Raw genomic sequence first — 55,105 nt, 5'->3', positions numbered from 1 at the left:
TAGTCTCGAGGCGCGACCGCTATAGATTGCGCAAAAGGGGGCGGAGGACCGGAGACTTTTCACCGGAGAAATTTAATGGCATCGGCTGCTGAACAGCTAGTTTCCAATCTCAATTTTTCGGCTTTCTCGAAGGCAGAAGAACTCAAGAAGCGCATCTGGTTCACGCTGGGTGCTTTGCTCGTATACCGGTTCGGCACCTATATTCCGCTTCCCGGCATTAATCCTGACGCGCTTGCGCAGGCTTTCCAGCAGCATAGCCAGGGTGTGCTCGGACTTTTCAACATGTTCGCCGGTGGCGCAGTCGGTCGTATGGCCATTTTCGCGCTCGGCATCATGCCCTATATCTCTGCCTCCATCATCGTGCAGCTCATGACGTCGGTTGTGCCGTCTCTTGAAGCGCTGAAGAAGGAAGGCGAGGCGGGTCGCAAGATCATCAATCAGTATACGCGTTACGGCACGGTGCTTCTGGCGCTTGTTCAGGCCTACGCGATTTCGGTTGGCTTGCAGTCCGGTAATGGCATTGTCACCAATCCGGGGCCTTTCTTCGTGGTTTCGTCGGTGATTACCCTTGTCGGCGGCACCATGTTCCTGATGTGGCTCGGTGAGCAGATCACTGCACGCGGTATCGGCAACGGTATCTCGCTGATCATCTTCTCGGGTATCGTGGCCAATCTGCCGCATGCTATCTCCGGCACGCTGGAACTGGGCCGTACCGGCGCGCTGTCGACGGGCCTCATTCTGGGCGTTATCATTCTTGCCATCGTGTTGATCGCGGTTATTGTTTTCGTGGAACGCGCGCAGCGCCGTCTTCTGATTCAGTATCCGAAGCGTCAGGTCGGCAACCGCATGTTCCAGGGCGATACGTCGCATCTGCCGCTGAAGCTCAATACCGCAGGCGTTATCCCTCCGATTTTCGCCTCGTCGCTGCTGCTTCTGCCTGCGACGGTTGCTGGCTTTGCCAACACGACAGAAATGCCTGCCTGGGCAACTACCATTCTCAATGCACTCGGTCATGGTCAGCCGCTTTACATGCTGTTCTATGCTGCATTGATGGCATTCTTCTGCTTCTTCTATACGGCCATTGTGTTCAATCCCAAGGACACCGCTGACCAGCTCAAGAAGCATTCCGGCTTTATTCCCGGCATCCGCCCGGGTGAGCGTACTGCCGAATATATAGACTATGTACTGACACGTATCACTGTTGTCGGCGCCATCTATATCGTGCTTGTCTGTCTCCTGCCGGAATTCCTGATTTCCGCAACTGGTGTGCCGTTCTATCTTGGCGGTACCTCGCTGCTGATCGTTGTGAGCGTGACGCTCGATACGGTTGCGCAAATTCAGGGGCATCTGATCGCCCATCAGTACGAAGGGTTGATCAAGAAGTCCAAACTCAGAGGTGGGAAACGCAATAAATGAGACTGATACTTCTTGGGCCGCCCGGAGCAGGTAAGGGGACGCAGGCTGGACTTCTTACCAAGAAGCATGGAATTCCTCAGCTTTCGACCGGCGACATGCTGCGTGCAGCAGTCGCCCAGCAGAGCGAAATCGGGAAGCGCGCCAAGGCCGTGATGGATGCCGGGCAACTGGTTTCCGACGAGATCGTGAACCAGATCGTTTCGGAGCGGATCGACGCTCCTGACTGCGCGAACGGTTTTATCCTTGACGGCTATCCGCGCACCGTGCCGCAAGCCCAGGCTCTGGGAACGATGCTGGCGGAGAAGGGCCTCAAGCTCGATGCGGTCATCGAGCTGAAAGTCGACGAGAATGCTCTGGTCAAGCGGATGGAGAGCCGCGTGGCTGAAACTATTGCCAAGGGTGGTCAAGTCCGCTCGGACGATAACCCGGAAGCCTTCCGCAAGCGTCTCGTGGAGTACCGCGAAAAGACCGCGCCGCTCTCGAGCTATTATGCCGGAACCGGCGAACTGCGCGTCATCAACGGTATGGCGCCGGTTGAAGAAGTCACCGCCGAAATCGAAAGAATTCTGGTTCCGGCGTGAAAATTGAAGGGGCTTGAAGAAGCTTCGATCCAATACGGGCAGGGAAAGCGTGAAGCATTTTCTGCCCGTTTATTGCTTCCAGAAGTTGATTGATTCGTCCGTAGGCCGGGTTTCATGGCTTTACGGACGTTTAAGAGTTGACTTTTTCGGGCGATTCCGTCAAAGACTGCGCCACTTCAACTGGTTTTGAATGGCGGGTAGCGGCGGAAATCGAAAGAGGCCGGTACCGGTCGTTTAATGCTGTCTGGTTGATCGCATCTGCCAGATGGAATTTTTTATAACTCAAGGAGAACAGACGTGGCACGTATCGCTGGCGTCAACATCCCGACGAACAAGCGCGTTGTTATTGCGCTTCAGTACATCCACGGGATCGGACCGAAATTTGCTCGGGAAATCGTAACGAAGGTCGGCATCGCTGACGATCGTCGCGTTAACCAGCTGTCGGATGCTGAAGTCCTTCAGATCCGCGAAGCAATCGATGCTGACTACCAGGTCGAAGGTGACCTGCGTCGTGAAGTTTCGATGAATATCAAGCGCCTGATGGACCTGGGCTGCTACCGCGGTCTGCGTCATCGTCGTTCGCTGCCGGTTCGCGGCCAGCGCACGCACACCAACGCACGCACCCGTAAGGGTCCGGCGAAGGCAATCGCAGGCAAGAAGAAGTAATTTCGACGGGACATATGTTCCGTCGGGCCTTTCCGGTGCGCCGGTTGGGTTTGATGCTGGTCCTTGTCTGAGGACCGGTGTAGCCGCTGGAATTACGGCGGTGTAGAGATCGATTGAAAGGACTGTCATGGCCAAGGAAGCCACGCGCGTTCGCCGTCGCGAGCGTAAAAACATCTCGTCGGGCGTTGCCCACGTAAATTCGACGTTCAACAACACCATGATCACCATCACTGATGCTCAGGGCAATGCGATTGCCTGGTCGTCTGCCGGTGCCCAGGGTTTCAAGGGTTCGCGTAAGTCGACCCCGTTTGCCGCTCAGATCGCTGCCGAAGATTGCGCCAAGAAGGCTCAGGAACACGGCATGCGCTCCCTCGAAGTCGAGGTTTGCGGACCGGGCTCTGGCCGTGAATCCGCGCTGCGCGCCCTTCAGGCTGCCGGCTTTGTGATCACGTCGATCCGCGATGTTACGCCGATCCCGCACAACGGTTGCCGTCCGCGCAAGAAGCGCCGGGTCTAATCCTCGTTCACATGCCGTACGAGCCTCGGGCTTTTTAAGTTCGGGGCTCCTCTGCGGTTTCTACACTTGATCGCTACGATAGGATGGTAGCGACGATTGATAGAGGGATACTTACATGATCCAGAAGAACTGGCAGGAACTCATCAAGCCGAACAAGGTGGAATTCATCACCAACGGCTCCCGCACGCATGCAACCGTCGTTGCTGAACCGCTGGAACGCGGCTTTGGTCTGACGCTCGGCAATGCTCTGCGTCGCGTGCTTCTGTCGTCGCTTCGCGGCGCTGCCGTGACCGCCATTCAGATTGATGGCGTTCTGCATGAATTCTCTTCGATCCCGGGCGTCCGCGAAGACGTTACGGATATCGTTCTGAACGTCAAGGAAATCGCCATCCGTATGGAAGGCGAGGGCCCGAAGCGCATGGTTGTCCGCAAGGAAGGCCCAGGCGTCGTTACGGCTGGCGACATTCAGACTGTCGGCGATGTCGAGATCCTCAACCCGGATCACGTCATCTGCACGCTGGACGAAGGCGCTGAAATCCGCATGGAATTCACCGTCAACACCGGCAAGGGCTATGTGCCTGCCGACCGCAACCGTGCTGAAGACGCTCCTATCGGGCTTATCCCGGTTGATAGCCTCTATTCTCCGGTTCGCAAGGTGTCGTACAAGATTGAGAACACCCGTGAAGGTCAGGTTCTCGATTATGACAAGCTGACGCTGAACATCGAGACAAACGGCTCGGTCAGTGGTGAAGACGCAGTGGCCTATGCTGCTCGTATTCTCCAGGATCAGCTGGCGATCTTCGTCAACTTCGAAGAGCCCCAGAAGGAAGCTCCGCAGGAACAGGTTGCGGAACTGGCTTTCAACCCGGCTCTGCTCAAGAAGGTGGACGAACTCGAGCTGTCCGTTCGTTCGGCAAACTGCCTGAAGAACGACAACATCGTCTATATCGGCGATCTGATCCAGAAGACGGAAGCCGAAATGTTGCGGACTCCGAATTTCGGCCGCAAGTCGCTCAACGAGATCAAGGAAGTTCTGGCATCGATGGGTCTCCATCTCGGTATGGAAATTCCGTCCTGGCCGCCGGAAAATATCGAAGATCTCGCAAAGCGCTACGAAGACCAATACTGAGCATTTCCAGCGAAAGTGCGAAGCGGTTTCGCGTCGGATAATGCGTAAAACGAAAATGTGACCGGAAATATTCCGGCTAGAACTAATTAAGGAGAAGGCTCATGCGTCACGGTAACGGATACCGTAAGCTGAACCGCACTGCCTCGCACCGCAAGGCGATGTTCGCCAACATGGCTGCTTCGCTTATCGAACACGAGCAGATTGTGACGACGCTTCCAAAAGCTAAGGAAATTCGCCCGATCGTTGAAAAGCTTGTCACGCTCGGCAAGCGCGGCGATCTGCATGCCCGCCGTCAGGCTATCTCAGCTATTCGCGACGTCAAGCTCGTCGCAAAGCTGTTCGATACGCTGGCTGCTCGCTATGCAACCCGCAACGGCGGCTACATCCGCATCATGAAAGCCGGCTTCCGCGCTGGCGACAATGCGCCTCTGGCCGTTGTTGAATTCGTGGAACGCGATGTCGATGCAAAGGGCAAGGCTGACCGCGCCCGCGTAGAAGCCGAACAAGCTGCTGAAGCAGACGCAGCATAATCTGTACTGTTTCTGACTATTGAAAAGGGTCGCCTTGTGCGGCCCTTTTTATTTGCGGATTTGCGGTCTCGATACCTAGTTGACGGAAAATTGCACCGACTTCTGTTCAAGGTCACAATGTAGCCCTTTATCCTTGGCCTCAGTTGATTACATTTGGACAACGAGTCCCGCCACCTCTGGTGGAAGTGGCGGCGAGCTTGAAAAGCGGAGTATGTGCATGAAGTGGCGACGTTTGAGTATATTGGGTTTTGTGCTGGCATCCATCGGACTGGCCGTGCCGTCCGCCATGGCGCAGGATGCGACTCAGAAGCAGATACCGCTCAGCCGCGCCGATATGCAGTTGTCCTTCGCTCCGCTCGTGAAGGAAACCACACCCGCTGTTGTGAATGTCTATGCCGCGCGTCAGGTGCAAGCGCGTTCTCCATTCGCGGGCGATCCCTTTTTCGAGCAGTTCTTCGGGCGACAGTTCGGGGAGAGCAAACCGCGTATCCAGCAATCGCTTGGTTCCGGGGTGATCGTCGACAGTTCGGGCATCGTTGTGACGAACAACCACGTCATCAAGGATGCCGATGAGATCAAGGTGGCGTTGTCGGATGGGCGCGAGTTTGAAAGCAAGCTGCTACTGCGTGATGAAACCACAGATCTTGCTGTTCTCAAGATCGAAGCCAAGGACAAGTTTCCGGTACTGGGGCTTGGCAATTCCGATGATGTCGAAGTCGGCGATCTGGTGCTGGCCATTGGTAATCCGTTCGGCGTGGGACAGACTGTGACGAGCGGTATCGTATCGGCGCAATCGCGTACGCAAGTCGGCATTTCCGATTTCGACTTTTTTATCCAGACGGATGCCGCCATCAATCCGGGGAATTCCGGTGGCGCATTGATCGATATGCGCGGGCGGCTGATCGGCATCAATACGGCGATCTATTCGCGGTCGGGCGGCTCCGTAGGCATTGGCTTTGCAATTCCCTCCAATATGGTTCGTGCCGTTGTGGAAGCAGCGCAGAATGGCAGCAAAAGTTTTGAGCGCCCCTATATCGGCGCGACTTTTCAAGGCGTGACCGCCGATCTGGCCGAAGGGCTCGGCATGGAGAAGCCCTACGGGGCTTTGATTACCGCTGTAGCAAAAGGTGGCCCGGCGGAAGCGGCAGGGCTGAAAATCGGCGATGTGGTTTTGTCCGTTCAGGGCGTTCGCGTCGATAATCAGGATGTGCTCGGTTATCGTCTGTCGACAGCCGGCATTGGTAACACCGTGTCGGTTGAAATCATGCGGGGCGGAAAGAACCAGACCATCCCGGTGAAGCTTTCAAAGGCGCCTGAAGTTAAGGAAACCGCGCCGCAGGTCATCGAGGGCGATAATCCTTTTGCGGGTGCCTCCGTGCTTGAACTCACGCCTTCGACGGCTGCAAAACTGCGTCTCAAACGCGATAGCCAGGGGGTGGCCGTTGTCGATGTCTATTCCGGTTCGCCAGCAGCAAGGCTCGGATTGCGTCCCGGTGATATTGTTCGCAGCATCAATGGAAACCCTATCCGCACCGTGGGAGATATGACTGCGATACTGGATGCGGGGCGCGGTCTTGCCTGGCGGCTTGAGGTGGAGCGCAACGGAACGCTTTTGCGCCAGTTCGTGCGTTAAAAAGGTACCGGCATAGCGCCAAAAGTTGCATGCCGCTTCGGGTCGCATTATGCCTGAAGCGGCATTTAATTTATCGATCGAGCGAATGAAATGAGCGACCTTTTTTCAGCAGCGGCTGATCCCAATGCGGACCGCAACCGGCCGCTTGCTGACCGCCTGCGCCCGAAACATTTGTCGGAAGTAACCGGTCAGGAACATCTGACCGGGCCTGAAGGCGTTCTGACACGGATGATCGCGTCCGGCTCGCTCGGCTCCATGATCTTCTGGGGGCCTCCAGGCACAGGCAAGACGACTGTTGCCCGCCTGCTGGCGGGCGAGACCGATCTGGCTTTTGAGCAGATTTCGGCGATTTTCTCCGGCGTTGCCGATCTCAAGAAGGTCTTTGAATCGGCCCGCGCGCGACGCATGTCGGGACGCCAGACACTGCTTTTCGTAGACGAAATTCATCGCTTCAATCGTGCACAGCAGGATTCGTTTCTGCCGGTCATGGAAGATGGCACCGTTATCCTGATCGGCGCCACGACGGAAAACCCGTCTTTCGAGCTCAATGCCGCTCTTTTGTCCCGGGCGAGAGTGCTGACTTTCCATCCTCATGACGGCGAGAGTATTGCAACGCTTCTGACCCGTGCCGAAGAGCAGGAAGAACGTTCCCTGCCACTGGACGAGGAAGCGCGGGCAAGCCTCATTCGCATGGCTGATGGCGATGGGCGCGCTGCACTGACACTTGCCGAGGAAGTCTGGCGTGCGGCCCGTCCTGACGAAGTGTTTACTGCGGAAAAGTTGCAGGATGTCGTGCAGCGCCGGGCTCCAGTATATGACAAGGGCCAGGACGGGCATTACAATCTGATTTCGGCGCTGCACAAATCCGTGCGGGGGTCGGACCCCGACGCGGCGCTCTATTATCTTTCCCGTATGTTCGATGCGGGCGAAGATCCGCTATATCTCGGGCGGCGGCTTGTACGCATGGCGGTTGAAGATATCGGCCTTGCTGACCCGCAGGCTCTGGTCATCTGCAATGCCGCCAAGGATGCCTATGACTATCTGGGCTCACCGGAAGGGGAACTGGCGCTGGCGCAGGCCTGCGTCTATCTCGCGACGGCCCCGAAGTCGAACGCCGTCTATGTGGCCTATAAAGCCTCGATGCGCGCCGCCAGGGAAAACGGTTCTCTGCTGCCGCCGAAGCATATTCTCAATGCACCGACCAAGCTGATGAAGAATGAGGGGTATGGAGAGGGCTACGCTTACGACCATGACCAGCCCGACGCCTTTTCGGGGCAGGACTATTTTCCGGAAAACATGGGCAGGCAGAAATTCTACGATCCGCCGGAGCGGGGCTTTGAGCGGGATATTCGCAAGCGCCTGGAATATTGGGCGCGGTTGCGGCAGGAGCGTCAGGGACGACGCTGACGTCCGGAGCGGGTTCACTTTTGATGGAAACGCTCTGTCCCCATAGTTATCCACATTCATCCACAGTTTGAGCCGCCTGCATCGCCTTGGGCGGCTTTTGTTTTTGCGTCTTCACGCGGGTTTGAAGCGGTCGGGAACCGCTGGCCCATCGTTAGAAAGGTCTTTTTAATCTTTACGCTTTATCAATCTTTGCAAAGAGACGAGGTTTTCCATGATGCGCGTTTTGTTTCTCGTCGCGCTCGTGATCCTAGGAGGCTGCGCGACCGCTCCACGGCAGGTCAACAATGTGTGTGCGGTCTTCGATCAACGCGACGGTTGGTTCAATAACTGGCAGACGGCTGCCACGCGGGTTTCGCGGGAATTCGGCGTTCCGGTTCCGGTTCTGATGGCTACGATTTATACCGAGTCCGGGTTCCAGCCTTACGCCCGCCCACCACGCACCAAGATCCTCTGGATTATTCCGTGGAAACGGGCTTCCAGTGCCTATGGCTATTCGCAGGCGTTGAATGGCACCTGGGACCGCTATAAGCGGGAAACAGGTCGCTGGACCGCATCGCGCACCAATTTTGCGGATGCTATTCATTTCGTTGGCTGGTATCACTATCAAAGCTATCAGAAGAACGGCATCAACCGGGCCGATGCCTACAGCCTTTATCTCGCCTATTATTCGGGCCATGGCGGTTATGCGCGGGGTGCGTGGCGGGGGAACGCTACAGCCCTCAATGGTGCAAAACGTGCACAGTCGATGGCCAATCGTTATGCCGCGCAGTTGCGTAGTTGCGGCGGCTTAAGTTAAAAAGCCAATGGCCAGATTCAAACTTACATTTGAAATACCATCCGGCCTTAATCGCTACTATCGTGCGAGTGGAATCGCTAATTGAGGATAACCATTTCATGCTGAAGAAGACCGGTATTGCCCTTTTCGCCGCCACGTTTCTGGCAGGCTGCACCACCGATCCCTATACTGGGGAACAGAAGATGTCGAACACCGCAGGCGGCGCTGCGATTGGTGCGGCTGTCGGTGCTTTGGGTGGTTTGATGGTCGGTGGTTCCAGCCGTGCGCAGCGCAATGCCGTGCTGATCGGTGCCGGTATCGGCGCGCTCGGCGGAGGCGCAATCGGCAATTACATGGATCGCCAGGAGAATGAACTGCGCGCCCAGTTGCAGGGCACCGGCGTGTCCGTGACCCGTAATGGCGACCAGATCATTCTGAACATGCCTTCGAGCATTACTTTCGATACCGATCAGGATCAGGTGAAGAGCCAGTTCTATCCGACGCTGAATTCGGTTGCGATTGTGCTGCGCAAGTTCAACCAGACCCTCGTGGATGTTTACGGCCATACCGATTCGACCGGCAGCGCCAGCTACAATCAGGGCCTCTCCCAGCGTCGTGCTGCTTCTGTTGCAAGCTATCTTGGTTCGCAGGGCATCGATCCGCGCCGCTTTGCCGTCATCGGCTATGGGGCAAGCCAGCCGGTTGCGACCAACGCAACACCGGAAGGACGTGCGCAGAACCGTCGTGTGGAAATTCAAATCTCGCCGCTTCGCGCCGCCAGCTGATTCCCTTCGCGGGTTGAGAAGCCTTCAACGCAGTCTTTCGAAAGAAAGGCTGCGTTTTTGTTTGCTTTCGCGAATCGTCAGACTCCGCGATTTGGTTTGAATTAAGTTAATTGGTGGACAGTTCTATTACTTTCGTATTCACTGATATTAGGGAACAATTATAGAACAAAAATACAGAACTCTTTTTAATCAATAAGTTAGACCCATTGCCAAATGAGAACAAAACAGATACAAATAGATCGTGGCAACGAGCCTGCCGGGCTTCTAGCGAGACAAGAGGATGGTGTAAGATGTCTCAGAATTCATTGCGACTTGTTGAGGAAAATTCAGTGGACAAGACTAAGGCTCTTGATGCGGCATTGTCGCAGATCGAAAGGGCGTTCGGTAAAGGCTCGATCATGCGCCTTGGCCAGAACGATCAGGTTGTCGAGATCGAGACGGTATCGACCGGATCGCTTTCGCTGGACATCGCGCTCGGCGTTGGCGGTTTGCCTAAAGGACGTATTGTCGAGATATACGGACCGGAAAGTTCGGGTAAGACGACACTCGCGTTGCATACAATCGCGGAAGCACAGAAGAGGGGTGGTATCTGTGCATTCGTCGACGCGGAACATGCACTTGATCCGGTCTATGCGCGCAAGCTAGGTGTTGATCTTGAAAACCTGTTGATTTCGCAGCCCGATACGGGTGAGCAGGCACTCGAAATTACCGATACGCTTGTGCGCTCGGGCGCTATCGACGTTCTCGTGGTCGATTCTGTCGCGGCTCTGACGCCACGTGCCGAGATCGAAGGCGAAATGGGTGACTCCCTGCCTGGTCTTCAGGCGCGTCTCATGAGCCAGGCGCTACGTAAGCTTACTGCATCGATCTCCCGTTCGAATTGCATGGTGATCTTCATCAACCAGATTCGTATGAAGATCGGCGTCATGTTCGGTTCGCCGGAAACGACGACTGGCGGTAACGCTCTCAAGTTCTATGCTTCGGTTCGTCTGGATATTCGCCGTATCGGTTCAATCAAGGAACGCGACGAAGTTGTTGGCAACCAGACCCGCGTGAAGGTCGTCAAGAACAAGCTTGCACCGCCCTTCAAGCAGGTCGAATTCGACATCATGTACGGGGCTGGCGTTTCCAAGACCGGTGAGCTGATTGATCTTGGCGTGAAAGCCGGTGTCGTCGAGAAGTCCGGTGCGTGGTTCTCGTATAATTCCCAGCGACTGGGGCAGGGCCGCGAGAATGCCAAGCAGTTTCTCAAGGACAATCCGGAAGTTGCCCGCGAGATCGAGACGACACTTCGTCAGAATGCCGGTCTGATTGCCGAGCAGTTCCTTGAAGATGGCGGGCCGGAGGACGATGCCGGCGAGGCTGCAGAAATGTAAGATCGCCAATATCTGGTGAGTTATCAAAGCCCCACGCAATTGCGTGGGGCTTTGTTTTGCGGCTATGTATTTCTGCAAAGTTGGAAGTGCTGATTTTACCGCCTGCATTTGTCATCTTTTGGCGGAAATTGCTTTTATGGCGCAGCGTACTTATCTGGACAGAAAAGCAAGGCATCGTTAAAAGCGGTCAACCGAAAACTCCATTTCACGTCCTAGCAGTGCGGGAGAGCCTCGGGCCTTCGATGATCGTTGGTGGCTGTGGGAGTTTGAACAGGATAATTGATGCAGCTTTCTGCGAAGCTGTATCCGTGCAGGGCAAAAAGCCCAAGGGTGACTTATGGCTGGCGTCAACGAGATAAGGTCCACATTCCTCGATTATTTCCGCAAGAACGGGCATGAGGTCGTTCCATCAAGCCCGCTCGTACCGCGTAACGATCCGACGCTGATGTTCACCAATGCGGGGATGGTGCAGTTCAAGAACGTTTTTACGGGCCTTGAACATCGTTCCTATAATCGCGCCACGACCTCGCAGAAATGCGTTCGCGCCGGTGGTAAGCACAACGATCTGGACAATGTCGGCTATACCGCTCGTCACCATACCTTCTTTGAAATGCTGGGCAATTTCTCGTTCGGCAACTATTTCAAGGAAGATGCCATCAGCTTCGCCTGGAACCTGATCACGAAGGAATTCGGCCTTCCTAAGGACAAGCTGCTCGTCACAGTTTATCACACGGATGACGATGCTGCCAATTACTGGAAGAAGATTGCCGGTCTTTCCGATGATCGCATTATCCGCATTGCCACCAGCGATAATTTCTGGGCGATGGGCGATACCGGCCCATGCGGTCCGTGTTCTGAAATCTTCTTCGATCATGGCGACCATATATGGGGCGGACCTCCGGGATCGGCTGACGAAGACGGTGACCGTTTTATTGAAATCTGGAACCTCGTTTTCATGCAGTTCGAGCAGCTCACGCCCGAACAGAGGATCGATTTGCCGCATCCGTCCATCGACACCGGTATGGGGCTGGAACGCGTTGCTGCGGTTCTGCAGGGTGTGCATGACAACTACGATATCGATCTCTTCAAGGCGTTGATCCGTGCATCGGAAGAGGCAACCGGCGTCAAGGCAGAAGGCGAATTCCGCGCCAGCCACCGTGTCATTGCTGACCATCTGCGTGCTTCGAGCTTCCTGATCGCCGATGGCGTCCTGCCGTCCAATGAGGGCCGTGGCTATGTGCTGCGTCGCATCATGCGTCGTGCAATGCGTCATGCCCAGCTTTTGGGCGCGAAAGAACCACTGATGTGGCGTCTGCTGCCGGCCCTGATCCGCGAAATGGGACAGGCCTATCCGGAGTTGATCCGTGCTGACGCGCTGATCTCCGAAACGCTCAAGCTCGAAGAGACCCGTTTCCGCAAGACGCTGGATCGCGGTCTCGGCCTGTTATCGGATGCGACGGAAAATCTGGTTGAAGGTGATCGCCTCGACGGTGAAACCGCTTTCAAGCTTTACGATACCTACGGCTTCCCGCTTGATCTGACGCAGGATGCGCTACGTCAGCGCGGTATCGCCGTCGATACGGATGGCTTCAGTGCCGCCATGGAACGCCAGAAGGCCGAGGCTCGCGCCAATTGGGCCGGCTCGGGCGAAGCTGCGACGGAAACCATCTGGTTCGGTATCAAGGAAAAGGTCGGTGCTACGGAATTCCTCGGATATGAAACGGAGATTGCCGAAGGCGTTATCACAACACTTGTTCGCGACGGTGCAGAAGTACAGTCCGTTGGCGAAGGTGATGTTATCTCAGTCGTGGTCAATCAGACCCCGTTCTATGGAGAATCTGGCGGCCAGCAGGGCGACACCGGTACGATCTCCGGGGAAGGTTTTGCTATCGCAATCAAGGATACGCAGAAGAAGGGCGAAGGCGTCTTCGTTCACATCGGCGAAGTTAGCAAGGGGACGGCAAAGACTGGCGATGCTGTTGAGCTGAAAGTGGATTCGGTGCGCCGCACGCGCATCCGCTCCAACCATTCGGCGACACACCTTCTGCATGAGGCACTCCGTGAAACGCTTGGCAGCCATGTCGCACAGAAGGGCTCGCTCGTTGCACCGGATCGTCTGCGTTTCGACTTTTCGCATCCGAAGCCGATTTCGGCTGAAGAACTGACGCAGGTGGAAAGCCTCGCCAACGAAATCATTCTGCAGAATGCTCCGGTCAGCACCCGTCTGATGGCTGTTGACGATGCGATTGCCGAGGGTGCCATGGCGCTGTTCGGTGAGAAATATGGCGATGAAGTGCGCGTCGTTTCCATGGGCACCGCCAAGCATGGTTTGAAGAAAGGCAAGGCCTATTCAGTCGAGCTTTGCGGCGGCACGCATGTGCGCCAGACCGGAGACATCGGCCTTGTCCGCATCGTTTCGGAAGGCGCGGTTGCCGCTGGCGTTCGGCGTATGGAAGCGCTGACGGGTGAGGCAGCACGTCTTTACCTCGAAGAGCAGGACGAGCGCGTAAAGGCCATCGCCGGCGCATTGAAAACGACACCGTCTGAAGCATTGGAACGTGTCAATGCGCTGCTTGATGAACGTAAGAAGCTGGAACGTGAACTTGCCGATGTCCGCAAGAAGCTTGCGCTTGGCGGCGGTTCGGCAGAGGGCGGCAGCGCGGTTGAAGCCGTGAATGGCGTCAATTTCCTCGGCAAGATCGTGACCGGCGTTTCCCCGCGTGATCTCAAGCCGCTTGCCGATGAAGGCAAGAAGCAGGTCGGCTCGGGCGTGGTGCTGTTCATCGGCGTTGGCGATGATAACAAAGCCAGTGCTGTTGCTGCCGTGACGGAAGATCTGGTCGGCCGTTTCAGCGCAGTCGATCTGGTTCGTGCGGCTTCGGCGGCGCTGGGAGGCGCAGGCGGCGGCGGTCGCCCGGACATGGCGCAGGCCGGTGGCCCCGATGGCGCGAAAGCGGCGGACGCAATCGCGGCCGTCAAGGCTCTCATCAGTTAAGGTCAGATATAGAAATGGGAAAAGCCGGGTTTTGCCCGGCTTTTCCTATGCGGCATGTGCTGCGCGGCTATCGTCCGGCGCTTCGCTTCTCTCATGCAGGCCGTAGTCACGCATCACGCTGGCTACTCGCAAACGGTAATTCTCAAAGACACCATCGCGGCCCTGTCCCTGTGCCACCCGATGCGAGGGCAGGTTGCGCCATTCGCGCACGGCTTCTTCGTCGCGCCAGAAAGACAGCGAGAGCAGCTTGCCGGGATCGGCCAGGCTCTGAAACCGTTCGATCAACAAAAAGCCATCGATCTTTTCTAGGTCTTTTCGCAGGCTTGCGGCAATGTCGAGATATTGGCCGCGCCTGTCGTCATCGGCTGGCCAGACTTCAAATAGGACGGCGATCATGGCTTGATGAACTCCCCATGCGGTGCGGATTGCAGTTTGAGGAAGATGCGGTCCTCGGATCGGATGAATTGCTCCCGCCTTGCAAATTCATAGTTCTCGCGCCCCAACGGATCGGCGGCGAGCCGGGCCCGGTATGCTTCATAGGCGGCAAGGTTTTCGATAGAGTAGACGCCATAGGCCGTTGTCGACGATCCTTCATGCGGCCCGAAATAGCCGATGAGATTTGCACCGTTGCGTGGAATGGCCTGTCCCCAGTTGCGCGCATATTCTGCAAAGGCATCCGCCTTGAACGGGTCGATCTGATAGCGGATGAAACAGGTAATCATGCGTGTCTCCTTCAAATGCATGTCTGCGATGCTGACAATGTAGCAATTGAAATGTATTCATAGTTCGGTTAGCATCGAAGTATGAAAGATGGCCCGATCATAGCTTCCGTTGCAGCACTCCTTGGTGATCCGGCGCGTGCAAACATGCTCACGGCACTGATGGATGGACGCGCACTGACTGTCAGTGAACTTGCATCAGCCGCAGGTGTGACGCTGCAAACCGCCAGCGGACATCTTGCAAAGCTCGATGCGGCCAATTTGCTGGTTGCGGAGAAGCAGGGGCGGCACCGCTATTTCCGGCTTTCTGGAACAGATGTGGCGCAGGTCCTCGAGGGGCTTATGGGCCTTGCGCAACGCACTGGCGCTGTGCGGGTGCGGACCGGCCCGAAAGATCAGGCGCTGCGCAAGGCACGCATCTGCTATGACCATCTGGCCGGTGAGCGTGGCGTGGAAATGCTTGATGCCTCGCATCGGCTTGGAATGATTGTTAACGATAGTGAGCCGGTGCTGACAGAAAAGGGTAGATCGTTTTTCAGTTGCCTCGGCGTCGATGTGACCACTTTGGAGCAGGGCAAGCGCCCAGTCTGCCGTCACTGCCTTGACTGGAGCGAGCGACGCAGTCATCTGGGGGGAGCGCTCGGGGCGGCACTCTTGAACCATTTTATTTCACAAGGCTGGGCACGTCGTGAAGCGGGGCGTGTCATTGCGTTTTCGCCGAAAGGTGCGCAGGCATTCTCGCGCACATTTGAGCTGGCTGGCTGGATTGCGTGACCTGAACAGCCAGCGTTAGCGGTGTCAATGCTGTGTGGCGGCAGCGGCTGCTTCGTCCAACTCGGTAGCCCGTTTCATTGCGGGGCGATCCTTCAGCCGGTCCCAATAGGCGACGAACGCTCCTCTGGCGGGCAGTGTGCCAAACCGGAGGCCCCAGCCGATGTGCGAACCGACATAAACGTCAGCGGCCGTAAAGCGGTCGCCGGTGATGTATGGATGGTGCGAAACGGCTTTTTCCAATGTGTTGACCACGGTGTCGTAATTGCCGTAGCCGACCATTCCCTGCTTGTCTGCGGGGATTTCAAAGCCGAGCGCATGGTTGGATAAGGCGGCTTCCACAGGACCTGACGTAAAGAACAGCCAACGGAAGAAATCCGCGCGCTCATTGGGATGCGGCGCCAGGCCAGCTTCTGGAAATGTCGTTGCCAGATAGGCGCAGATTGCAGCCACTTCCGTCACCACCGCATCACCGTGACGCAGAGCGGGAACCTTTCCCATCGGATTGATTGTGCAGTAGTCAGGCCCTTTCATAGGCGGACCGAAGTCCAGAATTTCCACGTCATAGGGTTTGCCGATCTCTTCCAGCATCCAGCGCGCAATACGTCCACGCGACATCGGGTTGGTATAGAGCTTCAACTCAGCCATTTCATCCTCCCTGTAAGAGGTGGCAGAATGCGCTTTTTCCGTTGAAAAGGAAATGAAAAAACCCGGCAGCGGTGCTGCCGGGTTTTCCATATCGACAATAAAAGTCGAAGATTTTATCAGGCGGCCATGGCCTTCTGGAGGTTCTCGTCAATCTTGTCGAGGAAGCCGGTGGTCGAGAGCCAAGGCTGATCCGGACCGATGAGCAGGGCCAGATCCTTGGTCATGAAGCCGCTTTCGACGGTGTCCACGCAGACCTTTTCCAGCGTATCGGCAAAACGCTTCAGCTCGGCATTGTCATCGAGCTTGGCGCGATGAGCAAGGCCACGCGTCCATGCGAAGATCGAAGCGATCGAGTTGGTCGAGGTTTCCTCGCCCTTCTGATGCTGGCGGTAGTGACGGGTCACGGTGCCGTGTGCGGCTTCAGCTTCAACCGTCTTGCCATCCGGCGTCATCAGAACCGAGGTCATCAGGCCGAGAGAGCCGAAGCCCTGAGCCACGATATCCGATTGAACGTCGCCGTCGTAGTTCTTACAAGCCCAAACATAGCCGCCGGACCACTTAAGCGCCGAAGCGACCATGTCATCAATGAGGCGGTGTTCGTACCAGATCTTGGCAGCCTTGAACTTGTCCGCGAATTCAGTTTGATAGACTTCTTCGAAGATGTCCTTGAAGCGACCGTCATAAGCCTTGAGGATGGTGTTCTTAGTCGAGAGATAGACCGGGTAGTTGCGCTGCAAGCCGTAATTCAGCGAAGCGCGTGCAAATTCGCGGATCGATTCGTCGAGATTGTACATGGCCATTGCCACGCCAGCCGACGGAGCCTGATAGACTTCGTGTTCGATGGTCTCGCCATCTTCACCGACGAACTTGATCGAAAGCGTACCCTTGCCCGGGAACTTGAAATCGGTCGCGCGGTACTGGTCGCCGAAAGCATGGCGGCCAACGATGATCGGCTGGGTCCAGCCCGGCACGAGACGCGGAACGTTCTTGCAGATGATAGGCTCGCGGAAGATCACACCGCCGAGAATGTTGCGGATGGTACCGTTAGGCGACTTCCACATCTTCTTGAGCTTGAACTCTTCAACGCGCGCTTCGTCAGGGGTGATGGTCGCACACTTTACGCCGACGCCATATTCCTTGATAGCGTTGGCTGCATCGATGGTGACCTGGTCATTGGTCGCATCGCGGTTTTCAACCGACAGATCGTAATATTTCAGATCGACGTCGAGATAGGGATGGATCAGCTTGTCCTTGATGAACTGCCAGATAATGCGGGTCATCTCGTCGCCGTCGAGTTCAACGACTGGGTTCGCAACCTTGATTTTTGCCATGGATGAAGCCTCTTTTTCAATACGTCGCGCCCGTATAGCACTCACGGCGAATAAGGCAAAGCGTAAGAGACTTATTCTTTGACCTATAGAGCGTTTAGGTGGTCAAAATTTCGGGAGAGATTTGCGAGAAGGTGTGGAACGGCTTTTGGATGGCGCAGATTACGCGGCGTGGTTGTTGACGTGAGATTTCTCCCATGACGATTGCCGCTCGCGATAGTTCTTCTCCTCGCTCGCCAGAATGGCATCGGCATCCAGAGTGGAGATGGCAGCCGACTTGTTAGTGGGAACCAGACCATCGAGTTGCAGCGAAAGATAGCGCCCACAGCAAACCCGCAGGAACGATGCGAAATTGTCGAGGTCATGCCCCTCGTTACGGGATTCATCGTAAAGCTTGCCGATCAGGCGGGTGGCTGTGAGACCGTCGCGCGCCGCAATATCCTCCAGCGTCCACCAGAAGAAATTTTCCAGCCGCACGCTTGTCGCAGCACCATCAATGCGCAGCGAACGTGTCACGCTCAGCCAGAGTTCAGGATCGGCGCCGATGAACAGCCTGCACATGATTTTCTCCGGATCATTCTCCCAAACTTACTGTCGCTCAGTTTCGCCCTGCCTGCAACCGTGCTGGAAAACAGGCAGGGCGTTGCGATCAGCCATGCGTAATCCTGGTGCCCAGAACCGCGAGAAACTGCGACAGCCATGCCGGATGGGCAGGCCATGCGGGCGAGGTTACGAGATTGCCATCGGTGACGGCTTGATCGACCGGAATATCGGCATATTTGCCGCCTGCAAGCTCAACTTCCGGGCGGCATGCTGGATAGGCCGAGCAGGTGCGGCCCTCCAGAACACGCGCTGCGGCCAGCAATTGCGCGCCATGGCAGACGGCGGCGACGGGCTTGTTCTCCTCGAAGAAGTGCTTCACCACCGCGATCACCTTCTCATCGAGACGCAGATATTCGGGCGCGCGACCGCCCGGAATGACAAGCGCGTCATAGCTTTCCGGTTTCACGTCAGCGAAGGTCGCGTTCAGCGTGAAATTATGGCCCGGCTTTTCCGTATAGGTCTGATGGCCTTCAAAGTCGTGAATGGCTGTCGCGATATGGTCGCCAGCCTTCTTGCCGGGGCAGACGGCGTGCACCGTATGGCCAACCGTCAAAAGTGTTTGGAACGGGACCATGGTTTCATAGTCCTCACCAAAGTCGCCGCATAGCATGAGTATCTTCTTACCGGACATTGCTTCCTCCCTTGAATGTGTATCTGGTGGCAACAGTCTGGCACGAGTGGGCAGCAAATAGGTGTTATCAGGCTACTACACAGGCTTTTCCCTAAAACACGTAAGGGGAATCTTTGCGATTCCGCGTCAATTATGTAAGGGAAACGCCACGATACGATAGCAAATGCGGAAGAGATCATGGCAGGAACAGACAAACAGCGCCCCATACTCGCGGAAGGACCGGCAATCGTGCTGGTGGAGCCGCAATTGCCGGAGAATATCGGCATGGTGGCGCGCGCCATGGCGAATTTCGGTCTGGCGGAACTGCGTCTCATTAATCCGCGCGAGGAATTTCCAAGCGAAAAGGCGAGGGCAGCAGCCAGCAAGGCCGATCATGTGATCGACAATGCTGTGGTCTATGACGACCTGCCTTCCGCTATCGCCGATCTGAATTTCGTCTATGCGACGACCGCGCGCGAACGCGACGGTTTCAAGCAGGTTCGCAGTGCCGTGGAGGCGGGCCATGAGCTGCGCCGCCGTTTTAGAACTGGAGAAAAGACCGGCATCCTGTTTGGTCGCGAACGCTTCGGTCTTAGTAATGAGGAAGTCGGTCTGGCGGACGAGCTGGTGACGTTTCCAGTCAACCCGGCCTTCGCATCGCTGAATATCGCCCAAGCTGTTTTGCTGATGTCCTATGAATGGATGAAGTCGGGTCTTGAGACGGAGACTGAAACGGTGTTCCGTGGACCGGAGCTTGAGATGGCGCCGAAGCAGGAGTTGCAGGGACTCTTTAATCATCTCGAAGAAGCCCTTGATGTCAGAGGGTATTTTCGCCCGGAAGCCCGTAAGGAAATCATGGTCAGTAATCTGCGCGCCGTACTGACGCGCGCCGGTTTCGCATCTGCGGAGCTGAAGCTGCTACGCGGCGTTGTTACGTCTCTTGACGTGTTCACACCGAAGAAGCCGCGTGGCTCGGGTGCCCCGGAAGGACGTGCGCGCAAGCTCACGAATGAAGCTCCGGCAATAAAGGACAAGGACGAATGAAAAACGCACCCGCTGTGAGCTTTTCCGCCATGCCTTCCGCAGACGTCGAAAGACCCATTCTGGTTTTTGACAGCGGTATCGGAGGTTTGACGGTTTTGCGCGAAGCGCGGGTGCTTATGCCGGATCGTCGCTTCGTCTACGTTGCCGACGATGCTGGATTTCCCTATGGCGGATGGGAAGAGGATGCGTTACGGGTGCGGATTGTCGAACTGTTCGGCGAGCTCATCGCCGCCTATGATCCCGAAATCGCGGTCATTGCCTGCAATACGGCCTCCACGCTGGTACTGGACGATCTGCGCCGCGCCTATCCGTCGGTGCCATTTGTCGGCACTGTGCCCGCAATCAAGCCTGCCGCCGAAAGAACATCGTCGGGCTTGGTTTCCGTATTGGCGACCCCCGGCACTGTCAGGCGTGCATATACGCGCGATCTCATTCAATCTTTCGCTTCCCAATGCCATGTTCGTCTTGTCGGTGCCGACCAACTAGCAGCGGTAGCGGAAGCCCATATTCGTGGCGAGAAGATTGATGAGACGCTGGTGGTCGAACAGATTTCGCCCTGTTTCATCGAGCAGGATGGCAGCCGTACCGACATTGTCGTTCTGGCCTGCACGCACTATCCGTTTCTTGCCAATGTGTTTCGTCGTTTAGCGCCATGGCCGGTTGACTGGCTCGATCCCGCGGAAGCCATCGCCCGGCGCACTGTCTCCCTGCTGAAACCACGCCGTCCTGATGAAGAACTGCATCATCACAATGATCTAGCGGTGGTGACATCCCAAAATCCGGATTATGCCATTCGCAGGCTTATGCAGGGCTTCGGTCTGCATTTTGCATGAGGCACAATTCTTAGGGCCTTGAATTTTCCGGACGTGTAGCGATCATGGGAATGATCGTTTCATAGGGGAAGATGCAATGACCTGCACCATACCACAAATTACCCTGCCTTCGGGCCGGACGGTTCCAGCGCTTGGGCAGGGCACTTGGTATATGGGCGAGGACAGCACACAACGTCGCTATGAAATCGAATCATTGAGAAGCGGTATCGATCTCGGGATGACGCTGATCGATACCGCAGAAATGTACGCTGACGGTGAGGCGGAAGATGTTGTCGGCGAAGCCATTTCGGGCCGCCGTGACGACGTGTTTATCGTCAGCAAGGTATTGCCGTTCAATGCATCACGGAAGGGCACGATTGAAGCTTGCGAAAGAAGTCTGGAACGCCTTCGCACAGATCGTATCGATCTGTATCTGCTGCACTGGCGTGGGCGATATCCACTTGAAGAGACTGTCGCGGCATTCGAAGAATTGCAGCATGCCGGGAAGATCGTGAGCTGGGGTGTCAGCAATTTCGATACGGCTGACATGAAAGAGCTGGCCGGTATAACGGGTGGCAAGGCCGTCTCGACAAACCAGATACTCTACAATCTGACGCGACGAGGCCCGGAATTTGACCTGATGCCATGGTGTGCTGAGCGCAAAATTCCACTTATGGCTTATTCGCCGATTGAACAGGGTCGATTGCTGGGCAATCCCGTACTGGCAGAAATTGCAAGCGAGACGGGAGGAACGCCAGCCTCTGTCGCGCTTGCTTGGACGATGCGGGCCGGCAATGTTATCGCAATTCCAAAATCCTCTAATCTACATCATGTGCGAGACAATAGAAAAGCTGCTGAGTTGCGGCTTTCCGAGGGTCAATTGAACCGTCTGGACCAGGCTTTCGCGCCGCCGTCCCGGAAGACTGCATTGGAAATGCTGTAACCAATTCACGCATACCACCCCCAAAACCGGTTTTCACTTTTGAGTGCGGCATGCTCTAACCGGATTCCTTCTGACGAGTATCCTTTTTCGCCTGAGCGACGCTGGCGGCCTTCCGGAGTCGTCCACGCTCTGCCGGGCGAACAAGGCTGTCGTATTTTTCGTTCGGGATGTTGCGCATGCCGTTAAGCGCATGACGCGTATTGAAATCCTTCCCCTTCTTTTCGTTGGCTTCTTTGATCGCCAGTGCCTTTCGGGCATTGGCGATCAGTTCGGCGCTGGCAGACATGCGACGTCGGCGTTCAACTTCGGTATTGATGCGACGCACGGCCATGGCCAGAACGGAAACTTTCAGATGGGAACCTTCATCCGCCTTGGAGGGTGCTGCGCCGCGAGCGGCTTCCTTTCCGCGCATTTCACGTCTGCGCTGGTGAGCCTGATCTTTTGCCTTCTTGCGGCGCTCACGGATCAGTTTCGCCAGATGGGAAAGCTCTTCATCAGAGACGTTCTGCAAAAAAGGGTGGTGCGATTTTTCCACCAGTTCTTTTTCGTCGGCATTGAGAGCACGGGCTTCCTGCTTCTTGGTGACGGCCATGGGGCATCCTTTCTGCTAACGATGAAATTTCTCAAGGGAAGATATAGGCCTGAACGCCACACCGGAAAGATCGGGTTGCTCATTCTGGCTCTTGAGCTGTGTTTTTTTCACTTTGTTCTTCGAGATGCTTCAAAATCGCCTTCAGCTCGCTGAGAGGCAGGTGTTCCGCGCCGATCGTTTCGCTCTTGGTCGTGGAAACGATATTCAGGATCTCATCGAGTTTAGCTTGTGTGGCGCTTGCTTCTCGATCCTGCGCGTTCTGGATCAGGAATACCATCAGGAAAGTGATAATGGTGGTCGATGTATTCACCACCAGTTGCCATGTGTCCGAGAAGTTGAAGAATGGTCCGCTGAACCCCCATATGATGATGGACAAGGTAGCCAGTACGAATGCCAGATAATGACCGGCAAGTTCTGCAGCCTTTTCGCTGAGTTTTGTGAAGAACTGTGACATCGCAACCTCCAAACGACAGGCATGAAACGTTTGATTGAGGGATGCGGTTCCGTAATCGACATATGCGGACGGAACCTTCAGGCGCTGGTTGCCGTTTGATCTACACAAAGTACGCGGAGGTAGAGCGATGGAGATTGTCGAAACCCGTATCAGTTCCGTCGGAGGGTTCAAGCTCTATATGGTGGAGTTTGTCACCGATGGCGAAGAAAAGATCACGGCCAAAGTCGAGAACGAGACCGAAGCCGAACTCGCGCGTGATGAAGTGTTACGCCGCGCTGCAATCAAGCTTGGTGAAGCGCTCGGCGTTGCATGTATGGAATGCGGCATTCAGCCTGAAAGCCTGCTGACACGTCCAAGCGCACGCCGTGCCGGAGACCGGGCAGAGCTCGAGCGCCAACTGGACGAAGGGTTGGAAGACACGTTTCCCGCCAGCGATCCAGTATCCGTTACCGGCTCGACGATTGCCGGTTTTGCCGGGCCGAAAAACTGAACGATGGTTATAAGCAAGAAGCCGGGCTATTCACCCGGCTTCTGAGGTTGTTCAGAAAATGAGTCCTGTAAAGGGCATATCCATCTGATAATACTACAGATTGCGACGCTTGCCTTCCATCAGGTCGAGCACGGCGCGGGCGCAGTCGAGTACATTGGAACCTGGTCCGAACACGGCTGCCACACCATGGTCGAACAGATACTGATAATCCTGACGCGGAACGACGCCACCGCAGACAACGATGATATTTTCCGCGCCCTTCTTGCGGAGCGTGTCCACAAGCTGGGGTAATAGTGTCTTGTGACCGGCGGCAAGCGACGAGACCCCGAGAACGTGTACCTTGGACTTGATCGCCATATCGGCGGCTTCATCTGGCGTCTGGAACAGGGGGCCGGCCAATACTTCGAAGCCGATATCACCAAAAGCAGAAGCGATAATTTTGGCACCGCGATCATGTCCGTCCTGGCCGAGCTTGGCGACCATTACTTTCGGCGTTTCACCGATCTGCTTCTTGAAATCACCGAGCCGGTTGACCAGCGTCTGATATTCCGGCTCGTCCTTGTAGGCAGCGCCGTAGACTTTCTTGACGACTTTCGGAACGGCCGCATGGTCTCCGAATGCGCGGCGCATGGCATCGGAAATTTCACCGACACTGGCGCGGGCGCGGGAGGCTTCAACGGCGGCCGCAAGAAGGTTGCCTTCACCGGTCTTGGCGACCTGTTCGAGTTCGGCCAGAGCCGCTTCGACTTTTGCCTTGTTGCGCGTTTCCTTCATGCGGTTGAGGCGTGCAATTTGCGATTGGCGAACAGCCGAATTGTCGATCTCCAGAATGTCGATTTCGTCTTCCTGCTCGAGGCGGAACTTGTTGACGCCGACAATGACTTCGTCGCCCTTATCGACCGCCGCCTGCCGCTTGGTAGCAGCCTCTTCAATGAGGCGTTTCGGAAGCCCGCTTTCAACAGCCTTGGTCATGCCGCCAAGCTTCTCGACCTCCTCGATCAACGCCCATGCCTTTTCGGCCAGTTCGTTGGTGAGGTTTTCGATGTAATAGGAACCTGCCAGCGGATCGACCACTTTGGTTACGCCGGTTTCGTTCTGAAGGATGAGCTGCGTATTGCGGGCAATGCGAGCCGAAAATTCTGTTGGCAAAGCAATAGCTTCATCGAAGGAATTGGTGTGCAGCGACTGCGTGCCGCCCAGTGCAGCCGACATGGCTTCGAATGCGGTACGGACGATATTGTTATAGGGATCCTGTTCCTGAAGCGATACGCCTGAAGTCTGGCAATGCGTGCGCAGCATCAGCGAGCCGGGCTTCTTCGGATCGAATTCCTTCATAATGCGCGACCAGAGCAACCGCGCAGCGCGCAGCTTGGCGATTTCCATGAAGAAATTCATGCCGATGGCAAAGAAGAATGACAGGCGCCCTGCAAATTCATCGACGTTCAGGCCCTTGTTCAGGGCAGCGCGCACATATTCACGCCCATCGGCAAGCGTGAAAGCCAGTTCCTGAACCAGCGTCGCGCCCGCTTCCTGCATGTGATAGCCGGAAATGGAAATCGAGTTGAACTTCGGCATTTCGGCGGCGGTATAGGCGATGATATCCGCAATGATCCGCATGGATGGTTCCGGCGGATAGATATAGGTGTTACGGACCATGAACTCCTTGAGAATGTCGTTCTGGATCGTGCCGGAGAGCTGCGCGCGTGGCACCCCTTGTTCTTCGCCTGCTACGATGAAATTGGCAAGGATCGGGATAACCGCGCCGTTCATGGTCATGGAGACGGAGATCTTTTCCAGCGGGATGTCGTCGAAAAGGATTTTCATGTCCTCGACGGAATCGATCGCCACGCCTGCCTTGCCGACATCGCCTTCAACGCGTGGATGGTCGCTGTCATAACCGCGATGGGTGGCAAGGTCGAAGGCAACCGAAACGCCCTGCTGACCGGCGGCGAGCGCCTTGCGGTAGAAGGCGTTCGATTCTTCGGCCGTCGAGAACCCGGCATATTGCCGGATAGTCCACGGCCGACCCGCATACATTGTGGCGCGGGGGCCGCGCAGGAAAGGCTCGAAACCGGGCAGGGTGCCAAGATGGTCGATGCCCTGCAGATCGTCTTCCGTGTAGAGCGGCTTGACGTCAATGCCTTCCGGCGTATGCCAGATGAGACTGTCGGCTGGCCGCTTCAATTCCTTCTCAGCCAAGGTTTCCCAATCAGCTCGGGTGGTGGGGCGCTCGCTCATATCGACCTCACTCAAATTCCATAATCAATTCATCCACGGCGAGACTTGCACCTGCTTCTGCCGTAATGCGCTTTACGGTAGCACGGCGTTCCGCACGCAGCACGTTTTCCATCTTCATGGCTTCTACCGTGGCCAGCGGCTGACCGGCCTCGACCGTTTCACCATCCTTAACGAGGATCGATGTGATGACGCCCGGCATCGGGCAGAGCAACATTTTCGACGTATCTGGAGGCAGCTTTACCGGCATGAGTTGTGCAAGTTCTGCGATACGCGGCTTGCGGACGTGGGCAAGCACATCCATGCCACGCCAGCGCAAACGCCATCCCGTGCCCGAACGCGAAACCTTGATGGCAATGGGCCTGCCGCCGACGGTGAACGAGCCCAGATGGCTACCGGGATGCCAGTCGCTGGCAACAGGCAAGCTGCCACCATCCATGAAATTGATTGTCGTTCCGCCTTCGCCTTCCGCAATACGAATCGGCAAAGTAAGCCTACCGAGTGTCGCCACCCAGTCGGTCGCCACAGATTGCTGTTCGCTGGAAATCCGCCCGGTAATCTGCATGTTGCGCCGTTCAATCGCCAGATTGATCTGGGCGGCAACCGCAGCAAATACCCGCGCATCGTCTTCCGAAACCGATACTCCGGCGAAGCCGTCCGGATATTCCTCGGCGATGAATGCAGTTGTGAGTGCACCTTCGCGGAAGCGCGGATGCTCCATCACAGCCGACAGGAAAGGCAGGTTGTGGCCGATGCCTTCCACCTCGAATGCGTCCAAAGCATCTCCCATCGCGTTGACGGCGCTGGCACGGTCCGGCCCCCAGGTGCAGAGTTTTGCGATCATCGGGTCATAATACATCGAAATTTCACCGCCTTCGAACACGCCGGTGTCATTGCGCACGATTGTACCGTCTGAATTACGGCCTTCGACTGGCGGACGATAACGGGTCAGCCTGCCGATAGAAGGCAGGAAGTTACGATATGGGTCTTCCGCGTAGAGGCGGCTTTCCATCGCCCAACCGTTCAGCTTTATGTCGCTCTGGCCGAAACGGAGCTTTTCACCGGAAGCGATGCGGATCATTTCTTCCACAAGGTCGATGCCGGTGATGAGCTCCGTCACTGGATGCTCGACCTGTAGACGCGTATTCATTTCAAGGAAGTAGAAGTTACGGCTGCCGTCAACGATGAATTCCACCGTGCCCGCCGAAAAATAGCCAACGGCCTTTGCGAGAGCCACGGCCTGCTCGCCCATGGCCTTGCGGGTCGCTTCATCAAGGAATGGCGAAGGTGCTTCTTCGATGACCTTCTGGTTACGGCGCTGAATGGAACATTCACGTTCGCCAAGATAGACGACGTTGCCGTGCTGGTCGCCCAGAACCTGAATTTCAATATGGCGCGGCTGGGTGACGAATTTTTCGATGAATATCCGGTCGTCGCCGAAAGAGGATTTGGCCTCATTGCGTGAAAGCTGGAATCCTTCGCGGGCTTCGTCGTCGTTCCATGCAATACGCATGCCTTTGCCGCCGCCGCCAGCAGAAGCCTTGATCATCACAGGATAGCCGATGGATGTGGAAATGCGAACCGCCTCGTCGGCGTCTTCGATCAAACCCATATGACCGGGTACGGTAGAAACACCGGCTTCGGCTGCAAGTTTCTTCGAGGTGATCTTGTCGCCCATCGCGTCAATTGCGTTCACCGGCGGGCCAATGAAGGTAACATTGGCGTCCTTCAGTGCTTCAGCGAAGCGCGGATTTTCCGACAAAAAGCCGTAGCCGGGATGCACTGCATCCGCGCCAGTTTCCTTGATCGCCGCGAGAATCTTGTCGATGACGATATAGGACTGATTGGAGGGCGCTGGTCCGATGTGGACTGCTTCGTCGGCCATTTTTACATGCAGGGCGTTGCGGTCGGCATCAGAATAGACCGCCACCGTTGCGATGCCCATTCTCTTCGCCGTCTTTATGACCCGGCATGCAATTTCGCCACGATTGGCAATGAGAATTTTCTTGATCATTTTTATCGTACCCATAGCAATCTTACAGCGGAATGGTGTCGTGCTTCTTCCACGGCGTGCTTTGCTGCTTATTGCGCAGGCTGGCAAAGGCGCGGGCGATGCGGCGGCGTGAAGAATGCGGCATGATGACTTCGTCGATGAAGCCACGTTCAGCGGCCACGAACGGATTGGCAAAGCGCTCCTCATATTCCTTCGTGCGGGCGGCGATTTTTTCGATATCGCCCAATTCGGAACGATAGAGGATTTCCGTTGCACCCTTGGCGCCCATAACTGCGATTTCCGCCGTCGGCCACGCATAATTGATATCAGCGCCGATATGTTTCGAGGCCATCACATCATAGGCGCCGCCATAGGCCTTGCGCGTGATGAGCGTAACCATGGGAACGGTTGCTTGGGCGTAAGCGAAGAGCAGTTTTGCGCCGTGCTTGATGACACCGCCATATTCCTGTGCCGTGCCCGGCAGGAAGCCCGGGACGTCGACAAGAGTTAGGATCGGGATGTTAAAGGCATCGCAGAAGCGAACGAACCGGGCAGCCTTGCGCGAGGAATCGATGTCGAGGCAACCGGCAAGCACCATAGGCTGGTTTGCAACCACACCGATGGTTTGTCCATCCATGCGGATGAAGCCGGTAATGATGTTCTTCGCAAAAGATTCCTGAATTTCGAAGAAATCGCTTTCGTCTGCCAGCGCGTGGATAAGCTCCTTCATGTCGTAGGGCTTGGTGGCGCTATCTGGAATCAATGTGTCGAGCCGCATTTCGAGCCGCGCCGGATCGTCGAATACCGGACGTACGGGCGGCTTTTCGCGATTGTTGAGCGGCAGGAAGTCGAACAGAATGCGGACCTGTTCCAGCGCTTCGATATCGTTCTCATAAGCGCCGTCGGCGACCGATGATTTTCTGGTGTGGGTCGAGGCACCGCCCAGTTCCTCCGCCGTGACAATTTCGTTGGTGACGGTTTTCACCACGTCGGGGCCTGTCACGAACATATAGGAACTGTCACGCACCATGAAGATGAAGTCGGTCATGGCAGGCGAATAGACCGCACCGCCAGCGCAGGGGCCCATGATGACGGAGATCTGCGGCACCACACCGGATGCATCTACGTTGCGCTTGAATACGTCAGCGTAGCCCGCGAGCGACGCAACGCCTTCCTGAATGCGCGCACCACCGGAATCATTGAGGCCGATCACCGGCGCGCCATTTTTCATGGCCATATCCATGACCTTGCAGATTTTCTGCGCATGGGTTTCAGACAATGAACCGCCCAGAACGGTAAAATCCTGGCTGAACACATAGACCTGCCGACCGTTGATCGTGCCCCAGCCTGTCACCACGCCGTCGCCAGCAACTTTCTGCTTTTCCATGCCGAAGTCGGTGCAGCGATGGGTGACATACATGTCGAACTCCTCGAACGAGCCTTCGTCGAGAAGCACTTCGATCCTTTCGCGGGCTGTGAGCTTGCCTTTGCCGTGCTGAGCATCAATGCGGCGCTGACCTCCGCCAAGGCGGGCTTCCGCGCGACGGGATTCGAGCTGTTCAAGAAGTTCCTGCATAAAGTCCCCATTTTTGGGCGGCCTTTGAAAGGCGAGTTATGAAACTGAAAAGATAGTCTTTTTCTCCTTTCTGCTTAAAATCCGAAGGCGTTCTGGAAAAGCTTGAAAAGGTGCGATTGTGTAAGATATAAATTTGCAAATAGCGAAATGCGAATTTGCAAAAATGGCACCGAGAAAACTTTATATCGGCAGAAAGATACGTGAAATACGTGAGCAACATAAGGCAACCCAGTCGGGCTTTGCCGAACGGCTTGGTATTTCAACGAGTTACCTCAATCAGATCGAGAATAATCAGCGGCCTGTCTCTGCAGCCGTTTTACTGGCTCTGGCTGAAAACTACCAGATCGATATAGGCGCGATTTCATTGGGTGATGACGATCGGTTGCTTTCAGCCGTTTCCGAAGCGCTGGCCGATCCCGTTTTCGACAACTACAAGCCGAATTTGCAGGAACTCAAGCTCATTACGCAAAATGCGCCGGGGCTGGCTCATGCACTGATCGCCTGTCATCAGGCCTATCGCCGCAACAGCGAACAGCTGGCAAGCCTGGATAATCAGCTTGGTCGCGCTCCTTCCACCGCCGAGCCTGCGCCTTACGAGGAAGTTCGCGACTTTTTCCATTTTATCGACAATTACGTACATGAGATTGATATTGCCGCAGAAAAGCTTGCAGCGGAGCTAAATATTCCGGGCCGGGACATTGGAGTGGCTTTGCCGCAATATATGGAGCAGCATCACCGGGTGCATATAGCGCGAGCCGGACCGGAAGAAGCGGTCTTGCGTCGGTTCGATCCAACGGCAAAGGTGCTTTATCTCAATCCCTATTCACCAGCTTCAACCCGGAATTTTCAGATCGCGTTCCAGATTGCCGAACTGGAGATGGAAGAACTGGTAAACACGATTGCCCATCGGGCGGATTTTCGATCTGGCGAGGCAATTGAAATTTGCAAGATTGGCTTGCGCAATTATTTTGCCGGGGCGCTGATGCTGCCTTATCAGACATTCCTTTCAGCGGCTAAAGAGCTGCGCCATGATCTGGAACTGTTAGCGTCACGTTTTGGGGCAAGCCTTGAACAGGTCGCGCATCGGCTCAGCACCTTGCAGCGCTCCGGCCAGCGCGGCGTGCCGGTGTTTTTTGCGCGCATAGACAGGGCTGGAAACATCACGAAACGACATAGCGCTGCCAAGCTGCAATTTGCCAGGTTTGGGGCTGCGTGCCCTCTATGGAATGTGCATCAGGCATTCGAGACGCCGGGACGGATTATTCGACAGCTCGCTGAAACACCGGATGGTGCGCGTTACCTTTGCATTGCGACAGAGCTGACCAAGAGCGAAGGGGGCTTCAATGCACCTCAGCGGCGCTATGCCATCGCCCTTGGCTGCGAGGTGGCCTATGCGCAGGACTTCGTCTACGCGGATGGGCTCGATATTGCTGTCCGCTCTGCCTTCGATCCGATCGGTGTTTCCTGTCGTATTTGCGAGCGCGCTGAATGTGTGCAACGCGCCGTTCCGCCGCTTAAAAGCAGATTGGCAGTCGATCACGACCGTCGCGGAATTTTGCCGTATCGGCTGCTCTGAAGATCAGAAACCAGCGTGTTCCTTGAGGAACTCAGCTTCCTCAAGGGTCGTATTGCGCCCCAGCACCTTGTTGCGATGAGGAAAGCGTCCAAAGCGTTCGATGATATCGTGATGCTGACGAGCAAAACCGAGCGAGAACTCGTCGCCGAGCCTTTCGTAGAGATCCACACAACGTTTCTGGTCGCTCAGATGTTCGCTATGCATGAACGGCAGATAGAAGAACTGGCGCTGTTCTGGTGACAGCTTCCGGTCGAAATCATGATCGAGTGCTTGCGCCGCCACATCTCGGGCGAGCCCGTCACATTCGAAAGAACGGGGGGAGCCGCGGAACATATTGCGCGGAAACTGGTCGAATAGAATTGTGAGCGCAAGTGCGCTTTCTGGCTGCTGTTTCCAGTGTTCGAACTTGTCGGCGCGGGCATCTTCATAAGCTATTGAAAATTTCTCGCGAATTTCAGCGTCGATTTCGTCGCTTTTGCTGAACCAGTTTTCCCGCATCTTGGGCGAAAACCAGAAATTGAGAACTTCCTTGGGTTCGATAGCCATGACGGACCTCCTCTGATTTTATTGCACTGGCTGGTTTGTGCCTTCTGGTTGTGGGCAAGGCGGCTCACCCTTGAAATTGCGCGACATGCAGGCGAAACGGTCAAAGCTTTTGCCTGTATCCATGGCTGCCTTGCTGGCTCCCCCGCATCCGGCAAGCACGACCAGAGAAATCAGAATAGCGAAGTTTTTCATGGGGATCCTTTCAGACGGCCATGTTGTCAGTTCTATAATAGGGATCGTGATCTTCAGTCGCAACAGCGCGCCGATCAACTACCCTCTACCACGATAGTTGGCCACACCCTGTTCCGGTATCCAGACGTCCTGCGGTGTTGCTCCTGTCTGGAAGAAAACATCGATGGGAATACCGCCGCGCGGATACCAGTAACCGCCGATCCTGAGCCACTCCGGCTCAAGCAGATCCACTAGGCGTTTGCCGACAGTGACCGTACAATCTTCATGGAATGCGCCGTGATTTCGGAAGGAAAATAGGAACAGTTTGAGGGATTTACTTTCAACTAACCACTGTCCGGGGACATAGTCGATTACGAGATGGGCGAAATCAGGCTGCCCTGTCATCGGGCATAGCGAAGTGAACTCAGGTGCTGTGAAGCGAACACAGTAAGCCGTTCCGGCTTGCGGATTTATGACTCGTTCAAGAATGGCATCTTCCGGATTTTGCGGGATCGACGCGTTGGAGCCAAGCTGCTTTAGGTCGGAATATATCGTCTTTTCAGACATTTACGTGCCTTTGTTTCAAGCCACGTCGCAGTCTTGGAGCGCATTATTGCGCTTGTCCTTGTTTTGACCGGGTAGGCTGCGACCGGTGGCAAATTGCCAATGCCAAGCAGCTAGCAGACCACAGCTTTTTGGTAAAGAGTACAAATAATGCCCGCGCATCAAGCGCGGGCATGAACGCTGGAGTGGGTATTGCTGTCAGCGTCGATCAGAAATGGCACAGCCGATGGCAACGCCGATGAGAATGCCGATGATTCCGGCAGTTCCAAAAAGTGTCGTGGCCGTGCCCGGATTTTCGCGAACCGTTTCGGCAACCACCTGACCGCGTTCACGCACGGCTTGAGCTGCATGACGGAAACGACCGGACGCATCATCCATCGCGTCTTCCGCACGTTCCCTCAGTTCGCCAGAATGTGAGGCCAGCGATTTTGAAAGGCGCTTTAACTCTGCGCGCATATCGGCAACCTGCTTTTCGAGAGCCTGCTGGATGTCGTTCGTAATCTTTTCGTCGGCCATTTGAAGTCTCCGTTGAATTAATGACGATAAAACGAGTGAAAACGCGTTCGGTTCCATGCTGCGGCAATGCGGTTAACAAACATGGTAAACCGCTCGTAAACCATTTTAATTTAATCTTTTCGAATACAAGAACGATCTGGAGCGGGGCCAGAATGTATATCGAAAAAGATGGGCTTGTCGGCGGCTGCGAGTCGGTAGCTATGCGCGTAGTGCGCGCTGCTCGGATGGCTCGGCAATGTATAGACCAGATTCAATCGGACCATGTTCGTGCGCGGGCGGAGGCTGCTTTGACGCTTCTGCTCGATGATCCTTCTCCGAAAGTTCGTATGGCGATGGCTGATGTGCTTTCAACCAGCGTGCATTCGCCCCTGCATATTGTGACGGCTCTTGCCGCTGACCAGCCGGAGGTTGCGGGATACATTCTTGCACGCTCGACGCTTCTCAGCGATGCGGATCTGATTGATCGTGTGGCATACGGTGCCCCTTCGATTCAGGTTTTGATTGCGGCGCGTCCTCGTGTTTCGCTTGCAGTTGCTGCAGCAATTGCAGAGGTCGGAAACAGTGAAGCAGTCGCGGAAATGCTGTTTAATAGCTGCGCCCGTATCGCATCGGTTTCGTTTCGGCGCATCAGTGAGCGTTGTGGGCATGACGCTCTCGTGCGGGAGGCCTTGCTGGCTCATCCCCAACTTCCGGCAGAATGCCGTCATCTTCTGGCAGTGAAAGTAGGGGATGTCCTGCAATCTCTCCCGCTGGTGAAAATGCTTCTCGGGGAGCGTCGTGCCAATAAGGTGGTGAGTGATGCGACGGCTCGCGCATCAATGCAGCTGGCAGAAAACTGTTCGCAGGAAGAACTGCCGGCGCTGGTGGAGCATCTGCGTCTGCGTGGAGAAATCACGACCAGTTTCGTTATCCGCGCCGTTGCCGGAGGACGTATAGATTTCTTCGCGGGCCTGCTTGCTGCGCTTTCCGATCTCGACGACGCTCGGATCTGTGCGATTATTTCCGGCGGTCGTCCGGCTGCGCTTGCCGCGCTACTTCGCTCTGCCGGATTGAGCGATGCCACGCACACGCCCTTGATTGTTGCCATTGAGGCGTGGCGGGCAGTTGCTGCCGGGCGAAAGCGGATGGGCGCGGCTGAGATATCGGCTTTGATGTGCAAGGCAGCAGGGCGCGGACGGTTTGCTGCAGCCAATGACGATCTGGCGGCTTTGTTGCGTTCGATCCATTTGGAATTCATGCGTGAATCGGCCCGCGACAGGCTGCAAGCTATTCCAGCAGCCTGATCAGTTTTGCTGCCGGAAAGGACGGATAAGGCTGAGGCCATAGCCAACAGCAATACCAAATATGGCCCCGGCAGCTTTGAAAACAAAGTCGATGAATTCGCCATGACGTCCGGGGGCGAGGCGCTGCATCAGCTCGAAAAGTGCGGCGCAGCCGACTGTCAGCAGAAGTACACCCATCCAGTGGCGAGGATAGGCGAGGGCAAATAGCGCACCGACCAGAAAGAAAGCAACAAAGCGCTCCAGATCTGCAGGTTCGCCCGTTATGGGACGGAATTTTATCGGGCTAATCGTGACCGCAAGGACGGCCAGAAGTACTGTCCAGGCGCCAATGCGCAAAAATCGCTTCATGAAGAGCGGCCTTTATTCGTTCGTATGATTGCCGGGCGGTTCATCTCGTTTGGGGTCGCCACAGCGTTGATACATGCGGTCGGTGATTGATGTTTTCAGCTGGTTGCCGAATGGCAACCGATAATGGGATATTACATCGACGCCCATACACCATTTAACGTCGTGAGGCGACAGGCCATAATTGGTTTCAAGAAACCCCAACGCGTAATTCATGCCTTCGTCGCACTGGTCTGTCTGGCAGAAATTACCATCTCTGGCGAGCTGGCGAATCGAGCCTTCCCCGATCTTGACTACGATTGGTTCAACGGCAAAAGGGGCAGCACCCATCAAGGCGATGACGACAAGTCCGATTAAAGTAAATTTTATAGAGCGCCGCATGAATCGCCGTTTGTAACTGGTTTCCGCAAGTTCATAACGCATGAGCGGCAATATGATGGCAAGTCGCATTCAACTCGAAACTAACGTAAATGCTGGGTTTTCCGCTTAATGCTCTTTGTGAGTGGAGAAGTCGTTTTGGGTGATGCGCTGACTTGATCATTACAGTTCGGGGTCAAATTCTAGCTAGAAGTATTTTAATTTTATCTGTTTAATGTTGACTTTTACGTAAATGCAGGAGCACAACGTTGGGCTCTGAGCCAATTCGGTTAGAGCCAGGTTCGCTTGATATAAGGCAGGAATGTTGTGGTGCGCGAATATTATACGATCACAGAGCTGACACGCGAGTTTGGTATTTCGACCCGTACTTTGCGCTTCTATGAAGATGAAGGCTTGATCTCTCCTGTGAGACGTGGTCGCACGCGACTATTTCGCCCTGCCGACCGTCATCTTTTGAAGCAGATACTGCGGGGCAAGCGGCTCGGCTTTTCTATTGCGGAGATTCACGAGATCATTCAGATGTATCGTGAGCCGCCCGGTGAGACCGGACAGCTGAAGTTGCTTATGAAGCGCGTCGAGGAAAAACGTGACGATCTTCGTCAGAAGCGGCGCGATATTGAGGAGACGCTGGGTGAACTCGACCAGATCGAGGAATCCTGTATCGAGCGTCTCGCCGAACTCGGCGTCAATACCTGATCAACTCTACTGAGAATCGGGCACTGGAGAGCACATTTGTGCGATACTCTGGACGGTTCTGTTGTTCTCCTGGTCGATCTTGCCGCTGAAGACGTCATCGAACAGTTTAGCCTTGTCCAGTTCCGCCACGACACAGCCGCAGAACTGCCGACATAGCTGTTCGCCACCATTCTGAAGGCATGCGGCGACGCAGGACTGCGTGAAAGCCTCACGCGGCGCAGGCTGTGCCGGGGGCATCAGTTGCGAGAACGCATAAACCAGTGCGATCAGCACCGGCTGATGAATGAGATAGAAAGCCAGGCTGTGCCTGCCTATGAAAGTCAGAGGCGTTTCCAGAAATTGTGGTCTGATTCCGCCCGCCAATAGCTGAAGCCATCCGAAGCGCTGAAAAATGCGTGCACCCGCTATGCCGATGAGAACCGCACCGAACCACGGAAACAGCGGCACATAATCATTCGAGCGCGGCATCACGGTCGAAAGACCAACCCAGCTCAATACTGGATGGTTGAAAATATCGGTGCGGGCATAGAGCGGAGCGCTAATGACAAATGCTGCAACGGCCAATGTTACTAGTGCGGGTAGGCGTACAAAAAGAAGACCAAGCACACTTGCCAGAGCGATTTGATGCAGGATTCCGAAAAAGATGAAACTGTCTGGTGACATATACCATGTGACGGCTGAAATAGCGGCTGCAGCGGCAGCAATCTGGACCAGCCGTTTCGCCATCGGCTTCCAGCGAATGCCTTTGCCATGCGCCAGGACGAGGCTGAAGCCGACCAGAAACAGGAAGCTTGAAGCGATACAGCGGGCGAAAAGCTTCCAGCCCCCGTGGGCAGTCGTGGCCGGAGCCATATAACCGAAAAACTCGAGGTCCCAGCCGAAATGGTAGATCGCCATGGCGATCAGCGCGATCCCACGTGCAATGTCGATGCGCCCGAGGCGAACACGAAAGGAAGGTGTAGTATCCTGGGTCGTGATGTTAGACATGGTTCCTTCCGGCTGGATAACAACGTCCGGTGTTTTTCGTTTCATGGCAAATCTCTAACACAGCCTTTTGCAACACTATAGTATGCGGGTGCACACGGATTCGTGCTGGCATGGATGCGGGTAGGTGCCTCATATTGGAGAGTTTTGGTTGTTTTATAGTCTTTCGAAGATTTTTTGGCTGTTTTTTCAACCTGTTACGATCATCATCATTTTAATCCTGATTGCTTTTCTGGCCATGTGGCGTAGCTTACATCGGCTCAGTATGAGCGTGTTGGGGGTGTCGATAATTATTCTATTCTTTGCGGCCTTCACGACACTTGGTGCTGTTCTGCTTGCTCCATTGGAGGACCGTTTTGCAAAGCCGGATGAAATGCCGCAACGGGTCGACGGAATAGTCGTTCTTGGCGGCTATATGAACGGAGAGATCAACGCAGGGCGCAAAGGTTTTGAATTGAACAGCGCGGCTGATCGGATTTTTGAGGCAATGCGGCTGGCAAGGCTGTATCCGAACGCTAAAGTCATTATTTCCGGCGGCGAGGGCGCCTTTTTTGAAAAATCCGCCAAAGAAGCGGATAGCACGCGGCAGATGCTGATTGATCTCGGCTTTTCAGGCGAGCGTTATATTTATGAAAACAAATCTCGCAATACCGTCGAGAATGCGGTCTTCTCGAAGGAATTGGCTCATCCGCAGTCGGGCGATACCTGGCTTCTGGTCACCTCCGCATATCATATGCCGCGATCCATCGGTTGTTTTCGCAAGGCGAACTTCGACGTTGTCGCTTGGCCAGTAGACTATAAAACGCGCGCTAGTGAGCGTTTTGGTCTTTATCTGGAATCTCCGAATGAAGCGCTTTCGCGGTTCGGTGTGGCCGTGCGTGAATGGGTTGGGCTAACCGCCTACCGGCTAGCGGGCAAGACAGATATGCTTCTGCCTCAACCCTGATGCCGCATTTTTGCCGCCACTTTAAAGCTTTTGTTAAGGTTATTCATAGGTAACTTATTGATAAATATCACTTATTGAGGGTGCGTGTCTGGCGCTTAAAACCTGTCGCCGCAATTCAGCCGCTTTTCATCGTTGCGTTCCGGACATCACGAAGCTATATGATTGGTAACAGCGTTGTGAAGGATGCTGTGTAAAAGAGTTGCACAACAAGGTTGCCATAATCTCCATGGACGAAACCGTTCAAAAATCCTGCTGGGGCGTTACGCTCTGGGCAGTCATTGGTCTCGCTGCTGTCATCCTCATGGCTTATCTGTTCTCCGTCTAGAAGTCAGGCGGCGTTGCGTATTACGGAAATTTGATGCCGCATTTCGGCATTCCGTTTGCGTTGATCCTTTCCTACACTATCTGATAGAGATGCGCGGTCTTCGCGTTAGCGACTTTTTGCCGAGTTTTGTCTAAAATGGACGATCAGGCAAATCGCAAGCGACGTTGCGATCAGGGATCAATCAGCCACATGATGGCTGCAGAAGGTGTGGAATGTTTCTGTCGGTTTTCGATCTTTACAAGATTGGTATTGGGCCTTCCAGTTCGCATACGATGGGCCCAATGACGGCCGCGCGCATGTTTCTCAACGAAATAGTCAGCGGAAACTGGCCACGGCCTGCGCATTCGAAAATCCACCGGTTGAAAGCGAGTCTGCACGGCTCGCTGGCTTATACCGGCGTTGGACATGCGACGGATCGCGCCGTTATTCTGGGGCTCTGCGGTCATCTGCCTGATACGGTTGATCCCGACATCATGGACGTCGAGATTGAGAAGGTTTTCGCCGAGAAGAAGGTAAACCCTGACGGGCATCCAGCCTATCATTTCGACCCCAAGATTGATCTTGTGCTGGATCGGAAAACGCCTTTGCCGGGGCATGCTAACGGAATGGCTTTCTCCGCATTCGATGCCGACGACAATCTTCTGTTACGTCGTGCTTATTTTTCTATCGGCGGCGGTTTCGTTGTGACCGAAGAAGAGCTGAGCCGTGTTCAGCGCAGCGGGGCGAAACGGGACGATAAGGCCGATGTGCCGTTTCCGTTCCGCAGTGCCGCTGAAATGCTTGAGATGGCTCACGACAGCGGGTTGTCGATTGCCGAAATGAAACGGGCTAACGAAGAAAAACATATGGCGCGCGGTGATCTGGACAGCGGTCTTGATCGCATTTGGGGAGCCATGCGCGGCTGTATCGAGCGCGGCTTGAGCCGTGATGGTGTGATGCCCGGTGGTCTGAATGTTCGCCGTCGTGCGCGACAGCTTCACGACAAGCTGCAGGACGATTGGCGCAACAACCGCAGCAACCCGCTTCTGGCGAATGATTGGCTGTCTGTCTATGCCATGGCCGTCAATGAGGAAAATGCATCCGGCGGCAGGGTTGTGACTGCACCGACAAACGGTGCCGCAGGCGTCGTGCCAGCAGTTCTGCGCTATTACCTGCATTTTCATGATGATGCCGATGAAAAAGGTATCAGGGATTTCCTCCTCACCTCGGCTGCGATCGGTGGTGTCATCAAGCACAATGCATCGATTTCAGGTGCCGAAGTCGGTTGCCAGGGCGAGGTGGGATCAGCATCGGCCATGGCCGCGGCGGGTCTTGCCGCTGTGCTTGGTGGATCGCCTGAGCAAATTGAGAATGCTGCTGAAATAGCACTGGAACACCATCTTGGCATGACTTGCGACCCGGTTGCTGGGCTTGTGCAGGTACCTTGTATCGAGCGTAATGCGCTTGGTGCTGTGAAGGCAGTGACTGCGGCATCGCTGGCGGTGAAGGGTGACGGCAAGCATTTTGTGCCGCTCGACGCTTGTATAGAGACGATGCGCCAGACCGGTCACGATATGAGCGAGCGTTACAAGGAAACCAGTCAGGGCGGTCTCGCCGTGAACGTGGTCGCCTGTTGATTAGCGATTCTGGACGGAATGCGATGCTTCAGGCTTGAAGCTTGCATTCGTCTTGGCTAAATCACCTCTATGGCTCTCAATCTCGTCAAACTTTGCGTCGGCTGTGACAGTATAGAAGATCTCGCAGCATGGATCGATTTTCGTCTTGCGGAACAGCGCGCTGCCGGTTTGATGCCGGAGCAGTTTCATACAACGAGAATGGTGCCGAAACGGATTGATGAGCTGCTGGAAGGCGGTTCGCTCTACTGGGTTATCAAGGGCAATGTCCAATGCCGTCAGCGTTTATTGGATGTCCGCCCGTTCACGGACGAACAGGGCATCAATCGCTGCCATCTTGTTCTCGAACCCAGGATCATTCCGACCGAGTGGCAGCCGCGCCGCGCCTTTCAGGGGTGGCGCTATCTAGCTGAAAATGAAGTCCCGCGTGATGAGGCCGCCGGTAAAACGGGCAGAGCTGCCTTGCCTGCAGAATTGCGGCAGGAGCTGGCAGCTCTAGGATTGCTTTGAAGTTGACTCATGATAAAGGGCCTGCGGTTAACCGGCAGGCCCTTTATCATTTCATCTGTGATCTATCAGTTTTCTATCGTCAGACGAACTGAAACTCGGTCGAAATTCACCGGCAGGGTCATCCGCATGGAAGCTCGTGGCTGAACCAGTCGCTTGTTGCGGGCCGCATGGCAGACGAGCAGCCCGACGAGATCTTTGGTCTGAAAGCCGGTGCCGCGTCTTACGTCGGCAATTCGCAGGGCTGTCTGCTTGAGACCTTGTACCGAGAATAACGCTCCGAACGCTGAGGCTTTACCTTCATCGTGAGTCCAGTCAGCTGTTTTGAACGGTGGTTGACCGAAAGTTTCTCTCATATTTGACATCTCGAAACCCTCTACGCATTACAAATTCGGGTTTGAAACTGGCGACGAGGGAGCACAGCCCCTCGCAATCGATTAGTTCGCGATTGCATAGCAGCCGAAATTTTTCTTTTTCAGCGATGTGCATGCATCCCATGCGGCCTGCTTGGAAGAGAATCCAACAAAGCGCGCGCGGTAAAAAGTTGTGCTACCTTTGTTAAAGGTCTCGGTATAGGGCGACGCTGCGCGCAGCATGCTACCCGCCGTGGCAGAAGCCTTGGCCAGCATGTCCCGTGCCTGGTCTTCGCTAGGCAGAGAGCCAATCTGAATCGCCCAGCCACCAGCAGCAGGAGCGGATGCGGTCGTGACTGGATCGACATCTTCGCCCTGCGCAGACGGAACGGCGGCCTTCGGAGTTGGGCGAATGGCCGCCTGTGCAGCAAGCGCAGCCGGACGCGCAGTTGGTGCAGCAAGTGCCAGAACCTGTGGCTGGTCGCTGTCGCCTTCGCCGCTTTCATTGTTGATGACATCTTCCACGGCCACTACCTGACGGTTCACCGGAACAGGTGCATTCTTAGCTTTTGGAAGATCAATCGAAGCGACGACCTGCGGTGCATCGTTACGCATGGCGACCAACGGTGCAGCGTTGCGGCTGCGCGTTGCCATCGGGAGATATTTGCGGATCAGCTGAGTCATATGGGCGTCGCGGCTGGCACCGGTATTACCACCCATAACGACGGCTACAAGCCTACGACCATCCAAGCTGACTGAGGAAGCCAGGTTATAACCGGATGCATTTGTATAACCGGTTTTGATGCCATCCACGCCTTCGACACGACCGAGCAAACGGTTGTGGCCGTTGATGGTTTGTCCGCGGAAAACGAAGCTGCGACGCGAGAAATAGGAGAATTCATTTGGGAAGTGCTGGCGAAGCGCAATGCTGAGGATCGCCATGTCACGTGCAGTCGTATGCTGTGCCATGTTGGGCAGGCCCGATGCGTTGCGGAACGTCGTGCTGCGCATACCAAGGCGACGCGCCTTCGCTGTCATCATCTGAGCGAAACGTTCTTCGGAGCCGCCGATATATTCACCGACAGCTGTGGCTACGTCGTTGGCGGATTTCGTAATCATGGCAAGCGCGGCATCTTCAGCACGAATGCTCTGTCCCGAACGGAAGCCGATTTTCGTAGGCGGACGTGCGGCCGCATAGGCGGACACGGGGATACGTGTGTCCTTGTTCATGCGGCCGGCCTGCATTGCCTCGAACAGCATGTATAGGGTCATCATTTTAGTGAGGGACGCAGGATAGCGTTGGGCATCCGCATTCGAGGCAAAAAGTGTTTTGCCGGTATTCGCATCAATTACAATAGCTGCATATCTATCGCTTGCCGCTATCGCCGGTATCGTTGTCGAAGCTGTTGAACACCCCGTTACAACTGCAAGAAGAAGGGTGGCTTGCGCCGCTCTTTTCAAGGCATATGCGACTTTACTAAATGCGGTACGCACGATGATGACCTACCTGTATCCCGGATTTTTTGAACTGCTGCACAAAAGGCACACAGCGTCTAATTCGGTGATCCTACTGCCATCAGCGTTACCAATCCGTTTATGGTAACTGCGTTGTTCATAAATTTCGGAAAAATTTTGAAAAAGCGGCAATGCCTGCGTGGGGCCGCATATGCCTGTTTCGACTGCTCACGAAGATGTGTCGTTTTAATACGGTTTGTATCTCAATGGAGCGAAGGTTGCGCCAGAAACACAAAAAAACTCGCTTTCGCGAGTTTAATCTACTGCTGCCTTATTTGGTTGGAAGGGGGGCAGCCTCTCGAGTATGTGTGTTCTGAAAAGTCGCTAGTTTGAAATGCGTTTATTATTATTTTGATTATGTATGTAAATTAGTATTTTTTTTCATATGCCGAAACGGCAATTTGTAATCCGCTTTCTATTGAGCGCAGTTTATGGCCCGCAAGTATTAGAGGGGCTGTTTATGGGGCCTGTATCGCATCGGCTATTTTATATATAGGCCTGTTTTGCGAGGGCCTTTCATTCGGACGATGGCACATAACTGTGTCAAGCCTCGCTATTGCAATAAGTCCCGGTTGCAAGTGCCAATGAAGGGCTTAAAATCACCACATGACGACCTACATAATAGGGCAAGTTGGGTCAGGCAGATGGGCATCCGGATTATAGTTTCATGAGGCATCTCGATTTAGTCATGCAAAGCAAGACCGACGGCGGAAATGGTCCGGAAAACGGCACCGTTGTGGTAACGCGTACACAGCCGAAAACCAAGAAGCCCAGCCTCTATCGTGTCCTGCTCCTCAACGACGACTACACACCCATGGAGTTCGTCGTTCATGTCCTGCAGCGGTTTTTCCAGAAGAACCAGGATGATGCCACGCGCATCATGCTGCATGTTCACAATCACGGGGTCGGCGAGTGCGGCGTATTTACATACGAAGTCGCCGAAACCAAAGTCAGTCAGGTCATGGATTTCGCCCGCCAAAACCAGCATCCGCTGCAATGCGTGATGGAGAAAAAGTGAGGTCATATGCCATCGTTCTCCCCAAGCCTTGAAAGGGCCCTGCATCAAGCCCTCACAATAGCAAACGAGCGGCATCACGAATATGCGACGCTCGAACATCTTTTGCTTGCCTTGATCGACGATCAGGATGCGGGAGCAGTGATGCGTGCCTGCAGCGTCGACCTTGAGCATCTCAAACGTATCGTTACTGATTATATTGATCGCGAACTCGATAATCTCGTCACAGGTTATGATGAAGATTCGAAGCCAACTGCCGCCTTCCAGCGCGTTATTCAACGCGCGGTCATCCATGTGCAGTCCTCGAACCGTGAGGAAGTAACCGGTGCCAATGTGCTCGTTGCTATTTTCGCGGAACGGGAAAGCCATGCCGCCTATTTCCTCCAGGAGCAGCAGATGACCCGTTACGATGCCGTGAACTATATCTCGCACGGCATCTCAAAACGGCCGCAGAGCAACGAAACCCGCCCTCCGCGCGGCGCGGAAAGTGCCAGCGAAGAACGTACTAGCACGGAACAGGAAGAAAGCGCCAAGAAGAAGCAGGATGCGCTGTCCGCTTATTGCGTCAATCTGAATGAAAAGGCCAAGGCCGGGCGCATCGATCCGCTGATTGGGCGTGATAGCGAAATCAACCGTACCATACAGGTACTCTGCCGCCGTTCCAAGAATAACCCGCTTTATGTGGGCGATCCTGGCGTCGGCAAGACGGCCATTGCCGAAGGTCTCGCGAAGCGTATTGTTGAAGGACAGGTTCCCGAAGCGCTTGCCGATGCGACGATCTTCTCGCTCGACATGGGCACGCTTCTGGCGGGCACGCGCTATCGTGGCGACTTTGAAGAACGTCTGAAGCAAGTCGTCAAGGAGCTCGAAGAGTATCCGGGTGCGGTCCTGTTCATCGATGAGATTCATACGGTTATCGGCGCTGGTGCCACTTCGGGCGGCGCGATGGATGCATCGAACCTGTTGAAGCCTGCGCTTTCATCCGGTGCCATTCGCTGCATCGGCTCGACGACCTATAAGGAATATCGTCAGTTCTTCGAGAAGGACCGCGCCTTGGTGCGCCGTTTCCAGAAGATCGATGTCAATGAGCCGTCGATCCCGGATGCGATTGAGATTATGAAGGGGCTGAAGCCCTACTTCGAGGATTTCCACAAGGTCAAGTACACGGTCGATGCCATCAAGACGGCGGTGGAATTGTCTGCGCGTTATATTTCGGATCGCAAATTGCCAGACAAGGCAATCGATGTGATTGATGAAACCGGCGCCGGCCAGATGCTGTTACCTGAAAACAAGCGCAAGAAGACCATCGGCGTGAAGGAAATCGAAGCGACAATCGCGACGATGGCTCGCATCCCGCCGAAGTCGGTATCGAAGGATGACGAACAGGTTCTGTCGCATCTGGATGCTGAATTGAAGCGTGTCGTCTATGGTCAGGATCTGGCGATCGAAGCGCTGTCGGCGTCTATCAAGCTCGCCCGTGCGGGATTGCGTGAACCGGACAAGCCAATCGGTTCCTATCTGTTCTCCGGTCCGACCGGCGTCGGCAAGACGGAAGTCGCCAAGCAACTGGCAAGCTCGCTTGGTGTGGAACTCCTACGTTTCGACATGTCGGAATATATGGAACGTCACACCGTCTCGCGGCTTATCGGTGCGCCTCCGGGCTATGTAGGCTTCGATCAGGGCGGTCTCCTGACTGATGGCGTCGATCAGCATCCGCATTGCGTGCTGCTGCTTGATGAAATCGAGAAAGCGCATCCGGATCTGTTCAATATACTGTTGCAGGTAATGGATCATGGTTCACTGACCGATCACAACGGCAAGAAGATCGATTTCCGCAATGTGATCCTCATCATGACCACCAATGCCGGTGCGTCGGATATGGCCAAGGCAGCAATCGGCTTCGGTTCCACGCGACGCGAAGGCGATGACATGGAAGCGATCAACCGCTTGTTCACGCCTGAGTTCCGTAACCGACTGGATGCGATCATTCCGTTCGGTCCGTTGCCGGTTCCGGTCATTCATCAGGTCGTGCAGAAGTTCGTGCTTCAGCTTGAGGCACAGCTTGCCGAGCGTGGCGTGACTTTCGAACTGACCGAAGGCGCAATTGCCTGGCTGGCTGACAAGGGTTACGATGAACGCATGGGCGCACGTCCGCTTGCGCGGGTTATCCAGGAACACATCAAGAAGCCGTTAGCTGATGAAGTGCTGTTCGGAAAACTCAAGCATGGTGGAACGGTCCGTGTGGATGTCGTGACGAAACCGGACGGAAAGACCGATTTGTCGCTGGAAAGCGTGGCTGATAAGCCGGTAAGTCCGAAGAAGGATATCCCTGCTGAAAAGAAGCAGCTGCAACGCAAGAAGGCTGCTCCGAAGAAGGCCGAGAAGGAAAAGGTACTAGCTGGCAAGGCTGAACCTGCATCGAAATCTTCTTCGAAGGCCGCGGCGACCAAATCTTCGGTGCCGAAAGTCCCGCGTAAGAAATAACGAGCAATCTGAACGGCTCTCTCGGAGGGCCGTTCTGTTTTTGAGTATGAAACTGGCGTGAATGAAAACTGAGGTTTTCCGGTCTGAGCGTAAAAACCGGGTGCAACTTGCTCGGAGCTTGCTCTAACGTGACGCAATGTCACCGATTCATTCCGATCATCCTGAACACAAATCAGAAGATCATCATCTGCGATGGTTCTTGCGCGGCTGCACGCGGATTTGCAGTATCCCGGCTGTTTTGCTGATGAGTTCGTTCATCGGTTTTGCGGGACTGGCAATTGAAAGCGGAATCACCGTCGTTCAAGCCGTTTTCATGACACTGACTATCTGGGCGCTTCCGGCAAAGGTCGTTCTAATCGGAGCGATCAGTGCAGGTGTGGCTTTGCCTGCCACAGCTCTCGCGGTGGGGCTTTCATCCGTGCGTTTGATGCCGATGGTGGTCGCGCTGCTTCCCGAGTTGCAGGGTCCTAAAACGCGGAAGCTGACATTGATGACCCTTTGTCATTTCGTTGCCGTCACCGCTTGGGTCATGGCCATGGAAGAGCTGCACAAAATCCCGCGTGATATGCGAACCAGTTATTTTGCCGGAATCGGGATGGTTTTAGTCGGAACCAATGCGATTGTCGTGGCTATCGTCTATTCGTTATCGACGTCTTTTCCGCCTATCGTTTTCGCTGCACTTTTCCTGCTGACGCCGATGTATTTTCTGACGTCGCTCTGGCGTTCGGCGAGAGAACGGGCAGGGCAGGTCGCAATGATTTCCGGGATCATTCTGTTTCCCATATTTCATCATCTGGCACCGGGCTATGACCTGTTGATTACGGGTGTTCTCGGTGGGCTGATAGCCTTCGGGTTTCATCGGATGCGCCGCATAGCCGTAGGAGCAGCCGAATGAACTGGGACAGTTTTTCGACCTGGTGGTGGCCGTTTTTGTTTATTCTGCTGGCTGGCGCACTTCCAACCTATCTGTTCCGCGTAATGGGCGTGCTGGTTGGCGGGCGGGTACGGGAGGATTCTGAGGCGCTTGTTCTCGTGCGCTGCGTCGCGACCGCGCTGGTTGCAGGTGTTATCGCGCAGCTTATTCTCTATCCCAATGGAGAATTGGCTAACTCGCCCCTTTGGCTCCGCGCGGGTTCTGCCGTGGCAGGATTTGCCGCCTTTATCATTACCGGCAAGCGACTGCTTGTCGGTGTGCTGGTTGCAGAAATCCTGCTGGTAATCGGCCTGCTTACACTTTGAAAGTATGAGTCATATCAGAGCGCTGCACGAATTTTTTCAGCGTTTGCAGAAAGGACGGCTGCGTCTTCCATCTGTCCGGTATGGGGCTTGAGCGCCACGCCTTCAAAGCGCGGGATCACATGGAAGTGCAGGTGATAGACAGTCTGGCCCGAGGCCGGTTCGTTGAACTGCATGACGGTTACACCATCGGCATTGAATGCCTTCTTTACAGCCTGTGCGATTTTCTGCACGACCTGAACAACGTTCGCAAGAGTTTCCGGCTTGGCATCAAGCAGATTGCGGGACGGTGCTTTTGGCACAACCAGTGTGTGACCCGTACCTTGCGGCATCACGTCCATGAAGGCAATGACATCATCCGTTTCATAAACGCGAGTGGAAGGGATTTCGCCGCGCAGGATTTTGGCGAAGATATTGTTGTCGTCATAGGTGGCGGACATGCGATTCTCCAATGCGAAATGTTTGACAGGATCAGACCGTATCAAGTCGCGTTAGGCAAGGCGGACAGGCTTATGCACTTCTGAACGGCGAGTGTTCTTCCAGGGCGCTTTGAATTTGTTCGACTTCGCGACGTTCATGATCGAGATAGTCGCGCACGGCGTTTCGAAAGCCTTCATGGACGATGTAATGTGCCGAATGGGTCGTGACCGGTACATAGCCACGGGCGATTTTATGCTCGCCCTGTGCTCCGGCTTCCACGACGCTGAGCTGTCGATCAATCGCAAAATCGATTGCCTGATGATAGCAAACCTCGAAATGCAGGTATGGGCGATCTTCGATACAGCCCCAATGGCGGCCGAAAAGTGTATCGCCACCAATGAAGTTGATCGCACCGGCAATGTAATGTCCATTACGTTTGGCCATGACGAGCAGAATGTCTTCCGCCATGCTTTCGCCGATCAGTGAATAGAACTGCCTGTTCAAATAGGGCCGTCCCCATTTGCGGCTGCCGGTATCCATATAAAACGCGAAGAAATCATCCCAGACGGCTTCTGTGAGATCGCTACCGGTTAGCCAATCGATTTCGATGCCATCCGACAGGGCTTCGCGCCGTTCCTTTTTCAATGCCTTGCGTTTTCGCGAAACAAGCTCATTCAAAAAGTCATCATAGCTTTTAAAGCCATTGTTTTTAAAGTGAAACTGCTGATCTGTGCGATGAAGAAATCCTGCGCGCTCCAGCGCGGCAATCTCGTCCGGCAGCGCAAATGTGACATGCGCCGATGAAACGCCGCTTTGATCGGCCAGTTCCCGCAATCCGCCAGCCAGCGCCAAACGGACCGCTTCGTTTTCATAGGCGATGTGATTGAGGAGGCGTGGGCCGGTGGCCGGGGTAAACGGCACTGCGGCTTGAAATTTCGGATAATATCGACCTCCGGCGCGTTCGAACGCGTCAGCCCATCCATGATCGAAGACATATTCACCCTGACTATGTCCCTTGAGATAGTTCGGCACAGCACCGACGAGGCGGCCTTGATCATCTTCAAGGCGCAAATGGCGCGGAAGCCAGCCCGCTTTCTGCGAAACCGAGCCTGATTCTTCCAGAGCAAGCAAGAAGTTGCGGGTAATGAAGGGATTATAATGCGTGTCCTGCCGGGAGGCCCCGACAAGACTGTTCCATTCGTCTGCCGTGAATTCGCTGATATTCTCAACGACACGAAGAACAAAACTTTGCTCATTCTGCGGATCTTCGTCGTTCACCGCTATTCCTTTGCCGTTATCGCGCATATTTTGCAGCGTTCGGCGTGTTGTCGTCAAGCTAGGAGGGCGCGTGGATCAAAGCCTTCGAACGTGATCTGGTCGACATTGAGATCGCTATGCTTTTGCATTTCGCGATTCCGGACGGTCCAGCTGATTACCGGCATCTGCAACTTCTCCCGAACGAAGGTCACGAACGGGTTGGGCAGGTGATGCACGTTATAGGAAACGAAAGAGATGCCATGCGCTAGCATGGAGAAATGTCGCTCAAAGTCTTCCGTGCGCGTGCCTTCGGCGGTGAGGCCGCCGGGAATTCCCGGCGCATCGGACGAAAACCGGCGGATCAGATGGTGATCGAAAGACATGATCGCGGCCTCACCCTTATAGGACGCCAGTTCTTTGGCTACAGCGGCAACCAGACCGTCATCTTTGCCCTCGATGCCCTTCAGCTCTATGACGAGGGGAACACGACCATCGACCAGATCAAGCATCTGGCGAAGCGTCGGCACATGATCGGCAGTGCCTCCGATCTTCAGTGCGGTGGCTTCGGCAAGCGTCAAATCGCTGATGTTGCCTTCGTGATCGGCAAGACGTTTCAGATCATCGTCGTGAAACACGACAACGCCACCGTCACGGGTGAGATGAACATCGCATTCGATCGCGAAACCCGCTTTGGCTGCAGCCTCAAACGCGGAAAGCGTGTTTTCCCAGCGCTCCTTGTTGAGATCATGCAATCCGCGATGGGCAACGGGACGTTTCTTGATCCAGTCGATGGAAGTCATTTCAGGCAACCTCGATGATCGCTTCTATTTCGACAGGTGCGTTGAGGGGCAGGCTCGCAACGCCAACAGCCGAGCGGGCGTGTTTGCCGGCATCGCCGAGAACCGCCACGAGGAGATCGGAGGCGCCATTGGCGACGAGATGCTGTTCGACGAAATCAGGCGTGGAGGCTACAAAGACGGTGATCTTCACAATGCGCTTGATGCGGTCGAGGCTGCCGAGAGCGGCCTTTGCCTGAGCAAGGATGTTGATGGCGCAGGCGCGCGCCGCAGCTTGTCCATGCGCAACCGTCAGCTCATCGCCGATCCGGCCCGTATGCACAAGCTTGCCGCCGTCCAGCGGAAGCTGGCCGGATGTGAGAAGCAGGGAACCGCTCTGGGTAAAAGGAACGTAGTTGGCAGCAGGTGCCGCAGCTTCTGGAATGGATATGCCCAGATTTTTAAGGCGACTGTCGATTGTGTCGGTCATTGCATTAATCCTTGCTTGCAAAGGTGCTTCGTGACCTACCTATAGGCAGAATCGGTGAAGCTTTTGGGAAGGGTGCGTTTTTTGCCTCGCTTCCGCCACGAGTTTTTTTATCATGCGCGTCAACTCATCGGGAGATTCATGCATGCGTTTTTTCAAGAGTGCGGTTGTGGCGAGCGGAACGGCTGCTTGCATGTGGGCCGGATTTGCCAGCATTGCCAATGCGGCCTCAACGGTAACGTTGGTTCCACACCGGGCGGTCTATGATCTGACCCTGGATCGCGCCGATGAAAAATCGGGCATCAGCGGTCTGACCGGTCGTATGGTCTATGAATTCAATGGATCTGCGTGCGAGGGCTACACCACCAATTTCCGTTTCGTGACCCGCATTGATATGGAGGAACAGCCGCAGCGCGTGACCGACCAGCAGACGACGACATTCGAGGGCGCGGACGGAAAGAACTTCCGCTTCGTCAACAAGACCTTCGTGGACAAGGAACTGGTCAAGGAAGTGCGCGGCGATGCGAAGCTTGAGGGCGGGAAGACAATCGTTGAACTGAGCAAGCCGAAGGAAAACAAGCTGGATCTCAAGGGAACGCAGTTCCCGACCGGGCACATGGAAGAACTGATCGGCAAAGCGGAAGCCGGGCAGAAATTTTACCAGACATCGCTTTTCGATGCTTCCGAAGATGCTGATCGGGTGGTTGCCACTACTGTCGTCGTCGGCAAGGAGCAAGCTTTACCGGACGATGAGACCAAGATCATGGGCAAGTTTTCCAAGGATCAGGTCTGGCCGGTAACGATTGCCTATTTTGATGACAAGGAAAAGCAGGATGGCCTGCCGATCTACCGTATCAATTTTAAGCTCTACCGCAATGGTATTACTCGTGACCTCACCATGGACTATGGAGATTTCTCTATGCGTGGAAAGCTTGTGAAGCTTGATGTCTACGATGCGGCAAAGCAGGCTGCGACTTGCAAATAAGTATACTGTTTGGCGTGTTTGTTCGCCTGTACGACGCTATATTGTGTAGACGACTTGCATTTTGCGGCGTGATCAGTTAACAGCGCGCCTATTCCACACACGGGATTGGGCTTTTGTCGGGAGAAATCCGGCAAAAACCTCCGGTGGCGAGAAATCGCCTCAGCCCGTGGAGGTTAAACCGGAAAAGGAAAATAAAGATGGCATTGCCTGATTTCAGCATGCGCCAGCTTCTGGAAGCTGGTGTTCACTTCGGCCACCAGACCCACCGCTGGAACCCGAAAATGGCACCATACATCTATGGTGACCGTAACAACATCCACATTCTCGATCTGTCCCAGACCGTTCCTCTGCTGCACAATGCGCTGAAGGTCGTTTCGGACACCGTTGCTCGCGGCGGTCGCGTTCTGTTCGTCGGCACGAAGCGTCAGGCTTCGGACATCATTGCCGATGCCGCCAACCGTTCGGCACAGTACTACGTCAATGCGCGCTGGCTTGGCGGCATGATGACCAACTGGAAGACGATCTCCAACTCGATCCAGCGTCTGCGCAAGCTTGATGAAGTGCTAGCTGGCGAAGCCCAGGGCTTCACCAAGAAGGAACGTCTCAATCTTGAGCGTGAGCGTGAAAAACTTGATCGTGCTCTCGGCGGCATCAAGGATATGGGTTCAGTTCCAGACCTGATGTTCATCATCGATACCAACAAGGAAGCGATTGCTATTCAGGAAGCCAAGCGCCTTGGTATTCCGGTTGTGGCAGTGATCGATTCGAATTGTGATCCAGACCAGATCGACTATCCGATTCCGGGCAACGACGACGCCGCACGTGCTATCGCTCTTTATTGCGATCTGATTGCTCGCGCAGCACTCGACGGCATTGCTCGTCAGCAGGGCGCAATGGGCATCGACATCGGTGCACAGGCTGAAGCTCCGGTTGAGCCAGCCCTCGAAGCTCCGGCTGAAGGCGCTTAATCAGCGTATGATTTCATCCATCCGTCATATCAGCGATAGGGCGGGTGGATAATCTCGTTTCATCCCGGTGCGGGGTAGTGATTCCTGAAGTGCAATACTAAGGCTAATCGCGATCCAGAAACCAAGCGCCGGTTAAAAGTTGGCACACCCATCCGGTGTGCCTTCGCTTTCATGAAAGGCGACAACATGAGCATTTCCGCATCTCTCGTTAAAGAACTCCGCGACCTCACCGGCGCCGGCATGATGGACTGCAAGGCTGCACTTGCTGAAACCAATGGCGATATCGAAGCTGCCGTTGACTGGCTGCGCGCCAAGGGTATTGCAAAGGCCGACAAGAAGGCTGGCCGTACGGCTGCCGAAGGTCTGGTTGGTGTTGCATCTTCCAGCAACAAGGCTGTTGTTGTTGAAGTCAACTCCGAAACCGACTTCGTTGCCCGCAATGAGGCTTTCCAGGATCTCGTCCGCAAGATCGCCCAGGCCGCTCTGTCGACCGATGGTTCGACCGAAGCTGTTGCCAGCGCCAATGTTGACGGCAAGACCGTTACCGAAACGGCAAAGGACGCCGTTGCCACCATCGGTGAAAACATTGGTTTCCGCCGTTCGGCTGCGCTGACCGTCCCGCAGGGCGTTGTCGCGACCTACATCCACAACGGTGTCGCTGATGGCCTCGGCAAGCTCGGTGTTCTCGTTGCAATCGAAACCGCCGGTGACGCAGAAGCTGCAAACGCTTTCGGTCGTCAGGTTGCCATGCACGTTGCCGCCATCAACCCGCTGGCTCTGACCGCTGAAGACGTTGACCCAGCTGCTGCCGAGCGCGAAAAGGCGATCTTCATCGAGCAGGCTCGTGAATCCGGCAAGCCAGACAACATCATCGAGAAGATGATCGAAGGTCGTATGCGCAAGTTCTACGAGGAAGTTGTTCTTCTTTCGCAGGCTTTCGTCATCAATCCTGACCTGACGGTCGCAGCTGCCCTCAAGGAAGCTGAAAAGACCATCGGTGCGCCGGCCAAGATCACCGGCTTTGTCCGTATCGCCCTCGGCGAAGGCATCGAGAAGGAAGAAACCGATTTTGCTGCTGAAGTAGCCGCTGCTGTCAAGAGCTAAAACGGCTCTGATCTTCAGCGCATCTTGTCCTAGAGATCTGTTTCTGTTTTTGGGAATGCGCTGATTGCCAGAAAAGGCTTTTGATTATGAAGGGCATCGCGTGACAACGCGGTGCCCTTCGTGTATCGGAACCCCAACACAACCACTTGATCACAATCTGCGGAGAGCATCCAATGTCCGGTAAGCCCGCCTACAAACGCGTCCTTTTGAAAGCCTCCGGCGAGGCATTGATGGGCAGTCAGGGCTTTGGGATCGATGTTTCCGTTGCGGACCGCATTGCAAACGATATCAAGCAGGCACGGTCGCTCGGCGTTGAAGTTGGCGTCGTGATCGGTGGCGGCAACATTTTCCGTGGCGTCGCTGTGGCTTCCAAAGGCGGCGACCGTGTGACGGGCGACCACATGGGCATGCTGGCCACGGTCATCAATTCGCTGGCGCTGCGCACCTCCCTGCACAAGATCGGTGTCGATTCAGTCGTGCTTTCGGCCATCGCCATGCCCGAAATCTGTGAGAGCTTTTCGCAGAGACAGGCTACGGCCTATATGGATGAGGGCAAGGTTGTGATCTTTGCTGGCGGCACCGGAAATCCTTTCTTCACGACGGACTCGGCCGCAGCTCTTCGCGCTGCGGAAATTGAAGCCGATGCGCTTTTGAAGGGCACGCAGGTTGATGGAATCTACTCTGCGGACCCCAAGAAGGATCCGAACGCAACGCGGTTTGACCGTTTGACGCACAAAGAAGTTCTCGATCGTGGGCTTGCAGTCATGGATACAGCTGCTGTTGCCCTTGCGCGTGAGAACAACATTCCGATAATAGTCTATTCCATCCATGAAAACGGCGGCTTGGCCGAAATTCTGCAAGGTAAGGGGCGCTGCACGATTGTTTCCGATAATTGATCGACCCTTGCTGCGTATCGAAGGAGAAAATGCATGAGTGATGCTTTTGACATCAACGACCTGAAACGCCGCATGGAAGGCGCTATCAACTCTTTGAAGCATGACCTTAACGGTCTGCGTACGGGCCGCGCTTCGGCAAGCTTGCTGGAGCCGATCGTGATTGAAGCCTATGGCTCGACGATGCCGATCAATCAGGTCGCCAATATCACCGTTCCCGAATCGCGCATGCTTTCGGTTTCGGTTTGGGACAAGAGCATGGTGGGCGCTGTGGAACGCGCAATTCGCGATTCTGGTCTCGGTCTCAATCCTATTACCGACGGCATGACGCTTCGCATTCCGCTGCCGGAATTGAACGAGCAACGCCGCAAGGAATTGGTTAAGATTGCACATCAGTATGCCGAGCAGGGTCGTATCGCTGCCCGTCATGTTCGTCGTGACGGCATGGACACACTGAAAAAGCTGGAGAAGGACAGCCTCATCAGTCAGGATGACAGCCGGGTTCTATCTGAAAAAGTGCAGAAGCTGACCGACGAAACCATTGCAGAAATGGATAAGGTTGTTGCAGTGAAGGAAGGGGAGATCATGCAGGTCTAGGACTTGCATGGTTTTCATTGAGGGAGAGCTTCGTCATGTCCGATCCGTGCCACATCGCCATTATTATGGATGGCAATGGCCGTTGGGCTAAGGCGCGCAGTTTGCCGCGCAGCGCCGGACACCGGGCGGGCGTGGAAGCTCTTCGTGAGACCGTACGGGCAGCCGGGGATCGTGGTCTCGACTACCTTACATTGTTTGCATTCTCTTCAGAAAACTGGTCTCGTCCGACCGGGGAGGTGAATGACCTTCTGGGTTTGCTGAAGATTTTCATCCGTCGCGATCTTGCAGAACTGCATCGCCATAATGTGCGGGTCAGCATTATTGGCGAGCGCGAGGAACTAGCGGCCGATATCCGCGCGCTGCTGACCGAAGCGGAGACGCTTACGCATCGCAATAGCGGCCTCAACCTGATCATAGCTTTCAATTACGGTTCCCGCGATGAGATCGTCCGCGCCGTGCGAAGTTTGGCGCGCGATGTCGCTGCCGGGCGACTTGATCCGGCCTCTATTTCCAGTGAATTGATTTCCGCAAATCTCGATACTGCCGGGATACCCGATCCGGACCTCATCATTCGTACCAGTGGGGAGATGCGTTTGTCGAACTTTTTGCTTTGGCAAGCAGCGTATTCCGAGTTTTTATTCCTGCCGATTCATTGGCCGGATTTTCGGTCTTCCGATCTTGATGCGGCTTATGAGGCTTTTCGCCAGCGCGAGCGTCGATTTGGCGGCGTTGAAGTACGCGCCGGGCTGAACGAGACTGAAGAAGAAGTCGTATGCCCTTCGACCAAGGGGGCGGCAATCTAAAGTGGTTCAGGAAGATCAGAATCACTGAACATGCTCTAGTATGGCGTAAGCCAGTCCGTCGAAAGGTCTCAATGTCCAATCTGCAAACCCGTATAATTACTGCCATTGTCCTCGGTGCAGCCGCGTTGTGGCTGACATGGGTCGGCGGTTTGGGTTTTACGCTGTTTTCGATTGCGATCGGATTGGCGATGTTTCATGAGTGGACAAGCTTGACCACATCGAAACAGACGTCGTTTTCGCGCGTGTTTGGCTGGGGATGGCTGCTACTTACCAGCATTCTGCTTGTGATGGACCGGAGTGCATTGCTGACGATTGGTGTTCTGCTTGTAGGCACTCTTGTTCTTTTGGTCACGCAATGGCGGACAGGTCGCGGCTGGCCAGCAGCCGGGCTTTTTTATGCCGGTTTCTCTGCTGTGTCCCTCTCGCTTCTAAGAGGCGACGAACCATTCGGCTTTACTGCCATTGTTTTCCTTTTCGCCGTTGTCTGGTCCACGGATATTGCGGCCTATTTCAATGGCCGGGCGCTTGGCGGGCCGAAACTGGCTCCTCGCTTTTCACCGAACAAGACTTGGTCCGGCGCCATTGGTGGCGCCGCTGCTGCCGTCGCCGGAGGAATTCTGGTCGCATCTCTGGTGGCTGCTCCCGGCAGTTGGGGCGTACCGCTTCTCGCTTTGCTGCTGTCTATCGTCTCGCAGATAGGTGATCTTGCAGAATCATGGGTGAAGCGCCAGTTCGGCGCAAAGGACTCGGGACGCCTGCTGCCTGGGCACGGTGGTGTTTTAGATCGTGTCGACGGGCTTGTAGCCGCTGCCGCACTTTTGTACTTGTTTGGTGCAATTTTCGCTGAGCCAGACGTACCGTCCGCGATTTTCTTTAGTTTCTAAGGGCGCAACGAATGAGTTTACGGATTGCTCAAGTCCATTCTGCTCTTCGTTGGCTCGATAGTGTTTTGTAAGGAGTAGTGCTTTGCAGGAGGCGTTGGCCTTTTTTCTGGGTGGCGAAAGCCTGCTTGTCGGGACCATCATACCATTTCTCTTCGTTTTGACCGTTGTGGTCTTTGTCCATGAAATGGGCCACTATCTGGTCGCGCGTTGGTGCGGTATTGGCTCACAGGCATTTTCTATCGGCTTTGGA

The 55,105-nt window shown here is 55.0% G+C and carries 59 protein-coding genes (1 of these 59 only partly in view); 35 read left to right on the top strand and 24 right to left on the bottom strand.

Features of this window, described 5'->3' with window-relative positions; translation table 11 throughout:
• Positions 1-75: 75 nt before the first annotated feature.
• The 12 genes from secY (at position 76) to alaS (ending at position 13,810) form a co-directional block, all read left to right on the top strand.
• Positions 76-1,416 (top strand): preprotein translocase subunit SecY, encoded by a 1,341-nt coding sequence (secY, locus tag JNC70_RS11410; RefSeq protein WP_104756405.1) that lies wholly within the window; start codon positions 76-78, stop codon positions 1,414-1,416.
• Positions 1,413-1,997, top strand: a complete 585-nt coding sequence (locus JNC70_RS11405; RefSeq protein WP_104756404.1) for an adenylate kinase — start codon at positions 1,413-1,415, stop codon at positions 1,995-1,997. The genes secY and JNC70_RS11405 overlap by 4 nt, the downstream gene beginning before the upstream one ends.
• Positions 1,998-2,294: 297 nt before the next feature.
• Complete coding sequence (rpsM, locus tag JNC70_RS11400) at positions 2,295-2,663, top strand: 30S ribosomal protein S13 (RefSeq protein WP_006467002.1); 369 nt, start codon at positions 2,295-2,297, stop codon at positions 2,661-2,663.
• A gap of 127 nt (positions 2,664-2,790) precedes the next feature.
• Positions 2,791-3,180: a 30S ribosomal protein S11 gene (gene rpsK / locus JNC70_RS11395; protein ID WP_002964339.1), complete on the top strand. Its 390-nt coding sequence runs from the start codon at positions 2,791-2,793 to the stop codon at positions 3,178-3,180.
• 115 nt (positions 3,181-3,295) lie between these two features.
• Entirely contained in the window at positions 3,296-4,309 is a 1,014-nt protein-coding gene (locus JNC70_RS11390; protein WP_061346158.1) for a DNA-directed RNA polymerase subunit alpha, read from the top strand.
• Between the two features lie 101 nt (positions 4,310-4,410).
• Positions 4,411-4,839 (top strand): 50S ribosomal protein L17, encoded by a 429-nt coding sequence (rplQ, locus tag JNC70_RS11385; protein WP_006467000.1) that lies wholly within the window; start codon positions 4,411-4,413, stop codon positions 4,837-4,839.
• A gap of 217 nt (positions 4,840-5,056) precedes the next feature.
• The gene (locus JNC70_RS11380) at positions 5,057-6,472 is read left to right on the top strand and encodes a DegQ family serine endoprotease (protein WP_104756403.1); all 1,416 of its coding nucleotides are present in this window, start codon (positions 5,057-5,059) and stop codon (positions 6,470-6,472) included.
• Between the two features lie 90 nt (positions 6,473-6,562).
• Entirely contained in the window at positions 6,563-7,879 is a 1,317-nt protein-coding gene (locus JNC70_RS11375; RefSeq protein WP_104756402.1) for a replication-associated recombination protein A, read from the top strand.
• 211 nt (positions 7,880-8,090) lie between these two features.
• Positions 8,091-8,675 (top strand): transglycosylase SLT domain-containing protein, encoded by a 585-nt coding sequence (locus JNC70_RS11370; RefSeq protein ID WP_104756401.1) that lies wholly within the window; start codon positions 8,091-8,093, stop codon positions 8,673-8,675.
• Between the two features lie 98 nt (positions 8,676-8,773).
• A complete protein-coding gene (locus tag JNC70_RS11365; protein ID WP_104756400.1) occupies positions 8,774-9,439 on the top strand; it encodes a YiaD family glycine zipper/OmpA-like lipoprotein in 666 nt (221 codons plus the stop codon).
• Between the two features lie 290 nt (positions 9,440-9,729).
• The gene (recA, locus tag JNC70_RS11360) at positions 9,730-10,815 is read left to right on the top strand and encodes a recombinase RecA (protein ID WP_104756399.1); all 1,086 of its coding nucleotides are present in this window, start codon (positions 9,730-9,732) and stop codon (positions 10,813-10,815) included.
• A gap of 337 nt (positions 10,816-11,152) precedes the next feature.
• Positions 11,153-13,810, top strand: coding sequence for an alanine--tRNA ligase (gene alaS / locus JNC70_RS11355; RefSeq protein WP_104756398.1), 2,658 nt, complete (start codon positions 11,153-11,155; stop codon positions 13,808-13,810).
• A gap of 45 nt (positions 13,811-13,855) precedes the next feature.
• On the opposite strand, the gene JNC70_RS11350 is transcribed toward alaS, so the two are convergent.
• Together JNC70_RS11350 and JNC70_RS11345 are read right to left on the bottom strand one after the other, a co-directional pair.
• Positions 13,856-14,206, bottom strand: a complete 351-nt coding sequence (locus JNC70_RS11350; RefSeq protein ID WP_104756397.1) for an antibiotic biosynthesis monooxygenase family protein — start codon at positions 14,204-14,206, stop codon at positions 13,856-13,858.
• Positions 14,203-14,532: an NIPSNAP family protein gene (locus tag JNC70_RS11345; RefSeq protein ID WP_104756396.1), complete on the bottom strand. Its 330-nt coding sequence runs from the start codon at positions 14,530-14,532 to the stop codon at positions 14,203-14,205. Before JNC70_RS11345 ends, JNC70_RS11350 begins: the two co-directional genes overlap by 4 nt.
• Positions 14,533-14,613: 81 nt before the next feature.
• Here JNC70_RS11345 and JNC70_RS11340 point away from each other — a divergent pair, with 81 nt between their 5' ends.
• Positions 14,614-15,303 (top strand): ArsR/SmtB family transcription factor, encoded by a 690-nt coding sequence (locus tag JNC70_RS11340; protein WP_211693610.1) that lies wholly within the window; start codon positions 14,614-14,616, stop codon positions 15,301-15,303.
• 24 nt (positions 15,304-15,327) lie between these two features.
• Here JNC70_RS11340 and JNC70_RS11335 read toward each other — a convergent pair whose 3' ends face one another.
• The 4 genes from JNC70_RS11335 to JNC70_RS11320 all read right to left on the bottom strand — a co-directional run bounded on the left by JNC70_RS11335 (position 15,328) and on the right by JNC70_RS11320 (position 18,510).
• Positions 15,328-15,948, bottom strand: coding sequence for a glutathione S-transferase family protein (locus JNC70_RS11335; protein WP_012091919.1), 621 nt, complete (start codon positions 15,946-15,948; stop codon positions 15,328-15,330).
• 116 nt (positions 15,949-16,064) lie between these two features.
• The gene (locus JNC70_RS11330; protein ID WP_104756395.1) at positions 16,065-17,279 is read right to left on the bottom strand and encodes an NADP-dependent isocitrate dehydrogenase; all 1,215 of its coding nucleotides are present in this window, start codon (positions 17,277-17,279) and stop codon (positions 16,065-16,067) included.
• Positions 17,280-17,438: 159 nt separating this feature from the next.
• The gene (locus JNC70_RS11325) at positions 17,439-17,837 is read right to left on the bottom strand and encodes a ribbon-helix-helix domain-containing protein (RefSeq protein WP_104756394.1); all 399 of its coding nucleotides are present in this window, start codon (positions 17,835-17,837) and stop codon (positions 17,439-17,441) included.
• Between the two features lie 88 nt (positions 17,838-17,925).
• Complete coding sequence (locus JNC70_RS11320) at positions 17,926-18,510, bottom strand: DJ-1/PfpI family protein (protein ID WP_104756393.1); 585 nt, start codon at positions 18,508-18,510, stop codon at positions 17,926-17,928.
• Positions 18,511-18,687: 177 nt separating this feature from the next.
• Between JNC70_RS11320 and JNC70_RS11315 the strand changes: the two genes are divergently transcribed.
• From JNC70_RS11315 to JNC70_RS11305, 3 genes are all read left to right on the top strand, one after another.
• On the top strand, positions 18,688-19,533 hold the full coding sequence (locus JNC70_RS11315) for an RNA methyltransferase (RefSeq protein WP_104756392.1): 846 nt from the start codon (positions 18,688-18,690) through the stop codon (positions 19,531-19,533).
• Positions 19,530-20,366 (top strand): glutamate racemase, encoded by an 837-nt coding sequence (gene murI / locus JNC70_RS11310; protein WP_104756391.1) that lies wholly within the window; start codon positions 19,530-19,532, stop codon positions 20,364-20,366. Before JNC70_RS11315 ends, murI begins: the two co-directional genes overlap by 4 nt.
• Before the next feature lie 76 nt (positions 20,367-20,442).
• Positions 20,443-21,288, top strand: a complete 846-nt coding sequence (locus JNC70_RS11305; protein ID WP_104756390.1) for an aldo/keto reductase — start codon at positions 20,443-20,445, stop codon at positions 21,286-21,288.
• A 55-nt stretch (positions 21,289-21,343) separates the two neighbouring features.
• Here JNC70_RS11305 and JNC70_RS11300 read toward each other — a convergent pair whose 3' ends face one another.
• On the bottom strand, positions 21,344-21,880 hold the full coding sequence (locus JNC70_RS11300; protein ID WP_104756389.1) for a hypothetical protein: 537 nt from the start codon (positions 21,878-21,880) through the stop codon (positions 21,344-21,346).
• A gap of 79 nt (positions 21,881-21,959) precedes the next feature.
• Positions 21,960-22,334, bottom strand: coding sequence for a low affinity iron permease family protein (locus JNC70_RS11295; protein WP_104756388.1), 375 nt, complete (start codon positions 22,332-22,334; stop codon positions 21,960-21,962).
• Positions 22,335-22,461: 127 nt separating this feature from the next.
• Here JNC70_RS11295 and JNC70_RS11290 point away from each other — a divergent pair, with 127 nt between their 5' ends.
• Entirely contained in the window at positions 22,462-22,824 is a 363-nt protein-coding gene (locus JNC70_RS11290; RefSeq protein WP_104756387.1) for a hypothetical protein, read from the top strand.
• 93 nt (positions 22,825-22,917) lie between these two features.
• Here the strand turns inward: JNC70_RS11290 and scpA are convergent, their stop codons facing one another.
• The 3 genes from scpA to JNC70_RS11275 are packed head-to-tail and all read right to left on the bottom strand — an operon-like array spanning position 22,918 to position 28,628.
• Entirely contained in the window at positions 22,918-25,062 is a 2,145-nt protein-coding gene (gene scpA / locus JNC70_RS11285; protein WP_104756386.1) for a methylmalonyl-CoA mutase, read from the bottom strand.
• A 7-nt stretch (positions 25,063-25,069) separates the two neighbouring features.
• The gene (locus tag JNC70_RS11280) at positions 25,070-27,073 is read right to left on the bottom strand and encodes an acetyl-CoA carboxylase biotin carboxylase subunit (protein ID WP_104756434.1); all 2,004 of its coding nucleotides are present in this window, start codon (positions 27,071-27,073) and stop codon (positions 25,070-25,072) included.
• Positions 27,074-27,095: 22 nt separating this feature from the next.
• A complete protein-coding gene (locus tag JNC70_RS11275) occupies positions 27,096-28,628 on the bottom strand; it encodes an acyl-CoA carboxylase subunit beta (protein WP_104756385.1) in 1,533 nt (510 codons plus the stop codon).
• A gap of 163 nt (positions 28,629-28,791) precedes the next feature.
• On the opposite strand from JNC70_RS11275, the gene JNC70_RS11270 reads away from it, so the two are divergent.
• On the top strand, positions 28,792-30,204 hold the full coding sequence (locus JNC70_RS11270; protein ID WP_104756384.1) for a helix-turn-helix domain-containing protein: 1,413 nt from the start codon (positions 28,792-28,794) through the stop codon (positions 30,202-30,204).
• 3 nt (positions 30,205-30,207) lie between these two features.
• On the opposite strand, the gene JNC70_RS11265 is transcribed toward JNC70_RS11270, so the two are convergent.
• The 4 genes from JNC70_RS11265 to JNC70_RS11250 all read right to left on the bottom strand — a co-directional run bounded on the left by JNC70_RS11265 (position 30,208) and on the right by JNC70_RS11250 (position 32,001).
• Positions 30,208-30,750, bottom strand: a complete 543-nt coding sequence (locus tag JNC70_RS11265; RefSeq protein ID WP_104756383.1) for a DUF924 family protein — start codon at positions 30,748-30,750, stop codon at positions 30,208-30,210.
• Positions 30,751-30,768: 18 nt separating this feature from the next.
• Entirely contained in the window at positions 30,769-31,020 is a 252-nt protein-coding gene (locus JNC70_RS11260; protein WP_104756382.1) for a hypothetical protein, read from the bottom strand.
• Positions 31,021-31,488: a preQ(1) synthase gene (gene queF / locus JNC70_RS11255; RefSeq protein WP_104756381.1), complete on the bottom strand. Its 468-nt coding sequence runs from the start codon at positions 31,486-31,488 to the stop codon at positions 31,021-31,023.
• A 195-nt stretch (positions 31,489-31,683) separates the two neighbouring features.
• Positions 31,684-32,001: an ElaB/YgaM/YqjD family protein gene (locus JNC70_RS11250; RefSeq protein ID WP_104756380.1), complete on the bottom strand. Its 318-nt coding sequence runs from the start codon at positions 31,999-32,001 to the stop codon at positions 31,684-31,686.
• A 152-nt stretch (positions 32,002-32,153) separates the two neighbouring features.
• Here JNC70_RS11250 and JNC70_RS11245 point away from each other — a divergent pair, with 152 nt between their 5' ends.
• Positions 32,154-33,284, top strand: coding sequence for a DUF2336 domain-containing protein (locus JNC70_RS11245; RefSeq protein WP_104756379.1), 1,131 nt, complete (start codon positions 32,154-32,156; stop codon positions 33,282-33,284).
• On the opposite strand, the gene JNC70_RS11240 is transcribed toward JNC70_RS11245, so the two are convergent.
• Both JNC70_RS11240 and JNC70_RS11235 read right to left on the bottom strand, forming a co-directional pair.
• Positions 33,285-33,632, bottom strand: a complete 348-nt coding sequence (locus tag JNC70_RS11240; protein WP_104756378.1) for a VanZ family protein — start codon at positions 33,630-33,632, stop codon at positions 33,285-33,287.
• Between the two features lie 12 nt (positions 33,633-33,644).
• Positions 33,645-34,010 (bottom strand): hypothetical protein, encoded by a 366-nt coding sequence (locus JNC70_RS11235; protein WP_104756433.1) that lies wholly within the window; start codon positions 34,008-34,010, stop codon positions 33,645-33,647.
• 306 nt (positions 34,011-34,316) lie between these two features.
• Between JNC70_RS11235 and JNC70_RS11230 the strand changes: the two genes are divergently transcribed.
• Positions 34,317-34,703 (top strand): MerR family transcriptional regulator, encoded by a 387-nt coding sequence (locus JNC70_RS11230; protein WP_104756377.1) that lies wholly within the window; start codon positions 34,317-34,319, stop codon positions 34,701-34,703.
• A 6-nt stretch (positions 34,704-34,709) separates the two neighbouring features.
• Here the strand turns inward: JNC70_RS11230 and JNC70_RS11225 are convergent, their stop codons facing one another.
• Positions 34,710-35,690, bottom strand: a complete 981-nt coding sequence (locus tag JNC70_RS11225) for a heparan-alpha-glucosaminide N-acetyltransferase (protein WP_104756376.1) — start codon at positions 35,688-35,690, stop codon at positions 34,710-34,712.
• A 148-nt stretch (positions 35,691-35,838) separates the two neighbouring features.
• Here JNC70_RS11225 and JNC70_RS11220 point away from each other — a divergent pair, with 148 nt between their 5' ends.
• The 3 genes from JNC70_RS11220 to JNC70_RS11210 all read left to right on the top strand — a co-directional run bounded on the left by JNC70_RS11220 (position 35,839) and on the right by JNC70_RS11210 (position 39,081).
• Positions 35,839-36,633, top strand: coding sequence for a YdcF family protein (locus JNC70_RS11220; protein WP_104756375.1), 795 nt, complete (start codon positions 35,839-35,841; stop codon positions 36,631-36,633).
• 537 nt (positions 36,634-37,170) lie between these two features.
• Positions 37,171-38,574, top strand: coding sequence for an L-serine ammonia-lyase (locus JNC70_RS11215; RefSeq protein WP_104756374.1), 1,404 nt, complete (start codon positions 37,171-37,173; stop codon positions 38,572-38,574).
• A gap of 69 nt (positions 38,575-38,643) precedes the next feature.
• Positions 38,644-39,081 carry a DUF1489 family protein gene (locus JNC70_RS11210; RefSeq protein WP_104756373.1) on the top strand — a complete coding sequence of 146 codons (438 nt, stop codon included), beginning with the start codon at positions 38,644-38,646 and terminating at the stop codon, positions 39,079-39,081.
• 65 nt (positions 39,082-39,146) lie between these two features.
• On the opposite strand, the gene JNC70_RS11205 is transcribed toward JNC70_RS11210, so the two are convergent.
• Together JNC70_RS11205 and JNC70_RS11200 are read right to left on the bottom strand one after the other, a co-directional pair.
• Entirely contained in the window at positions 39,147-39,443 is a 297-nt protein-coding gene (locus tag JNC70_RS11205) for a hypothetical protein (RefSeq protein WP_104756372.1), read from the bottom strand.
• 72 nt (positions 39,444-39,515) lie between these two features.
• Positions 39,516-40,925 (bottom strand): D-alanyl-D-alanine carboxypeptidase, encoded by a 1,410-nt coding sequence (locus tag JNC70_RS11200; protein ID WP_104756371.1) that lies wholly within the window; start codon positions 40,923-40,925, stop codon positions 39,516-39,518.
• 709 nt (positions 40,926-41,634) lie between these two features.
• Between JNC70_RS11200 and clpS the strand changes: the two genes are divergently transcribed.
• The 4 genes from clpS (at position 41,635) to JNC70_RS11180 (ending at position 45,684) form a co-directional block, all read left to right on the top strand.
• Positions 41,635-41,964, top strand: a complete 330-nt coding sequence (gene clpS / locus JNC70_RS11195; protein ID WP_061346484.1) for an ATP-dependent Clp protease adapter ClpS — start codon at positions 41,635-41,637, stop codon at positions 41,962-41,964.
• Between the two features lie 6 nt (positions 41,965-41,970).
• On the top strand, positions 41,971-44,445 hold the full coding sequence (gene clpA, locus JNC70_RS11190; protein WP_104756370.1) for an ATP-dependent Clp protease ATP-binding subunit ClpA: 2,475 nt from the start codon (positions 41,971-41,973) through the stop codon (positions 44,443-44,445).
• Positions 44,446-44,689: 244 nt separating this feature from the next.
• On the top strand, positions 44,690-45,340 hold the full coding sequence (locus tag JNC70_RS11185; RefSeq protein ID WP_104756432.1) for an AzlC family ABC transporter permease: 651 nt from the start codon (positions 44,690-44,692) through the stop codon (positions 45,338-45,340).
• The gene (locus JNC70_RS11180; RefSeq protein ID WP_104756369.1) at positions 45,337-45,684 is read left to right on the top strand and encodes an AzlD domain-containing protein; all 348 of its coding nucleotides are present in this window, start codon (positions 45,337-45,339) and stop codon (positions 45,682-45,684) included. The genes JNC70_RS11185 and JNC70_RS11180 overlap by 4 nt, the downstream gene beginning before the upstream one ends.
• Before the next feature lie 14 nt (positions 45,685-45,698).
• Here the strand turns inward: JNC70_RS11180 and JNC70_RS11175 are convergent, their stop codons facing one another.
• From JNC70_RS11175 to JNC70_RS11160, 4 genes are all read right to left on the bottom strand, one after another.
• Positions 45,699-46,121, bottom strand: coding sequence for an HIT family protein (locus JNC70_RS11175; RefSeq protein ID WP_104756368.1), 423 nt, complete (start codon positions 46,119-46,121; stop codon positions 45,699-45,701).
• A gap of 70 nt (positions 46,122-46,191) precedes the next feature.
• Positions 46,192-47,379 (bottom strand): GNAT family N-acetyltransferase, encoded by a 1,188-nt coding sequence (locus tag JNC70_RS11170; RefSeq protein ID WP_104756431.1) that lies wholly within the window; start codon positions 47,377-47,379, stop codon positions 46,192-46,194.
• Positions 47,380-47,432: 53 nt separating this feature from the next.
• Positions 47,433-48,158 (bottom strand): glycerophosphodiester phosphodiesterase, encoded by a 726-nt coding sequence (locus tag JNC70_RS11165; RefSeq protein WP_104756367.1) that lies wholly within the window; start codon positions 48,156-48,158, stop codon positions 47,433-47,435.
• A gap of 1 nt (position 48,159) precedes the next feature.
• Positions 48,160-48,624, bottom strand: a complete 465-nt coding sequence (locus JNC70_RS11160; protein WP_104756366.1) for a RidA family protein — start codon at positions 48,622-48,624, stop codon at positions 48,160-48,162.
• A 142-nt stretch (positions 48,625-48,766) separates the two neighbouring features.
• On the opposite strand from JNC70_RS11160, the gene eipB reads away from it, so the two are divergent.
• The 8 genes from eipB to rseP form a co-directional block, all read left to right on the top strand.
• Positions 48,767-49,606 carry a cell envelope integrity protein EipB gene (eipB, locus tag JNC70_RS11155; protein ID WP_104756365.1) on the top strand — a complete coding sequence of 280 codons (840 nt, stop codon included), beginning with the start codon at positions 48,767-48,769 and terminating at the stop codon, positions 49,604-49,606.
• Positions 49,607-49,803: 197 nt separating this feature from the next.
• The gene (rpsB, locus tag JNC70_RS11150; RefSeq protein ID WP_104756364.1) at positions 49,804-50,574 is read left to right on the top strand and encodes a 30S ribosomal protein S2; all 771 of its coding nucleotides are present in this window, start codon (positions 49,804-49,806) and stop codon (positions 50,572-50,574) included.
• Between the two features lie 186 nt (positions 50,575-50,760).
• Positions 50,761-51,678, top strand: a complete 918-nt coding sequence (gene tsf, locus JNC70_RS11145) for a translation elongation factor Ts (protein WP_104756430.1) — start codon at positions 50,761-50,763, stop codon at positions 51,676-51,678.
• A 173-nt stretch (positions 51,679-51,851) separates the two neighbouring features.
• A complete protein-coding gene (pyrH, locus tag JNC70_RS11140) occupies positions 51,852-52,574 on the top strand; it encodes a UMP kinase (RefSeq protein ID WP_104756363.1) in 723 nt (240 codons plus the stop codon).
• Positions 52,575-52,607: 33 nt separating this feature from the next.
• A complete protein-coding gene (gene frr, locus JNC70_RS11135; RefSeq protein ID WP_104756362.1) occupies positions 52,608-53,168 on the top strand; it encodes a ribosome recycling factor in 561 nt (186 codons plus the stop codon).
• 35 nt (positions 53,169-53,203) lie between these two features.
• Positions 53,204-53,971 carry an isoprenyl transferase gene (locus tag JNC70_RS11130; protein ID WP_104756361.1) on the top strand — a complete coding sequence of 256 codons (768 nt, stop codon included), beginning with the start codon at positions 53,204-53,206 and terminating at the stop codon, positions 53,969-53,971.
• 71 nt (positions 53,972-54,042) lie between these two features.
• Positions 54,043-54,855, top strand: coding sequence for a phosphatidate cytidylyltransferase (locus JNC70_RS11125; protein WP_104756360.1), 813 nt, complete (start codon positions 54,043-54,045; stop codon positions 54,853-54,855).
• An 82-nt stretch (positions 54,856-54,937) separates the two neighbouring features.
• Positions 54,938-55,105, top strand: partial view of an RIP metalloprotease RseP gene (rseP, locus tag JNC70_RS11120; RefSeq protein ID WP_104756359.1) — the 5' portion only. Its footprint extends 972 nt past the window's final position; only the first 168 of its 1,140 coding nucleotides appear in the window; it begins with the start codon at positions 54,938-54,940; its stop codon lies off the right edge, out of view.

Origin of the sequence: Brucella oryzae (genome assembly GCF_041929965.1) — a bacterium.
In the GTDB taxonomy this organism is placed as follows: Bacteria; Pseudomonadota; Alphaproteobacteria; order Rhizobiales; family Rhizobiaceae; genus Brucella; species Brucella oryzae.
The sequence above is the reverse complement of the archived record's forward strand: the minus strand, read 5'-3'. Positions and strand labels throughout refer to the sequence as shown.

What these genes read in the sequence shown, in the direction of transcription:
- JNC70_RS11130 (WP_104756361.1), top strand. Translation starts at nt 53,204, where the DNA reads ATGTCCGATCCGTGCCACATCGCCATTATTATGGATGGCAATGGCCGT.
- clpS (WP_061346484.1), top strand. Translation starts at nt 41,635, where the DNA reads ATGCAAAGCAAGACCGACGGCGGAAATGGTCCGGAAAACGGCACCGTT.
- rpsB (WP_104756364.1), top strand. Translation starts at nt 49,804, where the DNA reads ATGGCATTGCCTGATTTCAGCATGCGCCAGCTTCTGGAAGCTGGTGTT.
- JNC70_RS11280 (WP_104756434.1), bottom strand. Translation starts at nt 27,073, where the DNA reads ATGATCAAGAAAATTCTCATTGCCAATCGTGGCGAAATTGCATGCCGG.
- JNC70_RS11215 (WP_104756374.1), top strand. Translation starts at nt 37,171, where the DNA reads ATGTTTCTGTCGGTTTTCGATCTTTACAAGATTGGTATTGGGCCTTCC.
- recA (WP_104756399.1), top strand. Translation starts at nt 9,730, where the DNA reads ATGTCTCAGAATTCATTGCGACTTGTTGAGGAAAATTCAGTGGACAAG.
- scpA (WP_104756386.1), bottom strand. Translation starts at nt 25,062, where the DNA reads ATGAGCGAGCGCCCCACCACCCGAGCTGATTGGGAAACCTTGGCTGAG.
- JNC70_RS11350 (WP_104756397.1), bottom strand. Translation starts at nt 14,206, where the DNA reads ATGATCGCCGTCCTATTTGAAGTCTGGCCAGCCGATGACGACAGGCGC.
- JNC70_RS11165 (WP_104756367.1), bottom strand. Translation starts at nt 48,158, where the DNA reads ATGACTTCCATCGACTGGATCAAGAAACGTCCCGTTGCCCATCGCGGA.
- rpsK (WP_002964339.1), top strand. Translation starts at nt 2,791, where the DNA reads ATGGCCAAGGAAGCCACGCGCGTTCGCCGTCGCGAGCGTAAAAACATC.
- JNC70_RS11300 (WP_104756389.1), bottom strand. Translation starts at nt 21,880, where the DNA reads ATGGCCGTCACCAAGAAGCAGGAAGCCCGTGCTCTCAATGCCGACGAA.
- JNC70_RS11250 (WP_104756380.1), bottom strand. Translation starts at nt 32,001, where the DNA reads ATGGCCGACGAAAAGATTACGAACGACATCCAGCAGGCTCTCGAAAAG.
- JNC70_RS11345 (WP_104756396.1), bottom strand. Translation starts at nt 14,532, where the DNA reads ATGATTACCTGTTTCATCCGCTATCAGATCGACCCGTTCAAGGCGGAT.
- rplQ (WP_006467000.1), top strand. Translation starts at nt 4,411, where the DNA reads ATGCGTCACGGTAACGGATACCGTAAGCTGAACCGCACTGCCTCGCAC.
- JNC70_RS11380 (WP_104756403.1), top strand. Translation starts at nt 5,057, where the DNA reads ATGAAGTGGCGACGTTTGAGTATATTGGGTTTTGTGCTGGCATCCATC.
- JNC70_RS11270 (WP_104756384.1), top strand. Translation starts at nt 28,792, where the DNA reads ATGGCACCGAGAAAACTTTATATCGGCAGAAAGATACGTGAAATACGT.
- secY (WP_104756405.1), top strand. Translation starts at nt 76, where the DNA reads ATGGCATCGGCTGCTGAACAGCTAGTTTCCAATCTCAATTTTTCGGCT.
- queF (WP_104756381.1), bottom strand. Translation starts at nt 31,488, where the DNA reads ATGTCTGAAAAGACGATATATTCCGACCTAAAGCAGCTTGGCTCCAAC.
- JNC70_RS11295 (WP_104756388.1), bottom strand. Translation starts at nt 22,334, where the DNA reads ATGTCACAGTTCTTCACAAAACTCAGCGAAAAGGCTGCAGAACTTGCC.
- murI (WP_104756391.1), top strand. Translation starts at nt 19,530, where the DNA reads ATGAAAAACGCACCCGCTGTGAGCTTTTCCGCCATGCCTTCCGCAGAC.
- JNC70_RS11330 (WP_104756395.1), bottom strand. Translation starts at nt 17,279, where the DNA reads ATGGCAAAAATCAAGGTTGCGAACCCAGTCGTTGAACTCGACGGCGAC.
- JNC70_RS11325 (WP_104756394.1), bottom strand. Translation starts at nt 17,837, where the DNA reads ATGTGCAGGCTGTTCATCGGCGCCGATCCTGAACTCTGGCTGAGCGTG.
- JNC70_RS11245 (WP_104756379.1), top strand. Translation starts at nt 32,154, where the DNA reads ATGTATATCGAAAAAGATGGGCTTGTCGGCGGCTGCGAGTCGGTAGCT.
- JNC70_RS11290 (WP_104756387.1), top strand. Translation starts at nt 22,462, where the DNA reads ATGGAGATTGTCGAAACCCGTATCAGTTCCGTCGGAGGGTTCAAGCTC.
- JNC70_RS11265 (WP_104756383.1), bottom strand. Translation starts at nt 30,750, where the DNA reads ATGGCTATCGAACCCAAGGAAGTTCTCAATTTCTGGTTTTCGCCCAAG.
- JNC70_RS11160 (WP_104756366.1), bottom strand. Translation starts at nt 48,624, where the DNA reads ATGACCGACACAATCGACAGTCGCCTTAAAAATCTGGGCATATCCATT.
- JNC70_RS11180 (WP_104756369.1), top strand. Translation starts at nt 45,337, where the DNA reads ATGAACTGGGACAGTTTTTCGACCTGGTGGTGGCCGTTTTTGTTTATT.
- pyrH (WP_104756363.1), top strand. Translation starts at nt 51,852, where the DNA reads ATGTCCGGTAAGCCCGCCTACAAACGCGTCCTTTTGAAAGCCTCCGGC.
- JNC70_RS11315 (WP_104756392.1), top strand. Translation starts at nt 18,688, where the DNA reads ATGGCAGGAACAGACAAACAGCGCCCCATACTCGCGGAAGGACCGGCA.
- JNC70_RS11235 (WP_104756433.1), bottom strand. Translation starts at nt 34,010, where the DNA reads ATGCGGCGCTCTATAAAATTTACTTTAATCGGACTTGTCGTCATCGCC.
- JNC70_RS11305 (WP_104756390.1), top strand. Translation starts at nt 20,443, where the DNA reads ATGACCTGCACCATACCACAAATTACCCTGCCTTCGGGCCGGACGGTT.
- JNC70_RS11390 (WP_061346158.1), top strand. Translation starts at nt 3,296, where the DNA reads ATGATCCAGAAGAACTGGCAGGAACTCATCAAGCCGAACAAGGTGGAA.
- JNC70_RS11225 (WP_104756376.1), bottom strand. Translation starts at nt 35,690, where the DNA reads ATGTCTAACATCACGACCCAGGATACTACACCTTCCTTTCGTGTTCGC.
- frr (WP_104756362.1), top strand. Translation starts at nt 52,608, where the DNA reads ATGAGTGATGCTTTTGACATCAACGACCTGAAACGCCGCATGGAAGGC.
- clpA (WP_104756370.1), top strand. Translation starts at nt 41,971, where the DNA reads ATGCCATCGTTCTCCCCAAGCCTTGAAAGGGCCCTGCATCAAGCCCTC.
- JNC70_RS11365 (WP_104756400.1), top strand. Translation starts at nt 8,774, where the DNA reads ATGCTGAAGAAGACCGGTATTGCCCTTTTCGCCGCCACGTTTCTGGCA.
- JNC70_RS11175 (WP_104756368.1), bottom strand. Translation starts at nt 46,121, where the DNA reads ATGTCCGCCACCTATGACGACAACAATATCTTCGCCAAAATCCTGCGC.
- JNC70_RS11320 (WP_104756393.1), bottom strand. Translation starts at nt 18,510, where the DNA reads ATGTCCGGTAAGAAGATACTCATGCTATGCGGCGACTTTGGTGAGGAC.
- JNC70_RS11340 (WP_211693610.1), top strand. Translation starts at nt 14,614, where the DNA reads ATGAAAGATGGCCCGATCATAGCTTCCGTTGCAGCACTCCTTGGTGAT.
- alaS (WP_104756398.1), top strand. Translation starts at nt 11,153, where the DNA reads ATGGCTGGCGTCAACGAGATAAGGTCCACATTCCTCGATTATTTCCGC.
- JNC70_RS11125 (WP_104756360.1), top strand. Translation starts at nt 54,043, where the DNA reads ATGTCCAATCTGCAAACCCGTATAATTACTGCCATTGTCCTCGGTGCA.
- JNC70_RS11275 (WP_104756385.1), bottom strand. Translation starts at nt 28,628, where the DNA reads ATGCAGGAACTTCTTGAACAGCTCGAATCCCGTCGCGCGGAAGCCCGC.
- JNC70_RS11370 (WP_104756401.1), top strand. Translation starts at nt 8,091, where the DNA reads ATGATGCGCGTTTTGTTTCTCGTCGCGCTCGTGATCCTAGGAGGCTGC.
- JNC70_RS11185 (WP_104756432.1), top strand. Translation starts at nt 44,690, where the DNA reads ATGAGTTCGTTCATCGGTTTTGCGGGACTGGCAATTGAAAGCGGAATC.
- tsf (WP_104756430.1), top strand. Translation starts at nt 50,761, where the DNA reads ATGAGCATTTCCGCATCTCTCGTTAAAGAACTCCGCGACCTCACCGGC.
- JNC70_RS11335 (WP_012091919.1), bottom strand. Translation starts at nt 15,948, where the DNA reads ATGGCTGAGTTGAAGCTCTATACCAACCCGATGTCGCGTGGACGTATT.
- JNC70_RS11210 (WP_104756373.1), top strand. Translation starts at nt 38,644, where the DNA reads ATGGCTCTCAATCTCGTCAAACTTTGCGTCGGCTGTGACAGTATAGAA.
- JNC70_RS11375 (WP_104756402.1), top strand. Translation starts at nt 6,563, where the DNA reads ATGAGCGACCTTTTTTCAGCAGCGGCTGATCCCAATGCGGACCGCAAC.
- JNC70_RS11240 (WP_104756378.1), bottom strand. Translation starts at nt 33,632, where the DNA reads ATGAAGCGATTTTTGCGCATTGGCGCCTGGACAGTACTTCTGGCCGTC.
- eipB (WP_104756365.1), top strand. Translation starts at nt 48,767, where the DNA reads ATGCGTTTTTTCAAGAGTGCGGTTGTGGCGAGCGGAACGGCTGCTTGC.
- JNC70_RS11205 (WP_104756372.1), bottom strand. Translation starts at nt 39,443, where the DNA reads ATGTCAAATATGAGAGAAACTTTCGGTCAACCACCGTTCAAAACAGCT.
- JNC70_RS11405 (WP_104756404.1), top strand. Translation starts at nt 1,413, where the DNA reads ATGAGACTGATACTTCTTGGGCCGCCCGGAGCAGGTAAGGGGACGCAG.